General features: G+C 64.3%; 31 protein-coding genes (1 of these 31 running past the window's edge). 12 read left to right on the top strand and 19 right to left on the bottom strand.

The features are described from left to right. The 7 genes from NOV72_RS26265 to NOV72_RS26295 all read right to left on the bottom strand — a co-directional run. On the bottom strand, positions 1 to 5,276 hold a 5,276-nt coding region (locus tag NOV72_RS26265), incomplete at its 3' end, for a non-ribosomal peptide synthetase (RefSeq protein WP_146150047.1). Further along, positions 5,269 to 18,690 (bottom strand): non-ribosomal peptide synthetase, encoded by a 13,422-nt coding sequence (locus NOV72_RS26270; RefSeq protein ID WP_106857460.1) that lies wholly within the window; start codon positions 18,688 to 18,690, stop codon positions 5,269 to 5,271. The genes NOV72_RS26265 and NOV72_RS26270, both read right to left, overlap by 8 nt. Before the next feature lie 33 nt (positions 18,691 to 18,723). After that, entirely contained in the window at positions 18,724 to 19,665 is a 942-nt protein-coding gene (locus NOV72_RS26275) for a YqcI/YcgG family protein (protein ID WP_106857461.1), read from the bottom strand. Positions 19,666 to 19,870: 205 nt separating this feature from the next. Next, positions 19,871 to 21,301: a cupin domain-containing protein gene (locus NOV72_RS26280; protein ID WP_106857462.1), complete on the bottom strand. Its 1,431-nt coding sequence runs from the start codon at positions 21,299 to 21,301 to the stop codon at positions 19,871 to 19,873. A 50-nt stretch (positions 21,302 to 21,351) separates the two neighbouring features. After that, on the bottom strand, positions 21,352 to 22,314 hold the full coding sequence (locus tag NOV72_RS26285) for a TauD/TfdA family dioxygenase (RefSeq protein ID WP_106857463.1): 963 nt from the start codon (positions 22,312 to 22,314) through the stop codon (positions 21,352 to 21,354). Beyond that, a complete protein-coding gene (locus tag NOV72_RS26290) occupies positions 22,302 to 23,078 on the bottom strand; it encodes a thioesterase II family protein (protein WP_106857464.1) in 777 nt (258 codons plus the stop codon). Before NOV72_RS26290 ends, NOV72_RS26285 begins: the two co-directional genes overlap by 13 nt. A gap of 3 nt (positions 23,079 to 23,081) precedes the next feature. After that, positions 23,082 to 23,318, bottom strand: coding sequence for an MbtH family protein (locus NOV72_RS26295; protein WP_106857465.1), 237 nt, complete (start codon positions 23,316 to 23,318; stop codon positions 23,082 to 23,084). A 504-nt stretch (positions 23,319 to 23,822) separates the two neighbouring features. Here NOV72_RS26295 and NOV72_RS26300 point away from each other — a divergent pair. The 3 genes from NOV72_RS26300 to NOV72_RS26310 are packed head-to-tail and all read left to right on the top strand — an operon-like array spanning position 23,823 to position 28,232. Next, on the top strand, positions 23,823 to 24,893 hold the full coding sequence (locus tag NOV72_RS26300; RefSeq protein WP_245933157.1) for an efflux RND transporter periplasmic adaptor subunit: 1,071 nt from the start codon (positions 23,823 to 23,825) through the stop codon (positions 24,891 to 24,893). After that, positions 24,887 to 26,851 (top strand): MacB family efflux pump subunit, encoded by a 1,965-nt coding sequence (locus NOV72_RS26305; RefSeq protein WP_106857467.1) that lies wholly within the window; start codon positions 24,887 to 24,889, stop codon positions 26,849 to 26,851. The genes NOV72_RS26300 and NOV72_RS26305 overlap by 7 nt, the downstream gene beginning before the upstream one ends. 7 nt (positions 26,852 to 26,858) lie before the next feature. Next, positions 26,859 to 28,232, top strand: a complete 1,374-nt coding sequence (locus NOV72_RS26310) for an efflux transporter outer membrane subunit (protein WP_106857468.1) — start codon at positions 26,859 to 26,861, stop codon at positions 28,230 to 28,232. On the opposite strand, the gene NOV72_RS26315 is transcribed toward NOV72_RS26310, so the two are convergent. Further along, the gene (locus tag NOV72_RS26315; protein ID WP_106857469.1) at positions 28,229 to 29,077 is read right to left on the bottom strand and encodes an MOSC domain-containing protein; all 849 of its coding nucleotides are present in this window, start codon (positions 29,075 to 29,077) and stop codon (positions 28,229 to 28,231) included. The genes NOV72_RS26310 and NOV72_RS26315 overlap by 4 nt on opposite strands. A 156-nt stretch (positions 29,078 to 29,233) precedes the next feature. On the opposite strand from NOV72_RS26315, the gene NOV72_RS26320 reads away from it, so the two are divergent. From NOV72_RS26320 to NOV72_RS26330, 3 genes are all read left to right on the top strand, one after another. Then, positions 29,234 to 29,845, top strand: coding sequence for a nitroreductase family protein (locus NOV72_RS26320; RefSeq protein WP_106857470.1), 612 nt, complete (start codon positions 29,234 to 29,236; stop codon positions 29,843 to 29,845). 79 nt (positions 29,846 to 29,924) lie between these two features. Then, complete coding sequence (locus NOV72_RS26325; RefSeq protein ID WP_245933158.1) at positions 29,925 to 30,320, top strand: hypothetical protein; 396 nt, start codon at positions 29,925 to 29,927, stop codon at positions 30,318 to 30,320. A 218-nt stretch (positions 30,321 to 30,538) separates the two neighbouring features. Further along, positions 30,539 to 31,114, top strand: a complete 576-nt coding sequence (locus NOV72_RS26330; RefSeq protein WP_146150048.1) for a 4'-phosphopantetheinyl transferase family protein — start codon at positions 30,539 to 30,541, stop codon at positions 31,112 to 31,114. Between the two features lie 23 nt (positions 31,115 to 31,137). Here the strand turns inward: NOV72_RS26330 and NOV72_RS26335 are convergent, their stop codons facing one another. After that, positions 31,138 to 32,013 (bottom strand): ATP-grasp fold amidoligase family protein, encoded by an 876-nt coding sequence (locus NOV72_RS26335; RefSeq protein ID WP_106857473.1) that lies wholly within the window; start codon positions 32,011 to 32,013, stop codon positions 31,138 to 31,140. Positions 32,014 to 33,552: 1,539 nt separating this feature from the next. Between NOV72_RS26335 and NOV72_RS26345 the strand changes: the two genes are divergently transcribed. From NOV72_RS26345 to NOV72_RS26360, 4 genes are all read left to right on the top strand, one after another. Continuing rightward, a complete protein-coding gene (locus NOV72_RS26345) occupies positions 33,553 to 34,803 on the top strand; it encodes a hypothetical protein (protein ID WP_146150049.1) in 1,251 nt (416 codons plus the stop codon). A 535-nt stretch (positions 34,804 to 35,338) separates the two neighbouring features. Next, positions 35,339 to 37,648: a polysaccharide biosynthesis tyrosine autokinase gene (locus tag NOV72_RS26350; protein WP_106857476.1), complete on the top strand. Its 2,310-nt coding sequence runs from the start codon at positions 35,339 to 35,341 to the stop codon at positions 37,646 to 37,648. A gap of 165 nt (positions 37,649 to 37,813) precedes the next feature. Further along, on the top strand, positions 37,814 to 40,141 hold the full coding sequence (locus NOV72_RS26355; protein WP_106857477.1) for a polysaccharide biosynthesis tyrosine autokinase: 2,328 nt from the start codon (positions 37,814 to 37,816) through the stop codon (positions 40,139 to 40,141). Positions 40,142 to 40,310: 169 nt separating this feature from the next. Continuing rightward, complete coding sequence (locus tag NOV72_RS26360; protein ID WP_106857478.1) at positions 40,311 to 41,903, top strand: glycoside hydrolase 5 family protein; 1,593 nt, start codon at positions 40,311 to 40,313, stop codon at positions 41,901 to 41,903. Between the two features lie 74 nt (positions 41,904 to 41,977). Here the strand turns inward: NOV72_RS26360 and NOV72_RS26365 are convergent, their stop codons facing one another. Then, positions 41,978 to 43,081, bottom strand: coding sequence for a glycosyl hydrolase (locus NOV72_RS26365; RefSeq protein WP_245933159.1), 1,104 nt, complete (start codon positions 43,079 to 43,081; stop codon positions 41,978 to 41,980). 924 nt (positions 43,082 to 44,005) lie between these two features. Between NOV72_RS26365 and NOV72_RS32450 the strand changes: the two genes are divergently transcribed. Further along, entirely contained in the window at positions 44,006 to 45,955 is a 1,950-nt protein-coding gene (locus NOV72_RS32450) for a CpsD/CapB family tyrosine-protein kinase (RefSeq protein ID WP_181291160.1), read from the top strand. Between the two features lie 97 nt (positions 45,956 to 46,052). On the opposite strand, the gene NOV72_RS26375 is transcribed toward NOV72_RS32450, so the two are convergent. The 8 genes from NOV72_RS26375 to NOV72_RS26410 form a co-directional block, all read right to left on the bottom strand. Continuing rightward, entirely contained in the window at positions 46,053 to 47,294 is a 1,242-nt protein-coding gene (locus NOV72_RS26375; RefSeq protein WP_146150050.1) for a helix-turn-helix transcriptional regulator, read from the bottom strand. 369 nt (positions 47,295 to 47,663) lie between these two features. After that, the gene (locus NOV72_RS26380) at positions 47,664 to 48,830 is read right to left on the bottom strand and encodes an NHL repeat-containing protein (RefSeq protein WP_106857481.1); all 1,167 of its coding nucleotides are present in this window, start codon (positions 48,828 to 48,830) and stop codon (positions 47,664 to 47,666) included. Positions 48,831 to 49,060: 230 nt separating this feature from the next. Further along, positions 49,061 to 50,308, bottom strand: coding sequence for an RNA polymerase sigma factor (locus NOV72_RS26385; protein WP_106857482.1), 1,248 nt, complete (start codon positions 50,306 to 50,308; stop codon positions 49,061 to 49,063). Beyond that, entirely contained in the window at positions 50,305 to 50,676 is a 372-nt protein-coding gene (locus NOV72_RS26390; RefSeq protein WP_106857483.1) for a YciI family protein, read from the bottom strand. The genes NOV72_RS26385 and NOV72_RS26390 overlap by 4 nt, the downstream gene beginning before the upstream one ends. Before the next feature lie 139 nt (positions 50,677 to 50,815). After that, positions 50,816 to 51,904, bottom strand: a complete 1,089-nt coding sequence (locus tag NOV72_RS26395) for a porin (protein WP_106857484.1) — start codon at positions 51,902 to 51,904, stop codon at positions 50,816 to 50,818. A gap of 52 nt (positions 51,905 to 51,956) precedes the next feature. Then, entirely contained in the window at positions 51,957 to 52,676 is a 720-nt protein-coding gene (locus tag NOV72_RS26400) for a sulfite exporter TauE/SafE family protein (RefSeq protein WP_106857485.1), read from the bottom strand. Between the two features lie 12 nt (positions 52,677 to 52,688). Beyond that, the gene (locus NOV72_RS26405; protein WP_106857486.1) at positions 52,689 to 54,107 is read right to left on the bottom strand and encodes an amidohydrolase family protein; all 1,419 of its coding nucleotides are present in this window, start codon (positions 54,105 to 54,107) and stop codon (positions 52,689 to 52,691) included. A 9-nt stretch (positions 54,108 to 54,116) separates the two neighbouring features. Beyond that, entirely contained in the window at positions 54,117 to 55,493 is a 1,377-nt protein-coding gene (locus NOV72_RS26410; protein ID WP_106857487.1) for a uracil-xanthine permease family protein, read from the bottom strand. Positions 55,494 to 55,698: 205 nt separating this feature from the next. On the opposite strand from NOV72_RS26410, the gene NOV72_RS26415 reads away from it, so the two are divergent. Beyond that, positions 55,699 to 56,769 carry a LacI family DNA-binding transcriptional regulator gene (locus NOV72_RS26415; RefSeq protein WP_245933160.1) on the top strand — a complete coding sequence of 357 codons (1,071 nt, stop codon included), beginning with the start codon at positions 55,699 to 55,701 and terminating at the stop codon, positions 56,767 to 56,769. Here the strand turns inward: NOV72_RS26415 and NOV72_RS26420 are convergent. Continuing rightward, on the bottom strand, positions 56,734 to 57,671 hold the end of the coding sequence (locus tag NOV72_RS26420; protein WP_106857489.1) for a pyruvate kinase. It continues 946 nt past the right edge of the window; only the last 938 of its 1,884 coding nucleotides appear in the window; the start codon falls outside the window, past its right edge — the gene reads right to left on this strand; it ends in the stop codon at positions 56,734 to 56,736. The two genes, NOV72_RS26415 and NOV72_RS26420, sit on opposite strands and share 36 nt — an antisense overlap.

A 57,671-nucleotide genomic window follows, 5' to 3' on the forward strand; every position in this document is an offset into this window, starting at 1 on the left:
TCGTGTCGCGCGACGATCGCTTCGAAGCTCGCGCGCAACGCGACGCGATCCACCCGCCCGCGCAGACGCAAGCCACCAGCTACGTGATACGCGCTGCTCTCGGGCGACAGTTGCCACAGAAACCATAACCGCTGCTGCGCGAACGACGCTTCCGTGCGCGCCCGAACCTCATCAGGCAGACGACGAATCGCATCGTCGGATAGAGAAGCAGAAACGGGCGCAAGCATCGACGCCAGTTGCGCGAGCGTATGCCGCTCGAACAAATGCTTCGGCGTGAGCTTGATGCCCGCCTTCTTCGCGCGCGCGACGACCTTCAGCCCGAGAATGGAATCGCCGCCGGCTTCGAAGAAATTGCGATCGCGCCGCAACGTCGATGCATCGATCGAAAGAACATCGCTCCAGATGCGCGCGAGCCGCTGTTCGAATTCCCCGCGCGGCGCATGCTCGCCGTCGACCTGAACCGCCGGCTCTTCATGCAGCGCCGCGAAGCGGGCAAGCAAGGCGGCGCGATCGAGCTTGCCGTTCGCGTTGAGCGGCAACGCCTTCTCGACGACGATATCGCCCGGCACCATGTAATCCGGCAACACGCGCGAAGCCTGCGCGATCAACGCGCTCGCATCGACATCGCCGACGATGCACGCACCCAGTTTCTTCGTGCCATTCGCATCGAACGCGAGCACCGCCGCCGCACGCACGCCCGCGAGCCCTTGCAGCACGCGCTGCACTTCGCCCGGCTCGACGCGATAACCGCGAATCTTGACCTGATCGTCGGCGCGTCCGAGATATTCGAGCGTGCCGTCCGCCGCGATGCGCGCCAGATCGCCCGATCGATACACGCGCTCGCCCGGCACGAACGGGTCCGGCACGAAGCGCTCGGCGCTGCGCCCGGACTGTCCGTGATAGCCGCGCGCCACGCCCGCGCCGCCGAGATAAAGCTCGCCTGTCGCGCCGGCGGCCACCGGGTTCATGCGCTCGTCGAGCACGTAGATACGCGCATCGGGCAACGCGGCGCCCAATGGCAGGCCGCGCTGCAAGTCGTGGTCATCGGTCATCGCGTGCATGGCGATGCCGACCGTCGTCTCCGTCGGACCGTAATGATTGAAGATGCGGCACGACGGCGCGAGCGCGGCGATCTGCGCGAGCAACGCCGCCGATGTCGCTTCGCCACCGACGATCAACGCACGCGCGGGCAGCACGGCACGCGCATTCGCGGCGGACAATAGCGCTGACAAATGACTCGGCACGATCTTCAGCACATCGACGCGATGTTGCGCCATGTAATGCGCGAAAGCGTCCGGATTGAAAGCCTTGTCGGGCGAAATCAGATGCAGCGTGCCCGCCGAACACAGCGCGCCGAAGAGCGCGGTGTGGCCGAGATCGGCTGCGGACGTCGAGACCATTGCGAAGGAAGCACCATCGCCGACGTCGATCGTCTCCAGCATTGCGCGCACATAGCTGGCGAGCGACGCATGGCTCACCGTCACGCCCTTGGGTTTGCCTGTCGAACCGGAGGTGTAGATCAGATACGCGCCCTGTGCGCCATGCGGCCCGCGAGGCAGCGCGGCATCGGCGGTGATGTCGAACGAAAGCGGCAGTACCGTTGCAATGGACGACGCGATGTCCGCCGGATACGCGCCCGCGTGCAGCAACGCGATCGCGCCGCTGTCGGCCACCTGCGCGGCGTTGCGCGCGGCGGGCAGTTGCGGGTCGAGCGGCACCCACGTCGCGCCCGCCTTGAGGCAGGCGAGCATGCCGAGCACCATCTCGACGCTGCGCGGCGCATGAACCACGACGCGCGTTTCCGGCCCGCAACCCGCCGCCACGAGACGCGATGCGAGCGCGTTCGCGGCGGCATCGAGTTCGGCGTAGGCGATCGCACGCGTGTCGTCACGCACGGCGATGCGATCGGGATATCGCGCGACGTTGCGTTGCCATAGCGCGAACACACTGTCAGATACTTCGGATGCCGAATCGATATCAGTCACCACGTGATCGGGCGCGTCGACGAGCGCCTCGGCAACAGCGCGCAGAACCGTCTCGAAGCGGCGCGCGAAGGCATCGTCGAATACGGCATCGTCGTAGGCAAGCGTGCACTCGATGCCCGTCGCGCGATCGACGAAATCCAGCGCGAGATCGAAATGCGCGGCGTCGTTCGCGAGCACGTCGAGGCGCGTCGTCAGCGGCGCGAACGCGTCCAGCGAGAACGCGCGCTGCTCCGTGAGCTTCACCTGAAACAGCGCATCGCCGGCGCGCGCGCGATTCGGCAGCAGCGCGGCAACGAGCCGGTCATACGGCACATCCTGATGCTCGTGCGCGGCCAGCACCGCCTCCTTCGCCGAAGCGACGAGCGCGCGCAGCGTCGCATCGGCATCGACGGTCATCCGCAACACCTGCATGTTGATGAAATAGCCGATGACCGACTGCGCTGCTTCGTGCCTGCGGTTCGACATCGGCGCGCCGATGCGGATATCGCGCTTGCCGCTCGTCGTGCGCAACGTAGCGCTGAAGATCGCGAGCATCACCATGAAGAGCGACGCCTGCTGTTCGCGGCCGCTATCCTTCAATCGCGCCGACAGCGCTCCCGGCAAACTGAACACGTGGTTGCGCTGCGCGCCCGCCGCAGCGGTCCCGCGCTCGAAGAGACGCGCACTGCGCGAAGCATCGCCGTTTGCGCACAACTGCGCGCGCCAGTAGTCGATCTGCCGCGCGATCGTTTCGGGATCGATAGCCGTGTGCTCCCACGCGGAGAAGTCCGCGTACTGCGCCGGCGCGGCGTCCGTATGAGCCGCGCTCGACGGCGCGATATCCGCGCGATACGCATCCGCGAGCGCTTCGAGCAGCACGTTCACCGACAAACCATCCGCGATGATGTGATGCAGCGCGATCACGAGCCGATGCGCATGCTCGTCCACCCGTACGAGATGCGCACGCAACAGCGGACCGCGCTCCAGATCGAAGGGCGCGCGCGCCGTCTCGTGCGTGAGCCGTTCGAACGCAGCGGGATCGCCGCTCAGGTCGGTGAACGGCAAGACGATCAGCGCGCCTTCCTCGATGATCTGCATGGGCTCGCCATCGTCATCGAGTTCGAAACGCGCCCGCAGGATGTCGTGCCGCGCAACGAGCGTGTCGAAGGCGCGCTGCATCGCATCGGGCTGCAAGGGGCCGTCGATCGACAGCACGCCGCTCATGTTGTACGCGTTGCTGTCGGGATCGTGCGCCCAGGTCATCCACAGCGCGCGCTGCGCATGCGAAGCCCGCACGATGCGGCGTTGCTCCGGCGAAAGCCGCACGAACGGCGTCTTGCGAAGCGACGCGCCCGCTGCGATGCGCTTGCCGATTTCGGCAGCCGCCGCGCCCAGGGACGTCGCGGTGAATACGTCGCGCGCATCGTAGGCGATCTTCCATTGCGCGCTCACATCCGCGGCGACGCGCACCGCCGCCAGCGAATTGCCGCCGAGCCGGAAGAAGCTGTCGTCGCGGCTCGCGGGCGCGGCGTCGAGCGCCTTGCGCCAGATCGCCGCGAGCTGCATCTCGATGTCGTTGAAGGTTTCGCGCGGCTGTTCCGCCGTCGTCACGCCATCGATGCGCGCGCCCTTCACGAACCACGCATACGCGTCGAGCGAGCGGTCGGCGAAGCGCTTCACGCACGCGGCGCGCTGCACCTTGCCGCTCGATGTCTTCGGCAGTGCGCCCGGTTCGAGCAGCACGACCGCAGCCGCCGGTTCGCCGCACGCGAGCGCGACTGCTTCGCTCACCGCCGATGCGAGCACATCGGCCGTCACGAGCTTGCGCACGCTGCGCGACACTTCGGCCGCCACGCCGATGCACTCCGCGCCGTCCACTTGCACCGCGAATGCCGCGACGCGCCCGCGTCGCACGAGTTCCACGTCGCGTTCGATCGCGAGTTCCAGATCCTGCGGATAGAGATTGCGCCCGCGCACGATCAGGAGATCCTTGACGCGTCCCGCGACATAGAGACCTTCATCGAGCAGAAAGCCCAGATCGCCGGTGCGCAGCCAGCGCACGCCCGCGCGTTCGACGAAGCTCTCCGCCGTGGCCTCCGGACGGCGCCAGTAGCCCGCCGTCACGCTCGGCCCGCTCACCCAGATTTCGCCGATAACGCCATCCGGCAACGCCGCGCCGCTCTCGCGATGCACGATCATCACCGCGTGATCCGTGGGCGGCACGCCGCACGACACGAGCGTGACATCGCTTGCTTCCGCGCGCTCGGCGATGCCGCGTTCGAGCGCATCGGCGCGCAACGATGCGGCCGTCATGCCCGCGCCGCGCTGCACGCCCGTCGCGAGCAGCGTCGCTTCCGCGAGGCCGTAGCAGGGATACAGCGCGCGCGCATCGAAACGGCGCGGCGCGAAGCGTTCGACGAAAGCATCGAGCGTCGCATGGCGCACCGGTTCCGATCCCGAGAAGGCGACGCGCCAGCTCGACAGATCGAGCGCGGCGAGCTGATCGTCGCCGATACGATCCGCGCACAGGCGATACGAGAAGTCGGGCCCGCCCGAAATCGTCCCGCGATGACGCGAGATCGCTTCGAGCCAGCGCACGGGCCGTTCGAGAAAGTATTGCGGCGACATCAGCACGAGCGGAATACCGCTGAAGATCGGCTGCGACATCGAGCCGATGAGACCCATGTCGTGATACAAGGGCAGCCAGCTCACGAATACATCGTGCGCGGTCACGCCGAGGCGTTCGCGAATGGCGATCTCGTTCGCCCACAGGCAGCCGTGCGTGACCATCACGCCCTTGGGCGTCGATGTGGAGCCGGACGTGTATTGCAAAAATGCGAGTTCCGCCGATGCCACGTGCGCCGCTTCGATCGCGCTTTCGCTTGCATCGAGTGCATCGACTTCGATCACGCGCGCATTCGGCGCGATCGACGCGAACGCTTCACGATAACGCTCCGTCAGCGCATGCGTGGTCAGCACGAAGCGCGCGTCGGCGTCGCTCGCAATCGCCGATAGTCGCGCGAGATGCTGCGCGCGCAGCGTCTCCGGTGGATACGCGGGCACCGCGACGGTCCGCGCATAAAGGCACCCGAAAAAGGATGCGACGTAGTCCGCGCCGCTATCCATCAGCAGCAGCGCGCGTTCGCCCGCCGCGCCCGCGCGCCGGAGCCACGTCGCGACGCGCACCGCGTAGGCGTCGAGTTGCGTGTAGGTCCACGCGGTATTGCCGTTCGCATCGACGACGACGAGCGCCGTATCGCCGCCACGGGTCGCCGCGAGTTCACGCAGGCGCTCGATCATGTTGTCAGCCATGTGCCAGTCCTTCCTGTTCTGCTTCGCTCTTGCTCAATGCTTCGAGGCGTGCCGCGAGGTCTTGCAGCAGCGCCGGATGCCGGACGATGCCGACGTGATCCGTATCGATCGTTCCCGCGAGCGCCGTTGCGCCCGCGCTGCACGCGCGCCAGCGTGCGGTCTTCTCGTCGAGCGCAGCCGCGTCGGCTTCCTGTTTGGACCACCACAGCGTGAGCGGCGCGCGCACCTTGCGCGTGCGCCACGCCTCCGTCAGCGCCTGCAAATGCTCGATCGCGATCAGCGCATGACCGATCACGCCGGCGTCGCTCGCCGTATCGCCCAGTTCGGCGCGCCATTGGCGGCGGGCATCGTCGGCGCCGTCCCAGAACGCGGCGATCTCTTCGCGCGTCGCAACCCTGCGGCGCGACAGCACGTCGGCCGCGCGCGCCGCATCGAGCGTCGCGTTCTGCTGCATGCCCGCGTCGATCAGGCCGATGAAGTCCACGGTCTCGCCCGCCGCTTCCAATTGCGCCGCGATCTCGACGGCGAGCAGCCCGCCCATCGACCAGCCGACGAAGCGATAAGGGCCGTGCGGCTGCACGCGCCGCACGCGCTGCGCGTAATCGCGCGCGAGCGCATCGAGGTCGCGCGCCCACCACTCCGGCTCGCCGTAGACGGGCGACTGCACGCCGTGCACGCTCGCGATGCCGTCGAGATGCCGCGCGAGCGTGCGATATTCGGCGATCAGCCCGTAAGCGGGATGGATCGCGAACACGTCGAGCGGCGCGCCTGCCGTGTTCATCGGCACGATGCTCGCGGGCGCGGCGTCGCGTTGCGCATCGAGATGGGCGGCCAGATCGCCGAGACGCGGCCGCGCGAAAATCGCTTCGATGCCGAGCGCGGGCAGCATCGCCTCGCGCGCAAGACGCGCGACCTGCAGCGTGCGCAGCGAATCGCCGCCGAGCGCGAAGAAGTCGTCGTCGGGACCGGCATGCGTCACGCCGAGCACGGCCTGCCAGATGGCGGCGAGCGCGTGCTCGGTCGCCGTTTGCGGCGCGTTGCCCGAGGCCGCGTCGCGGACGAGCGAAGGCAGCGGCAGCGCGTTGAGGTCGAGCTTGCCGTTGGGCGAAAGCGGCAACGCCGCGAGCGTGACGATGCGCTGCGGCACTATGTACGCGGGCAGTTGCGCGGCGAGCGCGAGACGCAACGCGTGAAGGTCGATATCGGAATCATTCGGCGTCGGCACGACATAACCGACGAGCATCGGCTCGCCGCCGATCTCCCTGACCGCCGCGGCGGAATCGCGCACACCGGGCTGCGCGCGCAGCGCCGCTTCGATTTCGCCGAGCTCGATGCGAAAGCCGCGAATCTTCACCTGATGATCGATGCGGCCCGCATACTCCAGTTCGCCCGCCGCGTTCCAGCGCGCGAGATCGCCCGTGAGATAGAGCCGCGCGCCGGTTCCGCGCGCATCGAACGGATCGGGGATGAAACGCGCTGCCGTCAGACCCGGGCGGTTCAGATAGCCGCGCGCGAGCAGCGCCCCGCCGATGGCGACCTCGCCCTTCACGCCGACGGGCGCGAGCGTGAGTTCCGGCGTCAGCACGTGGATCGCGCGGCCGGGCAGCGGCACGCCGATCGGCACTTGCGCGGGCAAGGCGTCGATATCGTTCGCGGCGCTGCAATCGAAGGTCGATGCCGTGACCGCGGCTTCGGTCGGGCCGTATGTGTTCAGCAGCTTCACGTCGGCGAGCGCGGGCCATGCGCGCCATTTTTTCAGCGCGGCGAGCGACATCGCTTCGCCGCCCGCGTGGACGCGACGCAGCGCGCCGAAGTCCGTCACGCCGCGCGCCGTGAAGTCCTGCACGAGCACTTGCCAGTACGCGGTCGTCAGATCGGCGACGGTGATGCGATCGGCCAGCAGCCGTTCATGGAACGTGACGCTGTCCCACAGACGATGCCCGCGCAGCACCACCGATGCGCCGATGCACAGCGCCGGAAACAACTGCTCGATGAAGCCGTCGAAGTTGAAGGTCGCGAACTGCAGCACGCGGTCCGCGCGCGTGAGGCCGAAGAAGCGGATCGCGACATCGACGTGACCGGCGAACGCCGCGTGCGAAATGCCGACGCCTTTGGGCTTGCCCGTCGATCCCGATGTGTAGATCACATACGCGAGCTGCTGCGCGTGCGGCGTCGCCAAGGGATCGCCGCTTTGCATCGGCGATGCTTCGATCGTCTCCATTTCGACGACGTTCGACGCATCCGGCAGCGGCAAGTTCGGGCGCAGCGCATGCTGCGTCAGCAGCAGCGCGATGCCGCTGTCCTCGATCATGTGCGCGAGGCGCGCGACGGGATACGCGGGGTCGAGCGGAACATAGGCCGCGCCCGCCTTGAGCACGCCGAAGAGCGCGACGATCATGTCCACGGAACGCTCGACGGCCACGCCCACTTTGTCGTCCGGGCCGATACCGCGCGCGATCAGCGCGTGCGCGACACGATTCGCGCGCGCGTTGAGCTCGCCGTAAGTGATGTGCGTGCCTTCGAAGACGAGCGCAGTGTCGTCCGGATAAGCGGCCGCGTGCGCTTCGAAACGTCGATGCACGAGGCCCGCGCTCGCGGCAAGCGGCGCGCCGTGCGTGAAGCGCGCGAGCTGACGGCGTTCGGCATCGTCGGGTAGATCGAAGCTGCGGCGCTTCGGTTGTCGCGTGGCCTGTTCGAGAACGGCCACGTAGCTGTCGATGATGCGCGAGACCGTGTGTTCATCGAAGATATCGGTCGCGTAGTTCAGGCCGATGTGCAGTCCGCCGTTTGTATCGACGGAAATCTGCATCGAGAGATCGAATTGCGCCGTGCCGGTGCCGCCCGTCAGCGCGCTCGCCTCGATGCCAGGCATCGCGAGTGGAGTGCCGGCTTCGCTATAGTCGAACATCACCTGGAAGAGCGGCGTGTGGCTCATGCTGCGTTGAGGCTGCAGGCGCTCGACCAGCTTCGCGAACGGAATCGCGGTGTGATCGTGCGCGCCGAGCACGCGCTCGCGAACCTGCGCGAGACGGACGTCGAAGGGAGCGCCCGGCGGCGTGTCGACGCGGATCACGACTGTATTGACGAAGAAGCCGATCAGCGGCTGTGTTTCCAGCCGGTCGCGCCCCGCCACCGGCACGCCGATGCGCACGTCGCGCTGTCCGCTGTATCCCTGCATCACGGCGCCGAAAGCGGCGAGCATGGTCATGAAGCGCGTGGCGCCGGCGGTGCGGGAGATGGTGTCCAGCGCGCGCGCAAGATTCTCGTCGATGTTGCGTTCGACCCATGCGCCCGCGCTGCTCGCCGCACCGTGACGCACGCGATCGACAGGCAGTTCGAGCAACGGTTGTTCATCGCCGAGCGCTTGCTGCCAGTACGCGTATTGCGCTTGCAGCGCGGCTTCGTTCAGATGCTCGCGTTGCCATGTCGCGTAGTCGCCGTACTGAATCGACAGCGGAGCGAGTTCGGCTTCATCGTTCGCGTAGAGCTGCGAGAACTCGCGCAGCAGAATCGTTTGCGACCACGCGTCCGAGACGATATGCGGCATCGCGAAATGCAGCACCGCTTCGTGTTCGCCGCATTCGAGCAATGCGACGCGGAGCATCGGGCCTGCGCGAAGATCGATCGGTTCGTGGGCCAGCGCTTGCAGTTGCGCTTCGTTTTCGTAGCGTGCTTCGATCCATTGGTAACGTGGCGTGTCTTCCACCACTTGCCACGTCTGTCCGTCTTCTTCGACGAATCGCGTGCGCAAACTCTCGTGACGCATCACCAGACGATCGAGTGCTTTGCGTACGGCAGCTTTGTCGAGTTGTCCGTTTAATCGCACCGCGCCCGCGATCGTGTAAGCCGCGCTCGTCGGCTCAAGATTCCACAAGAACCACAGACGTTCTTGCGCATAGGTCAGCGGAATGCGGCCTGCACCGCGCCGTTCGATCGGCTGAACCTGCTGCTTCTGCCCCGCTTCCAGTTCCGCCGCGAGACTCTCCAGCACCGGATGCATGAAGAGCGTCGCGAGCGTCACTTCTCTTTGCAGTTCCTGTCGAATGCGCGAGGCGACCTGCATCATCAGCAACGAGTGACCGCCGATCTCGAAGAAGTTATCCGTCACACCGATACACTCGCGGCCCAAAACGGCTTGCCAGATCGACAGCAGTTCGCCTTCCAGTTCGGTACGCGGTGCGACTTGCTCGCGTTGTTCAGGCGTTTGCGGCGCGGGCAACGCTGCGCGATCCACCTTGCCGTTTTGCATCAGCGGCAGCGCATCGAGCGTTACGAACGACGCTGGCACCATGTAGTTCGGCAGACGTCCTTCAAGCGTGCGACGCAGCGTACGAATGTCAGATTGACCGACCACATAGCCCACAAGCTGACGCGCTTCGCCCTCGCCCGTTAGCGCTACGACCGCAGCGCTTACGCCTTCGACTTGACGCAGCGCCGCCTCGATCTCACCCAGTTCGATACGAAAGCCGCGCAGCTTCACTTGCTGATCGAGACGGCCAAGAAAGTCGATGCTCCCGTCCGCACGCCGACGACACAGATCGCCGCTGCGATACAGCCGCGCGCCCGGCGTGCGCGGGTCCGGCACGAAGCGTTCCGCCGTCAGTCCCGGCCGATTCAAATAGCCCCGCGCAAGCGTCAATCCGCCGATACACAATTCGCCCAGTCCGCCCATGGGCACTTCATTGCCGAAGCGATCGAGCACGAGCACCGAGCGCGACGCATACGGCTCACCGATCGAGACGATGCTCTGCCGCGTGTCCGCTTCGTTAGTCTCGCGGTACATGCAGGCGACTGTCGTTTCGGTCGGACCGTAGAGATTGTCGAGGCGGATATGCGCGAGCGGTCCGCGACGCCATTGCGCGAGCGCATCGCCCGGAAGACCTTCGCCGCCCACGGTGATCTGACGCAAAGCGGCAAGGTCTTGTGCGGGCGGCGGCGTGCGCAGCCATTGCTGCCAATACGCCGTCGGAATGCGCGAGAACGTCACGCCGCCGTCTCGAAGATGCGCGCTCGTCGTGTCGATGTCCCACAACTGCGGGCCGCGCATTTCCACTTGCCCGCCTTGCATCAACGCGGGCAGCATCTCGTGCAGCGCGACATCGAAGTTGATCGTCGATGATTGCAGTTGCGTGTCGTGCGAAGTGATGCCGTAGCAGCCGATGAAATCGTCCAGATGGCGCGAGAGCGAGACGTGGCTCACCGCGACGCCTTTGGGCTTGCCCGTCGAGCCGGATGTGTAGATCACATACGCTAGTTGTTCGGGATGGATCCTCACGCTCGGTGCTTCATCGGAGAACGCATCAACGTCGTTCACGTCGATGACTTCGAGGCCTGAGAGCAGCGCGCCACACGTGGCGATCGTCTGCGCATCGGCGATGACGCAACGCACGTTGGCATCTTCGAGCATGACGCTCAAACGTTCTGCGGGATATGCCGGATCGAGCGGCACGAACGCGCCGCCCGAACGCAACACACCGACGAGCGCCGCGATCAGCGCCGGCGAGCGCGTGAGGCACAGGCCCACGCGCGATTCCGCATGTACGCCGCGAGCATGCAACGCATGAGCGATACGCGCGGACCACGCCCGCAACGCGCCATAGCTCAATCGCTCGCCTTCGCAATGCACGGCGTTGGCTTCGGACATGCGTCGCGCCCGTTCCGCGATGCGCTCGCCTACAGGTGCGAACGCATGCGCGGCCAACACGGGATGCGCTTGAAGCGTTTCGAGCGCGAGCGCACCGAGAGACGCATCGCCATTCGCGCCGATCTGCTCCAGCAATGACACATAATGAGCGAGCATGCGCGCGACGGTCGATTCGTCGAACACATCGCGTGCATACGTGAACGAGACTTCCAGTTCCTCGCCGCGTTCACGCGCCGTCAGAACGAGATCGAAGCGCGCGGTGCCCGTCGTCGATTCGACCGGCGTCACGTTCAGGCCCGCCATGCCGAAGCGCTCGCTGGCGAGCGCCGGCTCGAAGTTGAACATCACGTTGAAGAGCGGCGTTTGCGTGAGGCTGCGGCCAGGGCTCAGCGCATCCACGACGCGCGAGAACGGCGCCGTCTGATGCGCCTGCGCTTCGAGCACGCGCTCGCGCACATGGGCGAGCAGATCGTCGATCGTGCGCAGTCCGGCCAGCTCGCCGCGAATCACGAGCGTATTGACGAAGAAGCCGATCACCGACTGCATCTCGCCGCGCTCGCGTCCCGCCACGGGCACGCCGACGCGCACATCCTCACTGCCGCCATAGCGCGCGAGCAGCACGTCGAACGCGGCGAGCAGCACGACGAACGTCGTCGTGCGATGACGCCGCGCCGTCTCCCGCACGCGATCCCTCGCGCGCGAAGCCAGCGCGATGCTCACGCGCCCGCCATCCTGGCTGCGCTTGCCCCCGGGCATGCGATCGAACGGCAACATCGCTTGCGGCTCGTTCCCGGCGAGGCGCGTGCGCCAGAAGGCGAGATCATCGTCGATGCGCGCCTGCGCGTACGCATCACGTTGCCATGACGCGTAATCGGCGTACTGACCCGGCAGCGCGGGCAGTGGCGACGCGCGTCCGTCGCGGGCCATCGCGTAGGTTTGCGCGAACTCGTCGATCATGATCTGCACCGACCACGCATCCGACACGATGTGATGCACGACAAATTGCAGCAGATGTTCATCAGCGCCGAGGCAGATCAACGTCACGCGCAGAAGCGGACCCTGCTCCAGCGCGAACGGCGCGCGCGCGATCGAGCGGAGCGCCGCCGCGATGCGTTCATCGCGCACATCGGCGGGCACGTCCGCGAAATCGAGCACGGACCAGCCATAGTCGGCGAGATCGGAGACACGTTGCATCGGCATGTCGCCGCGCTCGGTGAAGCGCGTGCGCAGGCTGTCATGCCGCGCGACGAGCATCGCAAGCGCGGCGCGCAGCGCATCGCGGTCGAGCATGCCTTCGAGACGCACCGCGCCCGAGAGGTTGTACGCCGCGCTTTCGGGATCGAGCCGCGAGAAGAACCACAGCCGCTCCTGCTCGAACGAGAGCGGCGCGGGTGCATGGATATCGGCGCGTGCGGCGATAGGCGCTTCTGCTTCGGCACTCGCCGACAACGCATCGATCGCGCGCGCCAGATCCGCGAGCACCGGATGCGCGAACGCTGCCTGCACCGGCAAGTCGATGCCGAAGGCCGTGCGCATCGCGGCCACCGCGCGCAGCGCCTTGAGCGATTCGCCGCCGCGCGCGAAGAAGTCGTCGTGCGCGCCGATATCGTCGAGGCCCAGCACGCGCGTCCAGATGCTCGCGATCGCCAGCTCCGTCGCGGTGCCCGGCGCGGCCTTCGTCGATGTATCCGCCGCCGCTTGCGGCTCGGGCAACGCATTGCGATCGAGCTTGTTGTTGTGCGTGAGCGGCAACGCATCGAGCGTCACGAAGCGCTGCGGCACCATGTACGTGGGCAGATACCGCGCAAGCTGCGCCTGCCATGCAGCGGCGTCCGTGTTCGCATCCGCCGCGCTCACCACGTAGCCGACCAGCAAGGGCTCGCCCGCGATGTCCTTCACGGCGGCGGCGGCATCGCGCACGCCGTCGAGCCGCCGCAACTGCGCCTCGATTTCGCTCAACTCGATCCGAAAGCCGCGCAGCTTCACCTGATGATCCGCGCGGCCGACATACACGAGACGCCCGCTCTCGATGCGGCACAGGTCGCCCGTTCGATACAGCCGTGCGCCCGCGCCGAACGGATCGGGCACGAAACGATCGGCCGTCAGCGCGGCGCGTCCGAGATAGCCGCGTGCGAGATTCGTGCCGCCGATGCACAACTCGCCGATGCCGCCCGTCGGCACACGCGCGCCGCTCGCATCGATCAGATGGAACGCCGTGCCTTCGATCGGCTCGCCGAGCGTGATGAACGGCGTTGCATCGCCGCTTTCCAGATGCGCGACGCTCGACCAGACGGTGGTCTCGGTCGGCCCGTAGAGATTCCACAGATCGACGCCGCGCGCCAGCAATCGCGCAGCAAGCTCGCGCGGCAACGCTTCGCCGCCGCACAGCGCCTTGAACGCGCGCCCCGCCGCCGGTCCCGGCCAGCCGCCTTCGAGCAGCACTTTCCAGCCCATCGGCGTCGCCTGCATCATCGTTGCGCCGGAACGCGATACGAGTGCGCCGAGACGCTCGCCATCGGTCACGTCCTCGCGCGACGCCAGCTCGATGCGCGCGCCGGCGATCAGCGGCAAATAAAGCTCCAGTGCGGCGATGTCGAACGAGAGCGTCGTCACGCTGAGACACACGTCGCCGGCGCCGATGCCAGGACGTATCTGCATGCTCGCGAGGAAGCGCGCGAGCGCATCGTGCGAGATGCCGACGCCCTTCGGCTTGCCCGTCGATCCCGATGTGTAGATCACATAGGCAAGCTGCGCGGGATGAATGCGCACCTTCGTCGATGATGCGGCAGGCGCGGCGCCGAACGTCGCTTCGAGACGCAGCACATCGAGCGCGCCCGCGAGCGCTCGTGCGCCTGTTTCATCGGCGATCACGCACGCGACGCCGGCATCGTCCAGCATCATGTCGATGCGCGCCGTTGGCAAGCTCGTGTCGAGCGGCACGTAAGCCGCGCCCGAGCGCATCACGCCGACGAGCGCCGCCACCAGCCCGACAGATCGCGACACGCAAATGCCCACGCGCGCTTCCGGCGGCACGCCGCGCGCTTGAAGTTGCGCGGCAATGCGATCCGCCCATGCGTCGAGTTCGGCGTAGGTGAGCGTGTCGTCGCCGCATCGCAGCGCGAGCGCATCGGGCGTGCGCGCGGCCTGTTGCGCGATGCGCTCGACAACCGGCACGAATGCGTAGTCTTCAAGCGAACGCATCGCGTCGAAGGGACGCGCGTCACGATCGAGTTCGATTTGCGCGGCGCGCACGGCTGCGTCATCGGCGATGTGCTCCAGGATCGTCACGTAGTCGTCGAGCAGGCGATGCGCGGTCGCGGCATCGAAGATATCGGTCGCGTAGTTGAGGCCGAGCGTGAGGCCTTGCGCGGAATCGTCGCCGTCCACTTCCAGCGACAAATCGAACTGCGCGCTGGCCGTTGCACCGGCGATCGGCGTGACGTCGATGCCGGGCAGCGACAGCCGCGAAGACGTCTGCGCGCCGTAGTTGAACAGCGCCTGAAAGAGCGGCGTGTGGCTCGCGCTGCGCTGCGGCTGCAGGCGCTCGACCAGCTTCGCGAAGGGCACGCCGGCGTGGGCCTGAGCGTCGAGCACGCGCTGGCGGACATCGGCGAGCAGCGCGTCGAAGGGTTGCGCGCCTTGCGTGAGCACGCGGATCACGAGCGTATTCACGAAGAAGCCGATCAGCGGTTCCGTTTCCAGCCGGTCGCGCCCCGCCTCGGGCACGCCGATACGGATGTCCTGCTGGCCGCTATAACGGCCGAGCAGCACGCTGAACGCGGCGAGCATCGTCATGAAGCGAGTGGCGCCGTGTTCCTTCGACAAGGCGTCGAGCTTGCGGGCGAGCGCCGGATCGAGGCGGCGCTCGACGGTCGATCCGGCGCTGTCGCGCGCACCGTGACGCACGCGATCGACAGGCAGTTCGAGCAACGGTTGTTCATCGCCGAGCGCTTGCTGCCAGTACGCGTATTGGGCTTGCAGCGCGGCTTCGTTCAGATGCTCGCGTTGCCATGCCGCGTAGTCGCCGTACTGGATCGGCAGCGGAGCGAGTTGGGCTTCGTCGTTCGCGTAGAGTTGCGAGAACTCGCGCAGAAGAATCGTTTGCGACCACGCGTCCGAGACGATATGCGGCATCGCAAAATGCAGCACCGCTTCGTGTTTTCCGCATTCGAGCAGCGAGACGCGGAGCATCGGGCCTGCGCGTAGATCGATCGGTTCGTGTGCGAGCGCTTGCAGTTGCGCTTCGTTTTCGTAACGAGCTTCGGTCCATTGGTAGCGTGGCGTGTCTTCCACCACTTGCCACGTCTGTCCGTCTTCTTCGACGAAGCGCGTGCGCAAACTCTCGTGACGCATCACGAAACGATCGAGTGCTTTGCGTACGGCAGCTTTGTCGAGTTGTCCCTTCAGCCGCACCGCGCCCGCGATCGTGTAAGCCGCGCTCGTCGGCTCAAGATTCCACAGGAACCACAGGCGTTCTTGCGCATAGGTCAGCGGAATACGGCCTGCACCGCGCCGTTCGATCGGCTGAACCTGCTGCGTCTGCCCCGCTTCCAGTTCCGCCGCGAGACTTTCCAGCACCGGATGCATGAAGAGTGTCGCGAGCGTCACTTCTCTTTGCAGTTCCTGTCGAATGCGCGAAGCGACTTGCATCATCAGCAGCGAGTGACCGCCGATCTCGAAGAAGTTATCCGTCACACCGATACACTCGCGGCCCAGCACCGCCTGCCAGATCGACAGCAATTCGCCTTCCAGTTCGGTACGCGGTGCAACTTGCTCGCGTTGTTCAGGCGTTTGCGGTGCGGGCAGCGCTGCGCGATCCACCTTGCCGTTTTGCATCAGCGGCAGCGCATCGAGCCTCACGAACGACGCTGGCACCATGTAGTTCGGCAGGCGCGTTTCAAGCGTGCGACGCAGCGTTCGGAGATCAGATTGACCGACCACGTAACCCACAAGCTGGCGCGCTTCGCCCTCGCCCGCCAGCGCCACGACCGCAGCGTTCACGCCATCGACCTGACGCAGCGCCGCCTCGATTTCGCCCAACTCGATACGAAAGCCGCGCAGCTTCACTTGCTGATCGAGACGGCCAAGAAAATCGATGCTCCCATCCGCACGCCGACGACACAGATCGCCACTGCGATACAGCCGCGCGCCCGGCGTGCGCGGGTCCGGCACGAAGCGCTCGGCCGTCAGTCCCGGCCGGTTCAGATAGCCACGCGCAAGCGTCAATCCGCCGATACACAATTCGCCGAGTCCGCCCACCGGCACTTCATTGCCGAAACGATCGAGCACGAGCACCGAGCGCGACGCATACGGCTCACCGATCGACACGATGCTCTGCCGCGTATCCGCTTCGGTCGTCTCGCGGTACATGCAGGCGACGGTCGTTTCGGTCGGGCCGTAGAGATTGTCGAGCCGGATATGCGCGAGCGGTCCGCGACGCCATTGCGCGAGCGCATCGCCCGGCAGACCTTCGCCGCCCACGGTGATCTGACGCAAAGCGGCAAGGTCTTGTGCGGGCGGCGGCGTGCGCAGCCATTGCTGCCAATACGCCGTCGGAATTCGCGAGAAGGTCACGCCGCCGTCTCGAAGATGCGCGCTCGTCGTATCGATGTCCCACAACTGCGGGCCGCGCATTTCCACTTGGCCGCCTTGCATTAGCGCGGGCAGCATCTCGTGCAGCGCGACATCGAAGTTGATCGTCGATGATTGCAGTTGCGTGTCGTGCGAAGTGATGCCGTAGCAGCCGATGAAATCATCCAGATGTCGCGAAAGCGAGACGTGGCTCACCGCGACGCCTTTGGGCTTGCCCGTCGAGCCGGATGTGTAGATCACATACGCCAGTTGCTCTGGATGGATCGTCACGCTCGGTGCTTCGTCGGAGAACGTGGCGACCTGATTTACATCGATCACTTCGAGGCCCGAGAACAATGCGCCACACGTGGCGATCGTCTGCGCATCGGCGATGACGCAATGCACGCCGGCGTCTTCGATCATGACGCTCAAACGTTCCGCGGGATACGCCGGATCGAGCGGCACGAACGCGCCGCCCGAGCGCAACACACCGACGAGCGATGCAATCAGCGCGGGCGAGCGCGTGAGGCACAGGCCTACGCGCGATTCGGCATGCACGCCGCGCGCGTGAAACGCATGCGCAAGACGCGCGGACCACGCCTGCAACGCGCCATAGCTCAATCGCTCGCCTTCGCAATGCACGGCGTTGGCCTCGGGCATCCGTTGCGCCCGTTCCGCAATGCGTTCGCCTACAGGTGCGAACGCATGCGCGGCCAACACGGGATGCGCTTGAAGTGTTTCGAGCGTGAGCGCACCGAGAGACGCATCGCCTTGCGCACCGATCTGCTCCAGCAACGACACGTAATGATCGAGCATGCGCGCGACGGTCGATTCGTCGAACACATCGCGTGCATACGTGAACGAGACTTCCAGTTCCTCGCCGCGTTCACGCGCCGTCAGCACGAGATCGAAGCGCGCGGTCTGCAAGTCCGACGAGATATCCGACACCGTCAAACCCGGCAACGTCAACGGCGCGCGTTCCGGGCCGAGGTAATTGAACATCGTCTGGAACAGCGGCGTGTGGCCGAAACTGCGTTGCGGCTGCAGCTCCTGCACGAGCCGCGAGAACGGCACGTCCTGACGCGCATAAGCGTCGAGCGTGCGCGCGCGCATTTGCGCGAGCAGTTGCCCGAACGTCGTCGCTTCGTCCATGCGTGCGCGCAGCACCAGCGTATTCACGAAGAAGCCGATGACACGCTCGGTCTCGTCGCGATCGCGTCCCGACACCGGCACGCCGACGCGGATATCGTCCTGCCCGCTGTACTTCGACAGCAGCAGTTGATAAGCCGAAAGCAGCGCGGTGAAGAGCGTCGTATCCGCCGCTTGCGAAATCTTGCGCAGCGCCGACGCCGTCGCGCCCGCGATACCGCGCCTAACGCTCGCGCCCGCCGAGCCGCGCATGCCCGTGCGCGGACGATCGAACGGCAATTCGAGTACCGGCTGCTCTCCGCCCAGCTCCGCGCGCCAATAGCTCAGTTGCCCGGCGACCGATTCGTCGTCGAGCCATTCGCGCTGCCATGCCGCGTAGTCGCCGTACTGGATCGGCGCGTCGTCGCTGCGCCGATGCGCACTCGGCGATACGCCGCATTCGGCGCAATAAGCCGCGACGAATTCATCGACGAACACATTGACCGACAATCCGTCCGACACGATGTGATGAATCGCGACATGCAGCACGTGATCGTCCGGCGCACGGCGCAGGAGCGTCGCGCGCAGCAGCGGCCCGCGCTCCAGATCGAAGGGCGCGTTTCCGAGCGCATCGAGACCGGCGGCGAGCGGCGCATGCGTGTCGATGTCGAGCTCGCGCCAGCCGTAGTCGGTCGCGCCCGCGACCTGCATCGGCACGCCGTCCCGTTCGACGAAATGCTTGCGAAGGCTCTCGTGCCGCGCGACCACGCGATCGAGCGCGGCCTTCACCGCGCGGCGATCGAGCGTACCTTGCAGCCGCACCGCGCCCGTGATGTTGTACGCGGCGCTCGCCGGATCGAGCTTCCACAGAAACCACATGCGCTCCTGCGCATGCGAGAGCGGAAACACCGCGCCGCGATCCGGAAACGGCACGATCGGCAGACGCGAAGCCTGCATGCCGCGCGCGCGCAACTGATGACGAAACTGCCTGCGCTTCTCTTCCGGCAACTGCACATACGCCTTCGATACGGCGAGCAAATCGGGGACGGCTGCGATTGTGGTGTCGCTCATGTGTCTGTCTTGTCCTGCTGATGCCTGCGGGGTTTAGCTCTCGCTCTGTTCGTTGCGCGCCTTCGCGTTCGGCGGCATGCCCGCCTGCCACTGATCCGCGCCATGCGCACGCTGCCCGGAGTGCTCGTAGTGCAGCGCGCGCGCCTTGTCGGCATGACGCTGACCCGGCGCATGCTGCGGCGCATAGGCATGGCCGCGCAGCGCGGCCTGCGCCTTCTTGCGTTTCAGGAACGGGCAGCGGTCTTCGGCGGGCACGTTTTCATCGGTGAGGAAGTACTGCTTCCATTCGAGATTGCCGGGATCGCCATAGAAGCCGAGATCGGGATGCGCGCTCACGTCGTCCCATGTTTCGAGGCGCTTGCGCACCTGATTGCGCGCCTCGCGGCCGATCACCTTGTTCGTGATCGTGTCGACGAACACACTGCGCGGCTGGAACAGCAGCACCATGCCCGGCCCGAGATTGCGGCTGTGACGCACCTTGAAGGTCGGCAGCGCGCACACGACGAACATCTGCACGCCCGCGAACGAGAACTCCCATTCCTCCTGCGACGGCTCCGGCTGGTTATCCGCCTCGGGATCGGGATCGACATCGTGCAGATGCTGCAGCGTCTTCCAGAACCATTGCTGGTATTGCTCGTGCGTGAGCAGCTCGCGATCGGGCTCGAAAAACACCGCGATGTTGTTGCGCCGGTACGCTGGCTGCGACGCGAGCATCGCGAAGGTGTTCATCGTCGCGGGCAGTTCGCGGATGTCCTTGCCGTTCACGTACGCGTAGAACATCTCGCCGCGCCGCTCGGCCATCGTGCCGAAGAAGCACGGATACTCGGGATGCATCACCTGCTCGCGCAGCGTCTCGTACGCGTTCGCGAGCCACGCGGGCGGACGCGCCGCCGCGCCGGTCCGGCTGCCGGCGATCACCCGGCTCGTCCAGTCGTTGGCATCGAAGTCCGCGCCGGCTGCGTCGGACGATTGCATCCCGCGAAACTGCGCGACGTCATCGTGTGCTTGCATTGTCATTCCTGTTGGTCATCACCGCCCATGCGGCGCGCGCCATGGGGCGCGCCCCGTCCGCGCCCGCTTTTTGTTCTCATGCGGGCGTTCAACGTTGCTCGAGTTGTGGGGTGTATGCCGGCGCTTTCTGCGGAAGCGCCTGGAATGCGGGCCGCGCCCGTCGCCGGATTCAGGCTGGCGTCTTGCCGTCCAGTTCGGCGACGAGCGTCTGCACCCAGTCGTCGGGAATGATCGGCTGGTGATACGTGCATTCCGGCGACGTCACGGTGGAACCGTGGAGACGGCCATCGGGAATCAGGACCATGTCGCCGGGATGCATGTCGAGCTGCATGCCGACGTTGCCCCAGAACAGCATGTCGCCTTCCTGGATCGTCACGAGGCGATGGTCGTTATGCACATGCGTCGTCGAGCACATCTCCAGCGGTTCGACGAAGGTTTCGCGATCGATGTCCGGGCACTCCGCATCGATGCGCTTGCTGATGCGATGCGCGAACTCGACATAGCGGCGAATGGCCGAGAGCCAGCGCAGTTGCTCGCCGAGATCCCAGCGTCCGCGCTCCGCGATGCGTTCGCCCGCCACGACGCCCTGCACACCCTGTGCGACGGCCGCATCGCCGTAACGTTGCGCGGCCTCGCCGAACGCGCGCGTGAAGCGTGCGGCCAGTTCCGCGCGGCGCGCGGCGGGATCGGCGGGCTTGCGGCCCGTCGGCTGAAGATGCGCGCACGCCCGCTCCAGCCCGATGCCGAACGCGAGCCACTCCGCCTCTGCCGCGAACGCGGCCCCGACGAACGCGAACGCGCGATCCGGCCGGCGCGCGAGCGCATAGAGCAGATTGCACTTGGCGAGGCTCGTCGGCAGATAGAACTGCCAGTACGCGTGCTGCTCGCGCGTCAGTCCGACGAAGCTCGCGATGCGCTTCAGCAAGGCATCGTCGGGCAGGTCGCCGTCGAGCGTCGGGCGCGCATCGGCGGGCACGAAGTCCATGAGACCGCCCGCATTCGCGCGCGCGAACGCACGGCGCTTCGATACCGCGAGCGCCCAGCGCTGAACCATGATGAAGCGCAAGCCCTCTTCGAGATAATCGTTGCGCATGAGGCGCGCGAAGCTCGCTTCCCAGAACGCGCTTTCCTCGTCGACGATGCCCGCGAGACGCGCCGCCGCCGCATCGAGGCTTACGGCGGCATCGGCGTCGAGTGCGAGATAGTCGAATGCATACGCTTCGAGAAACGGCGCGATCTGCGCGCCGAGCGCGCGCGTGCCGTCGCGATAGAAATCGATGTAGCGCGCCCACTCGCCGGCATCCGGCGACTTCGGCAGGCGCGCGACATCGAGCTCGTAGATCGACATCAGCGTACGGTTCGAGGCGAGCGCCGGCAGACGGCTCACGTTGTGGCTGCGCACCGGCTTTCTGAACTTGAGGAATTCGAAGTCCTCGGGACGCAAAGGCCGGCGATGATAATCGCCGTCGAGCACGAGCTCGTCGACTGTCGCGCTGCGAAACGGCGTCGCGGCGGCGAACTGTTTGATGAGCGAGAGATAGTGCTCGCTCTGCCCGTCGAACGACGAGAAATCGAAAAGCGGTGGCACGGCCAGCGTCATGATGTGAATGTCCTTTGCTTGTATGAGTCTTTGCGGTTTGGCGTGAGCCTTCAGCCCGTCATGGCGACGAGCACGCGCCGCCTGCCCTTGAACGGCGCGCGTCCGTGCGACATCAGCACGTTGTCGAGCGCGAGCAGATCGCCCGGCTGCCATGCGAACGCGAGCATGGTGTCGCGATACACGGCGCGAATCTCGTCGAGCGTCGCGGGTTCGATCGGCGTGCCGTCGCCGTAGAACGTGTTGCGCGGCAGCCTGTCTTCGTCGACGACTTCGAGCAGCGCGTCGCGCACATCGACGGGCAGGTTCGACACATGGAACAGATGCGCCTGGTTGAACCACACGGTCTCGCCGGTCAGCGGATGACGCAGCTCGGACTGGCACACCTGACGCGTGCGCAGCGCGTCGCCGTCGTCGAGCCATTCGCAGGCGATGCGATTCGCGCGGCAATAGCGCTCCACTTCGGCGCGATCGCTCGTACCGAAAACCTGCTCCCACGGCAGATCGAGTCCGTTGCCGTAGTTGCGCACGTACATGATCTGCCGCTCGGCGAAGCGCCGCCGCAGCGCGGGATCGAGCCGCCGATACACGGCGCGGCTGTCGGCCACGGGCGTCGCGCCGTTTTCTTCCGCCGCGGTTTCGCAGTAGAAGAAGATCGATGCGGGCCAGCGCAGCGTGTACGACTGCTCGTTGTGCTGGTCGATCCATTGATCCGCGGGATATTCCGTCGACGAGAACACGCCCTTGCCGATCTTGCTGCGCGGCGTCGAGCCGAATTCGTAGGCGTGCAGCGTCGGCCCGAAGCGCGACGCGATATCGTCGAGGCCGTCGGCGCCGAGTGCATCGAAGCCGCGCAGCAGCACGCCGCCGAATTCCCGCATGCCGCGCTCGATGCGCGGCTGCAACGCGGGCATGAACGCGTCGAGCGGGCCGCCATCCTTCGGGCGAAGTTCCAGCACGCGCGTGCCGTTGCACTCGATCGCGCGCTCGTCCGTGGTGTTGATCACAGCGTCCATGTTTCGCAGTCAGGTTGCATTGCGCCGGCATCGGCAAGTGATGCTTCGACGATCGCCAGCACGCCGCTCGATTGCTCGTCGAGGTAGAAATGCCCGCCGTCGAAGTCGTGCACCGTGCAGCGGCCGCGCGTTTCATCGGCCCAGGCGGCGACGTCGTCACGATTCGCGGTCGCGCTGTCGTCCCGGCCGATGAACACGTCGATCGGACACGGCAGCGGCCCGGCATGCGCGCGCGCGGGATACGTGCCGCACAAGTGAAAGTCCGCGCGCAGCACGGGCAGCATGAAATCGATGAACTCGCGGTCGTTCAGCAGCGCTTCGTGCGTGCCGCCCAGTTCGCGCAACCGCGCGATCATCGCCTCGCGTGTACAGGTGAGCCAGTGCGTCTCGCGCACACGCCGCGAAGGCGCGATGCACGCCGACACGCCGAACCACACGGGCTGTTTTCCGGTGCGCCGTTCGATCTCACGGATCAACGCCACGCCGGCCAGCGCGCCCATGCTATGACCCATCACCGCGAAGGGAACGTTTGCGTCGAGCTCGGAGAGAACGCGCGTTGCGAGTGCGTCGGTCAATTCCGGCCAGCGCGTGAGCGGCGCGAGCGCGCGCTGTGCGCCGTGACCGGGCAAGTCCTGCGGCAGCACGCGTGCGCGCGTCGCGAGCGCTTGCGGCCAGTGCCGGTACAGCAGCGCGTTGCCGCCCGCGTGCGGCAGACAGATCAGCGACACGGGCTTCGCGCGCGCGCCGTCGATGACAGCGGCCATCGCTCAGTCCGCCGGCTGCCGGGCCTGGCGCGCTGCGTCCTCGGCCATCTGCTTGCGCAGGCTCAGCGGGCGCATGTCGGTCCAGACCGTGTCGATCCAGGCCAGACATTCTTCCTTTTTCCCCGACTTGCCGGCCTCGCGCCAGCCCGGCGGAATCGCCTTGAAGTCCGGCCAGATCGAGTACTGCTCTTCATCGTTCATCACGACGTGGAAGACCGCGTTGTCATCGCCCCAACTCATTGCCTGCTCCCTTGTAAAGGCTTTTCCAGTGTGTGATTAAGAATCATTCAAGGTTGTGACGCCGTCGTGAACTGAAAATCGACGGCCGTTCTCGTCCTTGGCAGCGCCCAACCTTTATAAAAGCTTACACTTTGTAAACGCGAATGGTTCCTATTTAGACGTCGAAAGTTAGTGCCCGCCCCTTCGGATGTCAAGACTTTTTGTGCGAAATCGATTTCCATTCCGCTGAAAAGGGCCGCTCGGACCCGCGAAATCGAACGTTCGGTCGGCAGCGCGTTTTGCTTGTTTGCCGATAAATGAGAATTGTTTATACTCAGCGGCCGACGGAAATTCGCGGTCCGAATCTGCCATGCAGCGCGAATCCCGACGCCCCTTCCTTCATTCGAACATTCAATGAGACGCCTGACACGCGGATCCCTTCGGTTACTTCTGTTGCTCGCCGCTCCCTGCCTCGCCCTTCTGTTCTGGGCGCTGCTCTTTCGGACTACGGAGCAAATCGATACGGTGCAAATCGCGCGTGGCGATATCGAATCGAGCGTCGCCGCATTGGGCACGCTGCAGCCGCATAGCTATGTCGACATCGGTTCGCAGGCGTCAGGAGAAATTCGCCGCATCACCGTGCAGCCGGGCGATATCGTGAAGAAGGGGCAACTGCTCGTCGAAATCGATCCGAGCGTGCAGCAGGCCAAATTCGACGTGGACCGCTCCGCGCTCACGAGCCTGCGCGCGAAGCTCGTGGGCGAAGAAGCGAAGCTCGTGTTCGCGCAGCATCAGTACGAGCGCCAGCGGCGCATGACGGCGGAAGGCTCCACGCGCGACGAAGACGTGCAAAGCGCGTATGCGGCGCTGCAATCGTCGCGGGCGACCATCGACGACTTGCGCGCGGAGATCGAGGGCGCGCGCGCCACGTTGCTGGGCGACGAAGCGCAACTCGGCTACACGAAGATCTACGCGCCGATGGCCGGCACCATCGTCACGCTCGATGCGCGCGAAGGCCAGACGCTCAACGCGACGTATCAGACGCCGGTCATCCTGCGTATCGCCGATCTCTCGACGATGACCGTCTGGACGCAAGTCTCCGAAGCCGACGTCCTGAAAGTGACGCCCGGCATGCCGGTCTATTTCACGACGCTCGGCGCCGATCGCCGCTGGACGGGCGCGGTGCGGCAGATCCTGCCCGCGCCGCCGAACGCGGTGGTGCCATCGAACGATCAGCAGGCATCGCCCGCCGCCAACGCGATCAACACCGGCAAGGTCGTGCTCTACACCGTGCTCTTCGACGTGCGGAACGAGGGTAAGCAACTGATGCCGCAAATGAGCGCGCAAGTGTTTTTCGTGGCGCAACAGGCGCACGACGTGGTGATCGCGCCCTTGTCGGCGATCGCGCCCGTCGCCGGATCGAACGATCTCTACACCGCGCAGGTGCTCGAAAACGGGCGTGCGGTCACGCGGCAGATTCGCGTCGGCGTGCGCGACCGCCTCAACGCGGAAGTGCGCTCGGGTCTCGCGCCGGGCGAGCTGCTCGTCACCGGCATCCGGCGCGCGCGCGCCGCCGAGGGCAAGTTCCAATGGTGACGCCGCTCATCGAACTGGGCGACGTGCGCAAGTCGTACGGCGGCGGCGGCGAAGAGCCGCCCGTCGACGTGCTGCGCGGCGTGTCCCTGTCGATCCAAGCGGGCGAGTTCGTCGCGATCGTCGGGGCGTCGGGGTCGGGCAAGTCGACGCTCATGCATATCCTCGGCTGTCTCGACCGGCCTTCGTCGGGACGCTACCGTTTTGCGGGCAAGGACGTGACGAGCTTCAACGCCGACGAACTCGCGTGGCTGCGCCGCGAAGCGTTCGGCTTCGTGTTTCAGGGCTATCACCTGATCGCGACGGAATCGGCGCGCGAAAACGTGGAAGTTCCGGCGATCTATTCCGGCGCGACTCCGGACGCGCGCCGCGCGCGCGCGACGGAACTGCTTTCGCGCCTCGGGCTCGGCGAGCGGCTCGATCATCGGCCGAATCAGCTTTCGGGCGGGCAGCAGCAGCGCGTATCGATCGGGCGCGCGCTGATGAACGGCGGCCACATTCTGCTCGCCGACGAACCCACGGGCGCGCTCGATTCGAAGAGCGGCGCGGAAGTCATGGCGCTGCTCGGCGAACTGTCCGATGCCGGTCACACGATCATCCTCATCACGCACGACCGGCAGGTCGCCGCGAAGGCGCGGCGCATGATCGAGATTCGCGACGGGCAGATCGTCGCCGATTCGGCCAGCGACCACGCAAGCGAACGCCCGCGCCCCGGCGTGCTCGACGCGACGGCGCTGCTCGCGTCGATGTCCAGAGGCGCGTCGCACACCGCGTCCCTGCTCGCGGACGTGCACGAAGCGCTGCGCGCCGCGTGGCGCGTCGTGTGGAACAACCGCTTTCGCACGCTGTTGACGCTGCTCGGGATCATCATCGGCGTGGCGTCGGTGATCGTGATGCTCGCGATCGGGCGCGGCGCGGAACGCGAGGTGATCGCGAAGCTGGCGAGCTTCGGCACGAACCGCATGTACGTGACGCCCGGCGGCGACAATGCGCGCGGTCCGGGCGGCACGCTCGATCCGGCCGACGTCGAGCGCGTCGCGCACGTGCCGAACGTCGCGGTCGCGATGCCCTTTCTTTCGGGCCAGGTGACGCTGCGCTCCGGCAACGCCGATATCCGCACGAGCCTGTGGTCCGTCAGTCCCGACGCCTCGCGCGTGCTGAACTGGAAGCCCGTGCGCGGCGTGTTCTTCGACGCGAACGACGAGCGCAATCTCGCCACCGTGGCGCTCATCGGCAAGCGCGTGCGCGAGAAGCTTTTCGGCGAGTCCAATCCTGTCGGCAAACATGTGCTCGTGAACAACGTGCCGTTTCTCGTGATCGGCGAGCTCGAAGAAAAAGGCGCGACCTCGGGCGATGCCGACGACGACGACGTGATCCTCGTCCCCTATTCCACCGGCAGCCGGCGCGTGCTCGGCACGACGCATCTGTCGTGGATTTCGGTGCTGATCGATCAGCTCGATCTCGCCGCCGAGACCGCGCAGCAGATCGGCACGATGCTCGAACGCGCGCATCACGTGCGCGATTTTCAGATCTACAACCGCGCGGCCTCCGTGAAGGCGCAGAGCGAAACGCAGGACATGCTCACGCTGATGCTCGGTCTGATCGCGGGCATTTCGCTGCTCGTGGGCGGCATCGGCGTGATGAACATCATGCTCATGACCGTGAAGGAGCGCACGCGCGAGATCGGCATTCGCATCGCGACGGGCGCGCGGCAACGCGACATCATGCGCCAGTTCCTCACGGAAGCGACGCTCATATCGGGCATCGGCGGCGCGCTGGGCGTGCTCATCGGCGTGCTGATCGGCGCGGTGCTGATCGCGGCGAGCGTGCCGACGATCTTCTCCGTGCGCGCGATCCTCGGCGCATTCGCGTGCGCGCTCGTCACCGGGCTGATCTTCGGTTTCATGCCGGCGCGCAGAGCGGCGCGGCTCGATCCGGTCATTGCCTTGTCGAGCGAGTGAGGACGCGATGAAACGATTGCTCGTGCTCGCGCTCGTCGTCGCGCTCGGTGGATGCCTGAGCAATCCGCCGCCGCCCGCGCCCGATGTCGCGGTGCCGGCGACATATCGCTATGCGCCCGATGCGTCGAGCGGCGATTCCGTCACCGCCGACTGGTGGCGCCGCTTCGGCAGCGACGAACTGGATCGGCTCGTCGCGCAGGCATCGGCGGGCAATTACGACGTCGCCGCCGCCATCGCGCGCGTGAAGCAGGCGCGCGCGAACGCACGGATCGCGGGCGCCGCGCGCTTTCCCAACGTCAGCGGATTCGCCGACGCCAGCCGTCAGGGCGGCTTCATGGTCAACGACGAGCTGCCGAGCGGCAGCGCCTTCGACGCGGGTTTGTCGGCGAGCTACGAGATCGACTTCTGGGGCAAGAATCGCGCAACGAGCGATGCGGCCATCGCGCGCGTGCGCGCATCCGAGTCGGATCGGGCGACCGTGCAGGTCACGCTCACGGCGGACGTCGCGAACGCATGGCTGCAAACGGTCGCGTTGCGGGAACGCGAAGTCATCGCCGCGCGCAATCTGGATACGGCGCGCAGCATCCTGCGCAATGTCGAATCGCAGTATCGCGCGGGCTTCGTCACCGCGCTCGACGCCGCGCAGCAGCGCACGCTCGTGGCATCGCAGCAGCGCGCGATGGCCGCGCTGCATCAGCAGGGCAACGACAGCGAAGCATCGCTCGCCACGCTGCTCGGCGTGCCGTCGTCGGGCTTCGCCGTCTCGACGCATTCGCTCGATTCGCTGCGGGCGCCCGCCGTCGATACGGGCTTGCCTTCGTCGCTTCTGGTGCGCCGGCCCGACGTGGCATCTTCGGAAGCGCAACTCGCCGCCGCGCACGCCGATGTCGCCGCCGCGCGCGCCGCGATGTTTCCGACCGTGACGCTCACGGCATCCGTCGGCACGGGTGGCGACCGCATCCAGCGCATCTTCGAGAATCCGCTCTATACCGTCGCGGGAGGTTTGACCGCGCCGATCTTCAACGCGGGGGCGCTCGCCGCGGGCCGCGATCTCGCGCTCGCGCAACAGGAGGAATTGCTTGCGGCGTACCGGCAGTCGATCGTCGCGGCGTTTTCCGACGTGGAACGCGCGCTCAATGCGAGCGCCGGCGCGGATGCTCAAACGCAGGCACAGGACGACGAACTGCGCGAGGCGCGCCGCACGCTCGAACTCGCGCAGAGCCGTTATCGCGCGGGCGCGGAGACGGCGCTCACCGTGCTCGATGCGCAGCGCACGCTCTACGCCGCCGAGGACGAGCACGTGCAACTGCATCTGGCGCGCTTGCAGGCGGCGGTATCGACGTATCGCGCGCTCGGCGGCGGATGGCGCGCCGTGCCTTAGAAGGCGAACTCGAAGCTCGCCCGCGCGCCGACGCGCAGTTCATTGCCGATGCCTTCGACCACGATCGCGTTCTGCCCGAACGTCAATCCGCCGTCCACGCGCGGGTTCGCCCGCCAGCCGAACATCGTGTCGAGCGGCTCGTTCGGCCAGCGGGCGTCACGCGTGCCGTGCGCTTGATCGACCGTCGTGATCGGACAGCGCGCACAGGGTTTCACCATGCGCAGCGCGATGCCGTCGATCGTCAAGGTATCGATGAAATCTTCCTCGAAGGCGTCGAGGCCGCTCAGCACGATGTTGGGACGAAAACGGTCCATCGGGATCGCGGGCGCGCCCTTGGCGTCCAGACGCGCGTTGAGTTCATCGAGCGATGCCTGATTCGTCACGAGCAGCGGGAAGCCGTCGGCGAATTGCGTGGGCGCGTCGGCGTCGAGCGTCCAGGTCTTGCTCGCGAGGCGCGTGACGTCGTCGGCGAACCGCACGAGACGCACGGGCGCGCCGAGGATCGCGGAAAACCAGCGCGCGGCGGCATCGCCTTCGTCCTGCGCGACGAAGCTGTCGCGCCAGACGCTCACCGCGACGCGCTCGCGCGCGATCGACGCGTCGTATGGAATCTCGAGCGATGTATGCGCGCCGGGCGCGCTCAGCACGAGCCCGCGCTCGGCGAGTTGCGGGCGGATGCGCGCCATCGCGGGAAATTCGCGCTGCGACACGAACCTGCCATTGCAATCGATGACCATCCAGTGACGATCCCACGGCAGCCCGTGCGGCTCGAGCCGTACCTGATGCAAAGGAATCGCCCCGCACGATTTCACGGGATAGACGAAAAGCGCGCTGATGTGAGGCATGAAGTTTGAGTTTTGCCGGGGATTGATCGATCTTCATGCGCCGAAATCCGCCGCGCAAGCCGCACCGCGAATCGACTTCAGATGCGAATGATTTGCATTTAGAGACAAATTGTTCGATCATCTACCTTCAATTTTTTTGCGAGGGCCACGCCGCCTATGAACGCTGTCTTGACATACGAACGTTCGGAACGCGACGCACGGATCGTGCTGGAGTCGCTGCTCACGCGTCAGTCGCACTGGCCGCTCGTCGAGCCCGCACCGAACGACGACGAACTCTCGCTCATCATCGACGCCGCCTTGCGAGCGCCCGATCACGGCCGTCTGCGTCCGTGGCGTTTCGTCGTCGTGCGTGGCGCGGCGCGCGATGCGCTCGGTCAAGTGCTCGTCGATGTCGCCCGCGCGCGGGAGCCGGACGAACCTCCGCAAACGCACGAGCATCGGCGGCAGCGCGCGCAGGCCGCGCCGATGATTATCGCGCTCGGCGCGGCCGTATCGGCTGAATCGCACATTCCGGAGATCGAGCAATTGCTGTCGGTCGGCGCGGCCACGATGAACATGCTCAACGCGATCCACGCGCTCGGCTACGGCGGATTCTGGGCGACCGGCCCCGATGCCTACGATGCGAATCTGCGTAGCGCGCTGGGTTTTCAGGCGTCGGAACGACTTCTCGGCTTCCTCTTTGTCGGCACGCCGGGATCGGCGCCCAAGCGCATGAAGCGGCCCGAGCGCGGCGTGCATCTGCGCGAATGGAACGGCGTCGCGCCGTAGACACGGCATGCTTCCGATGCGGGACAACTCTCTTTTCGACGACGCGCTTGCGCATTACCCCGACGCAAGCGATCAACTCGTGATCGACGCGGTCCGCGCCTGGTTTCGGCCGCATTGCGACGCGGTGCGCGGCAGCCAAACCTGGCGCGATGTGCTGAGCGAGATCGGACCGACTCGCGACGGACTGCATCGTTTCGACATGTTCATGGCCGAGCTGGCGCGGGCTGCGCGTCGTCCGCTGGATATACGCTGCCGCTGCGCTCATGAATTCGCCGGCGATGAAACGCGGCTGCTCCAATCGATCGCGTGTCTTCAATCGAACGATCGAATGGCTGCGCGGGTTCTGCTGACGGACTGGATCACATCGTCCGCCATCGATCGTCTTGCCGATAACACGCACTGGTTTGCCATGACGCTTCTCGATGCAGGTGTGATCGTGAGCAAACGCGCACGCCGCGCCACATACTTCCATTGAACGAAATGACCGAAGTCACGACGCTTCCAGTTCTCGAAATCGGCGACACGACGGACAAAGGCTCATCGGCCGGCTGGTTATGGCGCAGCGAGGCGCCGCGTTTCATCGGCCATCCGCTCAGTCTTCGCCCCCGTACCGACGAGCTTCTTTCCAGCGATGCTACGGTGTACTTATGGAGATTTCGCACGGAATGGAAGCGCGTGTCCAGAATCGAGGGTATGGCAAGTCTCTCGAAGGCCGAAGCCGCACGCGTCGCCCGTTTTCCGAAATCGCCGCTCAGCAAACGTTTCGCCGTGGAACGTGCGTCGCTTCGTGAAATCCTGTCCGGTTTGACGGGCAGGCGTGCGGCAGAAATCGAGCTCTCGGAGGACTTCGGCGGACGCGTGCAACTGGCGTCGCGGCAGGGGCAGTGGTCGATCGCCATTGCTCATGTCGCGCTATGGACGGTGATCGGTGTGTCGCGCTCGCGTATCGGACTTGCGTCCGTGAGCGCCGACTATCGCAGCGGCGACATGCAGCAGGAGACCGACGCATGGCGAACCGTTCGCGCGCATGTGCGGCAGTCGAGCCTGCGCGATGCGGGCATCGAAGCAGACGTGAAGGATGTGTCCGGAGCCCTGCTAGATAACGAAGATGCGTCATATCGCTTCGACGCGCCTTCCGACCATCGTTGGCATCTCGTCGATCTGCCGATGGCCGGGTCGAATCTGCTCACATTGACCGCGCCGTATCCGATGGAACAGGTACACGGGTTCGGATGGACGAGCAGCAGCGGTTATCTATTGACGCGCTGAAGCGCTTCGAACTGTTGTCCGTGTCACCGCAGGTCCACATCAAAGAGCCGGCCCCATGCGTAATCCACCTCGTCCGGACGGATCGGGAACACGCCCGCTCCCGGCGTAAATGTTAGCTCACCGAAATAGATGTTTCCGTTCGATTCGTAGAGATCGACTCTTACATACTCGAATTCACTCGCCAGGGCGCGTGCAACCGAAATCACGGAATCCAGGTTCTCGGGCGGAGGCGCGGGCGTTTCGCTGCGCGGATAGTGACCGACCCAGATGTCCTGCCACTTCCAGGCGGCATCGTAGGTGTCGCCGCGAGGGATGGCGCCGAATCGGTCCGAAATGACGGTGATGAACAGGGTCTGCTCACCCGACGGCCGATTGAACACGTGGACCTTGAGATCGGCAGGAACTTTCCCGTCTTCGTCGAGCAGAAGGCTTTCGAAGAAAATACGCGGCTCGATCGTGCGGTAATGACGTTCGCGCGCCACTCTATAAAAGGGCGTCGATAACCACTGCTTCGACAGCGCCGCGAGCTTTTGAAACGGCGTGTCGTTCTTGTCCTTGATGACCTTGACGAAGCCGCTGCCGTGGTTTGCTTTCATGACGAACGCGGACGGAAGGCGCTCATAGACGTCTTCAGTGAAAGCTTCCGGATTCGCAATCAAAGGGATGAGATGTGTCGGACCGACTTTTTGCGCGACATACTCGCGCACTTTCAATTTGTCGGTGAGATCGATATAGCGAGGATCAGGATAGAGACATCGATACAGAATCTTTTCGTTGAACGTTTCGGGATTCCGTATGTTAGGAAATCGCCCGACTTTATGACGATGCGCGATTCGCAGGAATACGGAATCCGGCAAGCACGCCTTCGCACCGCCGATGAGTGTCTTCGCAAGCAGCATCCGGAATCCTCGGAAGATGTCCAGTCATGTGTGTAGATGAATAGTGGAGACTGTTTCATTGGCGACGTTCGTCGAAACATCATTGCAAAAGGCAGAACGATGAACTGTGCGGCGGCGCACATAGCCGAGGTTCTCGAATTCAGGCCGCGGCGCTTGTTGTCAATGTGCTTCGCCGCGCCCTCGATTTCTCGGCGAGGTCTCGCTCCGTGTCGCCGTGCTGCGATCATCTGGCTTGCCCGGAGGCTCGTTGCCGGATGACGTCGGTTGCTGCGTACTTCCTAAGCTTTCTTTTCGCGAAGGAGAAGCCGCGCGCGGAGGCATGCCAGGACGTGACCGTGTTTTGCCTTGTCTCCCTGCGTGCCGAGTCGCTTGCGCTTCCGACCGCCCTCGGGCCGGTTTTCCATTCGCATGCACATGAGCTTTGGACGCATGACCGCGTGTGCTGATCGAATGATTCGATGGCGGTCGACGAGCGGCGCTGACCTTTTCCCGATTTCCTTTCTCTGCGGTTTCAACGATCGTCGGCGCAGTCGCTAACTTGCTGCACCAGGACGTGGCGGATAGAGACGGTATGCCGGTTATCACCATACATGGCGACGCACTGCCGACAAAACCGTGATTCATTGGGTATGTCAACGCGAGGGAGCGGTCTTGCGCGAGCAGTATCGTTTCTTCATGCTTCGCGGCCCCCGTCTTTTTCGGGCCATTCGATCCCGCCTGCGGCGCGACAGGTGCGGTCAACTCACGGACAGTACCCGCCGCACTCGCCACGACCGGTTTCGATTGCCCGGCATTTTCGTGAGAAGCATTGCGTATCCATGCGTATGCACCGATCACGAAGAGAAGGCAGACAGTCAGCACCACGACTAACCGGTTCCGGCTGAATCTTTTCAGTGGCGCCGATAACAACGGCCGAACACCCGCTTCGTGCAGGGACTGTTCAGCACCGTCGGGTTCCACACGCTGACTCTCGCCTACGCGCGACGATGCTGCTCGCACCATTGCGCGCGCGGCATCGTCGATTCCGACATCGAGGAGCGATGCGTGTCCGCGTGTCAGCACAGCCCCATGACGGTCAGCGCCGCAATATGGGCACGACAGGTCATCAGCCTGCGACACGGTCTCGCAACGAGGACAAACGACGGAGTAAAGCGACCGCAACTCTTCTCGCTGGTCCATAGTGACACATCGGTTTTCGCGCTATGCGACAGGTGCTTCCTGCAAAGGAAGGTCATGATCCGGGCAGGTCGCCACTGACGTTAGCATATTCATACCCCTTTAGATAGACGAGAAAAATCGCCGCTTCGCCCTGACCGAAGGCATTCCGGCTATTCATCAGAACATAGCCAGTCCTACTTTTTTAAATCCTTCGCATACGTGAATCAAGCAAGGCGTTCTGATCTTTCATAGGACGATTGGCGGCCACACGAACAAATTATTCCGAAGTACTATCTTGTTTCTCCCTATCGAGGCCAGCGTATGCGCCGAGCCGTTATTCTCAGTCTCGCGCCATTGGTCGATAACGAAAGGGATATGGTCTTGGCCGCCGACGTCAGGCATTCCCGGGGCTCGACTGTCGATCGAATTGTCCTCTCGACGAAGCGCCCGACAACAGTGATAGTTCCCGACGAGCCGCATTTACGCGCCCGCACCGAAGCGGCGAATGCGGATTTATCGTTCGTGGATGTGGATCTCGCCGTGCCACACGGACCGAAGATCTCATGCCGCATTCCTTTGATCGGACGATTCGTTCAGCACACGATCGATCTGGTCCCCGATAACATTCCCCGCTGGCTCGCCTGGGCAGCCGCCGAAGTGAACTTGCGCGCGCGGGCTTCTTTCAGTGATACGTCCGCCTATCACGTCTGGGGGCGGTTGTGGGCGTATCGACTGGGCGCGTGGCGTCCCGTCGATCTCGCAGTCGATAAGATTGAATCGAACGATTACGCAAAGCAGTTCGAACTGACGACGCGTGAACCGTCAGTCTTGCAGATCGGCGGACCGGCCATCCTGCCGCGTCTCGTATCGCTCCCGGAGGGCCGCGCGAAAGTGCTTCTCAAGGCCAACGCGGAGACCGCCGCGAGTGGCGATCCGTTGAATATCGTCGTGTCGCGCGTGACGGAAGGGCCGCGCAACACACTGCTGTCCCTTCTTTCGATGAATCACTCGATGTACGCCGAAAGCGTCGCGAAGGAACTGGGCAGCGGGTTCGACTGGAAAGGCATCGGCGATGACCCGCTGAGCGGATGCGCGCTCGGCTATGCCGCAATGCGCCTTCGCGCGCTCGATCGATTCACGCTGTCGGACGCACGCAGTCTCTTCCAACTGGCGCGCGGATCATCTGACGCCGCTATCGTGCTCGCGGCGCGGGAACTCGCCGACAACGCTCCCGATCTTTCGCGGGTGATTCGCCTGCTCGATGTGGGCATCGGGCGTGGCGTGCCCGTGCTTGCGCAGTCGTTGGCCGCGGCGACCGCGGCACTCGATGACTTGCGGCGACGCCCCATTCAGACGGACGAAAAGATGCTCGCGACGCTCACCGAGAAAGCGCGCGGATACAGTCAGGCAAAAGCCGGCGAAGGCTCATTCCTGAGCTTTTACGGACAGGCGCCGCATATGCCCGGCCGCCAGCAGCAGCATCAAAGCTATGACCATCATGCGATTCGCCGCTTCGGGGCGGCCGTCGCTTCCGTGGCATCGGTCTTCAAGCCTATGTCGGCTACCGTCCTCATCAATACAGAGAGAAGCATTGAGCAGCCGCAACATGCAGGTTTCGATACCGCAAGATAGTCCGGACATTTAAAGTCTGAGGATTGATCGTGCGCGCTCTTTGGGGAACCAGACACGCATGGCGAAGGTCTGCATAGGGAAAGGCGGCTATCCCTCAGAAGTCCTCTTTAGCAGCGAATAAGCACTGCACTGTGCTTTCAGATTCCCGTCAGTGAAGAAGTCCTCATACATAAAGTCGAAAAATAAATTCAATAGTTACGACCGTTCGTTAGCTGGACGATAAGATTCACAGCTTTATGAATCTGTCGCGAAGCCAAGCAGCGTAAGTCATTGGAAGGCGTGTCCGAAGCGACATTTTTTTGATGTGTGGGCTGCCGCACGTACAGCAAGTTGGCTAGGCTTGAAGGTAAGCATAGGCGCAACATTGCTGCACAGCAGCGCGCCTGCCGACCGCACGTCATCTGTCTGATGTTTCGTTATACCGATTGTGCGCATGCTGCAACGCCGTGAATCGGGCGAAATGTCGAGGTCTATCTGTTTTGCGCCACATCCGCTTATCGTTGGATCGACGTGCGATCCATAAGGGAAACCTCTGATGAACACTCCGATTCTCGGAATCGATCCAGTGCCCGCGCGCACACGCGACAACACGTTTTCCGCCAGTGATTTCTGGAAACTGATCGTCGATAACGTGTGGCTGATGATTGTCATGATCGCCGTAGTCACCGGCGCCGCGACGCTTTACGCGTTCCTGGCTACCCCGCTGTATTCGTCGGACGCGCTCGTCAAGGTCGATTATCCGAACCCGAATGCTTTCGGCTTCAATACTCAGGTCCAACAGCAGGTAATTCCTCCGTCGCTGCCAACCGATGCGGAAATCCAGATCATTCAGAGCCGCGGCGTGCTCCTTCCGGTCATCAAGAAATATCATCAGGACCAGTCTGTCACGCCGCGTCAGGTGCCGGTGATCGGACGTATATCGGATCTGTTCGCTACGCCCGGCGAACCCGTGGCGCCCTTGCTCGGCCTCAAGTCGTTTGCCTGGGGCGGCGAGATTGCGAACGTGAGCACGCTGGATGTGCCGCCGCGCCTGGAAAACAAGACGCTCATCCTGCGCGTTCTACCTGACCAAGCGTATGAACTGATCGACTCCGACGGCAATCCGATCCTGCATGGCGCCGTCGGACGGCTGACCAGCGCGGATGGCACTTCCATTCTGATAGACAAATTGGTTGCGCGGCCCGGCACCGAGTTCAAGGTCGTGCGCTACAGCGAATATCAGGCAGTCGCGCGTTTCCTGAAAAGCCTGAAAGTCATGGAATCGACAAAAGATTCCGGTGTCGTGCAAATCGCCTATGAAAACGAAAATCCCCGGCTTGCGCAGGAAATAACCGACGCAATTGCGCAGACTTATATTGCGGCCCATGTCGATCAACATCGCGAGGAAGCCAGCGTCACGCGCAACTTCATCATCGGCGAACTGCCGCGTCTCGAGCGCGAATTGCAACGTGCCGAGAGCGAACTGACCAACTACCGCACCTCCGCCAATTCGATGCAACCGGGCACCGAAGCGTCGTCATATCTTCAGGGCAGTATCGACCTCGAACGGCAGATCGCCACGCTCACGATGCAGCGCACTCAAACGGCGAGCCGCTTCGTGCCGGGCTCGCGCGAAGTGCGCACCATCGACGAACAAATCGCCACGCTCAACGCGCAGAAACAGGCGTTCGATAAGCGCTTCGGGCAGTTGCCGGTTTCCGAGCGCAAGCTGATGGACCTCACGCGCGACGCGAAAGTGGCCGAAGACATCTATGTCGCGATGCGTGAAAAGGCGAGCGAGCTTGCCGTCACGCGCGCGGGAACCATCGGCAATGTGCATCTGATCGATTCGGCCATCTATCCGACCGATCCTTCGAAGCCCAGGCGCATGATCATCATGGCCGGCGGCGCCGCTGGCGGCGTGATTCTGAGCATCCTGTTCGTATTCTTCCGCGATCAGCTTTCGCGCAAAGTGAAGACGCCGCATTCGGTCGAGCGAAGTTTGAGCCTGCCCGTCTTCGGCGCGGTCAGCTTCAGCCCGATTCAGGCGCGTCTGGATCGCACGTCGCGGCCTTCGCTTTTGCCCGGCAAACGCCGGCTCCCGTTCATTACGCGCGATGTCTCGCCCCGCGTGCTGAGCGACCAATCCGAAGCGATGTCGCGTATCGACGGAAGCCACGCGCTCTCCGCCCTCGGCGATCGCGACATGGCCGTGGAAGCGTTGCGCGCGGTGCATGCGTCGCTCATGCTGGACATCGCGCCCGCGCCGAACAACGTGCTTGCGGTCGTCGGCGCTACGCCGGGCACGGGGAAGACGTTCGTCGCGTCGAACCTCGCCGTGCTTCATGCGCAGACCGGCAAGCGTACGCTTTTGATCGACGGCGACATGCGGCGCGGGCGCATCGCTTCGATCTTCGGACAGTACGGCGGCCACGGTTTTGCGGAAGTGCTCGCGAGCAAGGCGCAGATCGATCAGGCGATTCGCGAGAGCGACGTGCCGGGCCTGTCGCTGATGACGGCGGGCCGCTTCCCGGCCAATCCGTCGAAAATGCTTTCGACACCGCGCCTCACGCTCGTGCTCGATTACCTGCAGGAGCGCTTCGACCTCGTCATCATCGATACACCCGCGGTGCTCGCCGTCAGCGATGCGAACCTGATCGCCGCGAACGCCGGATCGTCGGTGATCGTCGTGCGCCCGAGCGCGCAGAGCGAAGATGAACTGGAGGAAGCTATCAAGCGGCTCGACCTCACCGGCGCGCGCATCGCGGGTGTGATTTTCAATGCGGTTCCCAAGCGTCGCAGCGAGAAGCGCACGTATGCGTACGCGAGCATGTACACATCGAATCTTGCTACGGAAGAGGAATAGGCACTCCGTTCCTCTGCGGACTCGCACTTTAATCGCTTGCATGAAGCGAGGCGAGCGCGCCGTACATGGATACGGCAGGAGCGGTCTTTCATCCGACGTCGTTCCGCTTTCGCTGGAACCGTTTTATTCGTTGCCCGGCATTCGAATTCATGAGGATATTCGCCGATGACCACGCCCGTCCTTGGGATCGATCCCGTGCCCACACGCACGCGGACCGATAACTTTTCTGCCGATGATTTCTGGAAGCTGATTGTCGACGATGTGTGGCTCGTGATCGCGATCGCGCTCCTGGTGACGGGCGCCGCGACGCTTTACGCGTTCGTCGCGACGCCGGTTTATTCATCCGATGCGCTCGTCAAGGTCGATTATCCAAATCCGAATGCTTTCGGCGTGAACGCACAGGCACAGCAGCAAGTGGTTCCGTCCACGCTGCCAACCGACGCGGAGATGCAGATCATCCAGAGCCGCGGCGTGCTTCTGCCGGTTATCAAGAAGTATCATCAGGACCAGTCGGTTACGCCGCGTCAGGTGCCGCTGATCGGACGTATCTCCGAGTTGTTCGCTACGCCGGGTCAACCCATGGCGCCCTTCCTCGGTCTCAAGTCGTTTGCCTGGGGCGGCGAGGTTGCGAACGTGAGCACGCTGGATGTGCCGCCGCGCCTGGAAAACAAGACGCTCGTTCTGCGCGTTCTATCGCAAGACGCTTATGAGCTCACCGATCCCGACGGCAATCCGATCCTGCATGGCGCAGTCGGACGGCTGATCAGCGCGGATGGCACGTCCATCCTCATAGACAAGCTGGTTGCGCGGCCCGGCACCGAGTTCAAGGTCGTGCGCTATAGCGACTATCAGGCAGTCGCGCGTTTCCTGAAGAGCCTGAAAGTCATGGAGTCGATGAAAGATTCCGGCGTCGTGCAAATCGTCTATGAGAACGACGACCCGAGACTCGCACAAGAAATTACGAACGCGATTGCACAGACTTATATTGCGGCGCACGTCGATCAACATCGTGAAGAAGCGAGCGTCACGCGCAACTTCATCATCGGCGAACTGCCGCGTCTCGAGCGCGAATTGCAGCGCACCGAAAGCGAATTGAGCGACTACCGCAAGTCTTCCAATTCGATGCAACCGGGCACCGAGGCGTCGTCATATCTTCAGGGCAGTATCGACATCGAACGGCAGATCGCCACCCTCACGATGCAGCGCGCTCAGGAGTCGAGCCGCTTCGTGCCGGGCTCACGCGAAGTGCGCACCATCGACGAGCAACTCGCCACGCTGAACGCGCAGAAACAGGCATTCGATAAACGCTTCGGGCAACTCCCTGTGTCGCAGCGCAAACTGATGGACCTCACGCGCGACGCGAAAGTCGCCGAAGACGTCTATGTCGCGATGCGTGAAAAGGCGAGCGAGCTTGCCGTCACGCGCGCGGGGACCATCGGCAATGTGCATCTCATCGATTCGGCCATCTATCCGACCGATCCTTCGAAGCCCAAGCGCATGCTCATCATGGCCGGCGGCGCGGCGGGCGGCGTGATCCTGGGCATTCTGTTCGTATTCTTCCGCGACCAGCTTTCGCGCAGCGTGAAGACGCCGCACCGGGTGGAGCACCGTTTGAGCTTGCCCGTGTTCGGCGCGGTCCACTTCAGCCCGATTCAGGCGCGTCTCGACCGCACATCGAAGCCATCGCTTCTGCCTGGCAAGAATCGCCTGCCATTCTTAACGAAAGATGCATCTCCACGCGTACTGAGCGACGACCCTGAAGCGGTGTCGAGCGCCGACCGGAGTCACGCGCTCTCGGCCTTCGGCACTCGCGACATGGCCGTGGAAGCGTTGCGCGCGGTGCATGCGTCGCTCATGCTGGACATCGCGCCCGCGCCGAACAAGGTGCTCGCGGTCGTGGGCGCGACGCCGGGAACGGGGAAGACATTCGTCGCGTCGAATCTGGCCGTGCTGCATGCACAGACCGGCAAGCGAACGCTTTTGATCGACGGCGACATGCGGCGCGGGCGCATCGCTTCGATCTTCGGACAGCACGGCGGCATTGGCTTTTCCGAAGTGCTCGCGAGCAAGGTGCACGTCGATGATGCGATCCGTCATCTCGATGTGCCGGGCCTTTCGTTGATGACGGCGGGCCGCTTCCCCGCCAATCCGTCGAAGATGCTTTCGACGCCGCGCCTCACGCTGATTCTCGACTACCTGCAGGCGCAGTTCGATCTCGTCATCATCGATACCCCGGCGGTGCTCGCCGTCAGCGATGCCAATCTGATCGCTGCGAACGCTGGGTCGTCGGTGATGGTGGTGCGTCCGGGTGCGCAGAGCGAAGACGAACTGCAGGAGGCCATCAAGCGCCTCGACCTGACCGGCGCGCGCATCGCGGGCGTGATCTTCAATGCGGTTCCGAAACGCCGCAGCGAGAGACGCACGTATGCTTACGCGAGCGCGTACATGTCGCATTCCGACATCGACGGGGAACACGCGCACCGCTCCGCCTGAACCGACCGTGGACCGCCGCATATCACGCGGCCGGCGGACTCGTGCCTCGAATCCGCCGACAACAGGGAAATCAATGTCTGTCACTTGCATGAAGCGCAAGCTGCCGCGCTCTACGCGGCACGCCAGTCGGATGCCACGCGTCACGTTAATTGCCGCCCGGTTGGCAATCATGGCCGCAGCCGGCCCGGCCTTCGCCCACGACGGACTGCAGTTGATGAACGCGCCAGGCGCACTCATCAGCGACGATGCGGGCAGCAAGCGCATCGATTTCAAAATCGAGAACGCAAGCGTGTCGGATGGAGATCAGGTCGTCGCGAAGCTCTATCGCTACGACGATAACGCCGAAATTTCGCAGCCGTCGATCGGGAGATATCGCGTCTTGCCGACAACGAGCAGCGGCGGCGCGCAGATATCGGTCAACGTGTCCCTGCCGGGCGCCGGTCTCTATGTGCTCGACACGCAAGTCGTATCGAAGGACGGTGTCGAGAAAGATTCGCTCAAGGTCAGTCTCGCCGCGCTCGCCTCGGGAAACGGCAGCTTCAGCGAGGCCGGCGTGCAGACTCATTTCGCACACCGAAAGGGTGTGCCCGCCATCGTGCTGCCGCTTGTCAAGCGAGCGGGCTTCACGTGGATTCGCGACGAGGTGTACTGGAGCGACATCGAGAAAACGCCGGGCCAGTTTCAACTTCCGCGCAACGACAACGAGTATGGCGGCTATGTCCGTCAGGCGGTGCGGATGAACCTGAAGCCGCTGATCGAACTCGACTTCGGAAACCGGCGCACTTACCCCGATCTCTTCAAAGGACCGCAAGGCTTTCCACAGACACAACAGGAGCGCGATCTCTTCGTGCGTTACGTCGAGAAAGTCGTCGGTTTCTATCGTGACTACGTCAAGACATGGGAAGTATGGAACGAGCCGGAATTTGCGAGCATCGGCTATGACAAGTACATCGCGCTGCTAAAGCCGGTTTATGGCGCGATCAAAAAACTGAGCCCCGACGCGAACGTCGTTTCGTGTGGCGGCGGCGGGGCCGGCGGCGGCCCCGGCGGCGATTGCATCGTGGCGATCGCGAAGGCAGGTGCGCTCGAGTATCAGGACGGCTTCAGCATTCATCCGTATATGTCGCCGTACGATCCCGATCTCGGCTACGCAGCGAAGGGTTCGCCGCTCGAGCGGGTCAATGTATCGAGCGTATGGCCGCATCTGCAGCGCACGGTGCAGGCTCATCCGAGACCGGACGTGGGACCGCTCAAGCTGTACATCACGGAGATCGGCTGGCCGTCGAGTCCGACGGACGCGGGTTTGTCGGAGCGCAAGCAGGCGGCCGCGGCGGCGCGCACGTTCCTGCTCTCGCGGCGCTTCGACACGATGCAGACGGTGATCTGGTATGACTTCGTCGACGACGGAGTCAACCCCGGCGACAAGGAATCCAACTTCGGCTTGCTGCGGCTCGATCTTTCGCCGAAGCCGGCTTATGTCGCCGCCGCGACGCTATTTCGCACCGTCGGCGCGCGCAAGTGGAATCGCGCGTTCGTCGATGACGCGACGACCAAGATCTATCAATACGGCGCCGACGATCGCGTGATCGCGGGCTGGAGAAGCGATGCCGATGCCGATCCGATCCTCACGCCGGCGCCCATTCCGCCGGGAAGATACACGCAGATCGACTGGCAGGGTTCGACCTCGACTGTCGAAGTCAAAGAAGGATTCAAGTGGAAACTCGGCGCATTGCCGAAGTATCTGGTTCCGGCAAAACAATGAAGCGATACGGACGCGAAGCGGCTGGAACACGCTCCGGCATACGGCGAGCCGGAGCGATTCATGCCGGCGCGCGCTTAAACCGGATTCGCCTTGACGAAGTTCTTGTAGGCCGTGTACGCCGACGTCTTGGTGACGCCATCGCCCTTCACGAGCCCGAAGGAGTCGTCGATTACCGCGTACATCATCACGGACTGGAGGTTGTACTTGTCCTTGACCGATTTATATTCGGTCAGGGCCTTGGTGACATACGCGGCTTGCTGATCCGCGGTGTCCGACGGACCGTGCCAGCCCCATTCCGTCAACCAGATCGGTACGCCGAACGAATCCTTCAGCGCCTGGAGCACGTCGAAGCACTGGTTGTTGATCCAGCCGCACACCACGTCGCCCGAGCTTTCGTACCAGTGGTAGCAGGTGAAGTCCCAGCGAATCGTCGCCGCGCCGCTCACGCCGTTCGCCGTGCCATTCGGCGTGATGCCGTTCCACAGCATCTGCAGCGCGCGGAAGGCCAGCGGAATGCCGACGTTGACGCCGACCTTGATCGTCGGATCGATGGCGCGGACACCGTCGACCATGCCGCGGATCACGCCACGATACGGAAGCCACGTCTTGGGGTCGTAGTTGCTGGTGAGGTTGCCGTTGCCGTTGACCCGCACCGGCACTTCGAGCTCGTTGCCGCACTCGATGTACTGCACCAGTCCCTTGAGATTCTGCGTGACGCCGGTCGCGAGGTTATAGCCGAGCGTATAGGCCGCCGACTCGCTGAGCGAAGTATTCCAGCCCACCGAGCTCGGATTGAGCACCGGCAGAATGGACACGCCGCTGTTTGCGAACGCGCCCGTCAGCGCGCGCGCGACGATGTTCGCCATGGCGGGCGTCGCAACGTCCGCGCGGTAGTTCGTCACGCCCAGATCCTTGAGGATCGCGAGCTGCGAGGCTGCCGTCATCGTGTTGTAGATGCTGCCGGCGCCCCAGGCCAGGTGACCGTTCATGCCGTAGAAGAGCGAGCCTGCGCTCTTCACGGTGCCGCGCGGATCGGTCGTGCCGAGGTTCGCCCAGGGATTGCCGTTCTTGTACCAGATACCTGCCGAGCTCTGCGCGTAGATCGCACCGTTGTAATACACGATGAGAACCAGCGCGACGGGCGAGCCGGTCATCACGCCCGTACCGTTGCGGGTCACGCGGCCGTTGACGAGCGTCCAGACGGTGCCCGAGCTATCGGTAATGGACGACGCCGGAGGAATGGCCGTTCCGCTTGCGGAGACGGCGGCTTTGCCTACGCCTGTCGGGCCCGTTTGAGCGTTTGCAACATCGCCCGCGGCGCCTTCGCCATCTCCTCCGCCGCCGCAGGCTGCCAGAGCGGCGCTGCCGGCGCTTGCCATCAGGAGAGACAGGAAGCTTCTGCGCGAAATCGGTGCATTACGGTCATCGATTTCGGACAACACTTGGTGCTGCTTTTTGGAAGGATGATGGTAGGACACGGGAAAAAGTTCACGTTGGACTAGGAGGAGCCGGAGTATAAATTCCGAAATCTTCCTCAAACGTTTCTGAATGTAACGAAAAGGGAAAAAGGTAAACGTCCGCTATATTCATATCGTAGGTAGAAAATCTTCCTTCATATGATTCTGAGATAGGAACAAACGTTCGCGTCGTGAAGAGCGGTGTCGGCTGAAAACATCGCGCTTTCAGGCTTCATGACACAGTCAAAATTACGTGGAACGAGAAAAAAACGGGCCTTTTGTCTTAACTCGATGAGCATGCCGAACTATTTTTTGCGTGCACTGCACCAATAGCTGCAAGTTATGCGCTATTCGATCTGACACGAAATGAATGATTTACTGATTTCCGCTTTTTATCAGACGAATTGATGAGTTTTATTTTGCACGATCGTTTGATCTTTAGTGCTTCGGGTTATGCGCCGAAATTCGAAAGCGCGCTTTTGAATCCGGCTTAAAGGCTGCAAATTGCGACGACTCCGTCCTCGTATATGATGGTTGTCATATATCGAGGGTTGTCATATCGACATTGGTCTTATGAATGACGACACGCCGTGCATTCGACGCGGCGACGCAAAGGCGTAAAGCTCACCCCGGCGGCGCGGTGAGTTGGCGTTCAACGCCGGCTGGCAGGATTACGAGACGAACGTCCGGATACGGCAGGACACGCTGCGGAGTGCGTGCCAAGATTCGGCTTTTCGGACGCTGCGTGGCGGCGTCCGGCACGGCTATGTCGATACAGAGGAACTCATGTATTCGAGGATCGTTTCCGTAATCTTCTACATGTTCTTTACCTGCGTGATTTTCAATCCGCGGGTCAATGGCTTTACGATCTATTTCTATCTTTTCGTCCCGTTTCTGGACCCGAAGTTTTTGCGTTTCCTGACCGCCACCGTGCGCAGTTGGAGTGGTCCGCTGATCGTCGCCGTGGCGGTCAGTCTTCTGGGCTCGCCAAGCGTCGCGATGCGCGTCGTATCCATTGCGATCTGCATTGGCTACCTGATGTACACGATGGGCGCCCGCATTTGCTATCTGCATCACTGGATGGCGATCAACGTCGCGTTCGCCATCGTGCAGTTCGCGATGTATTACGTCGACAGAGGTCTTGCAGCCCAACTCGGTCCGACGCTTCTCGCGCAGACCATATGGGGCCAATATGCAACGCGCACGTACTCGAACTACTACGAGATCTTCTACTTTGCGCGGGCTTCCGGATTCTCCCGGGAAGCAGGCTTCTTTTCCTCGTTGCTCGTTGCTTCGCTGATTGCTCACCTGCTGACCGAGAAGCTCAACAAAAAGCTCGTCGCGATGTATTGCGTCGGACTTTTTATCTGCTTCTCGAAGTCGTCGCTGATTCTGTTTATCTTCCTGGCGCTTTTTCCGCTTCGTCATAAGCTGCGCCTCGTCCATCCGCTCCTCATCTTCACGGCCTTCATGGTCGTGGTCGGTCTGGTCGGCGTTTATCTGGGCAGTCACACATTCTATGGATCGACGACGTTCGCGCACCGTCTCAACGGATACCCCTTCATGCTCGACGAAAAGTTCGAGGACCTGCTGCGCGGCGTGACTGCCGATGATGTGCGCGCGCGTTACATGTATATGCCGTCCTTCCGTCTTGTCGAAACGGAGATCGCTTCCGGCGTTCCGTTCGCCGGCCTCCCCGCGAGTATTGCGGAGATGGGATTGTTCAGCGCGCTGCTGCTGTTCGGAGTCGTCGCCTTCACCGCCAACGATGGCTTCGTCATGCTTCTGCTGCTCTTGCTCACGTCGACGGTCAGCATTACGACCGTGACATCGTTCGTGCCGATCGCGTACCTGATCATGTACTGGCCCAAGTTCGCGGCCTATCGCGCGAAACGCACATGGTTCATGCAGGAACGCTTCGCGCTGACACCGCTCGATAGCTTCGACTTCAGACGAACGAAACGTTTCCGCTTCGCCGGTGCGCCGTGGAAACGCAAGGTGCTCGTCGTGACGGGACCGGCACAGCGCTCGGGCAAGACATTCGTGGCCGCCAATCTGGCCGGCATCAACGCCGCCGGCGGCAAACGCGTGTTACTCATAGACGGCGACTTGCGACGTGGCCGGATCGCGTTCCTGTTCGCGCTCTCCGGTAGCGCGGGACTCGCGCAAGTCCTCGAAGGCAAAGCCGATGCCGACCGCGTGATCCGCTCCGTTGGCACCTCCGGGGTCTTCGACGTGATTCCCGCAGGCGAATTGCATGTCGATCCGATGCAATTGCTCTCCAATGGACGTCTGCCGCGAATGCTGCAACAACTGGCACTCCACTACGATCTCATCATCATCGATACGCCCGCGGTGTTCTCCGTCGATGATGCCTGCCTGATCGCGCCGCTTGGCGGGTCCACCGTGCTGGTCGCGCAGCCCGGCGCGCGCAGCCGCGACGAGCTCGAAGAGGCTGTGAAGCAACTCGACGGGACCGGCGCGAATATCGTCGGCGTCGTGTTCAACGCTATGCCGTCTCCCAGCGCGGAACGTCCGCGCGCCCAATCCGGCGGATATACGGCGAGACATCGGCGCCCTTCTATTCCTTTTTGAAGCGATGGGCATTGAAGCTTCAACTCGTCATCGCTAGCGGATCGATGCCGCTTTTTGCTTCGGATACCTATTCATCTGGAACCGAGGCGATATCGCTTCAATACCGCGCATTCACGTCTTCGTGACCGCCCGCGAGAACCGCCGCCTGTTCGACGAGTCGCGCGAGATCGGACTGTCGTTGCGTCGCTGTCTTCGCAAACGCGTGATGCAGATGCGTGCGGGCCGTCGATGTCACCACGCCGAGCGAATCGGCCACGGCCGCGAGTGATTCGCCGCGTCCCAGGCGGCCGACGATGCGCGCTTCGGCGGGCGTGAGGCCGTAGAGTTTCGACAGCATGTCTTCGGACGAAACCGCTTCGCGTTCGTGATCGCCGATGAGAATCAGCGCCGCATGCGCGCACTCCGTCACGAAGGGCCAGCCCGACTCGTTCGGCAGGCGCGCGACCAGCGCGTGCAGCGCGCGCCCGCCCGAAGGCCGCGTCAGCGCGATCGCGCCGCCGCGCGTCATGCCGGACGCCGCCGCGACGCGGGCGATCAGCGCATGCAGCTTCTGCGTGAGCCGCGCCGTGCTCGCGCACAGCAGGCCGGCGTGAGTCGAAAGACCATCGGCACGTTCGATCAGCCGGTAGGCAGCACGATTCACGAAGAGCGGATGCCCGCGCGCATCGACGATCAGAATCGCGTGACTCAGCACATCGAGCGCCGCGCTCGTGATGCGCTCTCGAGCGGCGACGGCATCGAGCCGCATCTGCATCTGCACCGCGCGCCTAAGATGCGGCGCGAGGAGACCGAGCGTCTGCAGATCGGCGTCATCGAGCGGGCGGCCGTTGACGGCGCGCGGCACCCCGAGCACGCCCGACACCGTATTCGTGCGCATAAAATTCACGACGGCGATGCTATGCACGTTCTGCGGACGCACCCAGTCCTGATAGAACTCGCTGCGTTCGAGCCGCGCGCGCGGCACGACGGCATCGGTGAGGATGGTGCCTTGCGAGAGCATCGTCACCGGCCAGAAGACCGGGTCGAGCCTGCCGAAATGCTGCTCGTAGCTCATGCGGAACGCCGGCTCGATGCCGATGAAATCGACCGCGCGCACATGCCCGTCGGGATGGCCGACCCAAAGATCCGCACGCATGCCGCCCAACACCGCCGCGATGCGCTCGAGCACCTCGGGCCACATTCGCGGGAGCATGCCGGCATCGTAGATCGCGCCAATGAGATCGGCGAGCTCCGCCGCCGGCATCATCGCGAGCAACCCGGTGCGGCGAATATGCCGTCCTGTTCGCTCGCGGGCGGCTGTCTCTCCTCCATGATCGTTCGCATCTTTCACCTCTTTCATGTAGTACGCGCGCGCTGCGGTTTCCCGAGGCGCAAGTGCATGAAGCGAGATCAGTTCCGCGTGCAATGCACGAAGCCCATTGCGCAGGGGAATTCGTGCGGACGGTCATGCGAAGGTTGTGGCGAAGCGCGTCGCGCGAGTGAACGTCGAGCTTTTCGTCGATGCGATATATACGTCCTTGCCGTACGTTACACCGGTGGCGAGCGATGCTTTCAAACACGTTAGTACATCACTTCGATAAAGTGAAAGAGATATACAGTTCTTTCAAATCGCTTAAGCCGCTCGTACTCGAAAGGTGTGAAAAACGCCTGAAGACGGTATGTGCACGGCAGGCCGACAAAAAGGATAGCTAACGTTCAAGCTGACATTTCAATTCGGCGTTCTGTAATCTTTGCGGTGGCCGTCGCGTCCTTCGTAGTCGAGGGTCGCGGGGTTGGTTTTGAAGAAGCTGAGGTAGAACGGCATCGTGAGCTGCGTTCCCGGCGGCACGATCGTCCAATAGCCTTTGGTCACGACATCGTACTTGCGCACTTCGCCGTTCTGCAGACATGCGACATAGAGATAGCCGCCCGGACCGAACACGAGCGCCTGAGTGGACGTGCGCTCGTCGCCCGAAACGTCGAGCGGAATGAAGTCGAGTTGCGGCTGCGGGCGTCGATAGATGCGGTCGTCGGCGCGCAGAATCAGGATGCGGTCGATGTCGGCGTCCACGTTGACGTTCTTGAAACTGGTGATGAACAAGTCGCCATTCGGCGCGAACGCGAGCCCTTCAGGCCGGTTCAGATGGTTGGCGTCCTTGCTGCAATCGGACGAATTGGACAGCACGGTGTCCTTGTACTTCAGCGTCACAGGGTCGAACCGCGCGACCTTGCCGCCGCACTGTGTCGTCAAGTACGCCAGCGTCACCCAAAGATATCCATCCGGTCCGAGCACGAGTCCGCGCGGCCGAAATTCGGCGCCAATCACGTCGGCGCCGGGATTCATGTCGTGGCGGAACATGGCCTTGCCATATTTGATGTCGAAGACGAGCAACTTGCCGTTGACGTCGCTGGCCGGGTCGCCCAGATCGGCGATGAACAGCCGCTTGCCATTGCCGCGTTGCTGCACGAGAAGAATGCCGCGCGGCGCGAGCGGCGCATTTGCGTCACCGCGCGATACGAGCGGCGTGCCGGGTTTGATGCCCGGTCCGTACTGGAGCACTTCTCCCTTGAACGGACGATTGGTGTTCTGATTCGCGACGATCATGCGGCCGTCGTCGAACAGGATGCCCGTCGGGCCCGCCAGTCCGCCGCTCGCGTCGGGCAACTGATAAAGAAGCCTGCCCGAGCGCGCATCGAAAAACTTGACGGTGGAGTGCTCCGGCGGCGTGGCTGGATCGCCCGGCCCAAAGACGCCGACCGCGAGCACATCGTCGACCGCGCCAAAATCGTTCCGCGCGTTGCGGTCGTCCGATCGTGCGTTCGTGGCCGACACAAGCGCCGCAAAGCATAGCGCCACGTTCATGAGCAACCGAATGCGATGCGGGTTCTTCTTCATCACAGGCTCCTGTTTTGTTTGGCGTGTCAGGCACCGCACTCGGACGATGCCTGCTTCGACGATACGTGCCGCAGACGCGCGGCACATCCACCAAACGATGTAGACCCGTGATCTCCGCTGTCTTTATCGACGGGGAGGGAAAATCTGCACCGGAATGGTGAGACACGCCGGAAGTCTGGACGATTTTTTCTTTCGTTATCCCGATCACCTCAACGATGCGACGACGCTTTTCACGACCGCCACACCTCCGCCCGCCTCCGCTGCAAGAAGCGCCGCACGGCCGGATCGCGTTCGAGTCCGATCGCGAGATCGTATGCGCCGAGCGCTTCGGCCGTCGCGCCGACGCGTGCAAGCAGATCGGCGCGTGCGGCCCAATAGGGCTGATAGTCGGCGAGGCGCGGATCGTCCGCATAGGGCTGGAGCGCATCGAGCGCCGGCTGCGGACCGTCGCGTTCCGCCACGGCGAGCGCGCGATTCACCGCGACGACAGGCGACGCCGCAATCGCGAACAGCGCATCGTAGAGTTGCACGATCTCGTCCCAGTTCGGACGACGCGTGCGGCAGCGGTGCACATGCGCCGATTGCAGCGCGGCTTCGAGCTGAAAGCGTTCGATTGCGTCGAATGTGTTCGCGCGCCGCAGCAGGGCATCGGCGGCATCGATCATCGGCGCGTTCCAGATCGCCGGATCCTGCGCCGAAAGCGGCACATAGTCGCCGGCCGCATCGCGTCGCGCATCGCAACGCGCCTGCGCATACAGCATCAGCGCGAGCAGACCGAGCGTCTCCGGTTCGTCGGGCAACAGTTCAACGAGCAGATGCGCCAGAAAAAGCGCCTCGCCGGTGAGATCGCGCCGCCCGCTGTCGCAGCCCGCCGGATCGGTCCAGCCTTCCGCATACGCCGCATACACGGCTTCCAGCACGGCGGCGAGCCGGCCGGGCAATTCCTCGCGCTCGGGCACGCTGAACGGAATGCCCGCTTCGCGGATCTTGTGCTTCGCCCGCACGAGGCGCTTGCTCATCGCGGCGGGCGACATCAGGAACGCCGACGCAATCGTCTTCGCTTCGAGTCCGAGCACCACCTGCAGCATGAGCGGCGTGCGAATCGCGGCTTCGAGCGCCGGATGCGTGCACGCGAACAGCAGCGCGAGGCGCCGGTCGGGCAGCGCGCCCGCTTCGCGCTCGTCGATCTCGTCGGCGAGGATCGCGAGCTGGTTGGTCACGTCGTCGCCGACACGGCGATGCCGCGCGCCGTCGATCGCCCGCCGGCGCGCGACCGTCATCAGCCACGCTTCGGGATTCGCGGGGCAGCCGCGCTCCGGCCAGTCGGCGAGCGCGGCGGCGAACGCATCGGCGAGCGCGTCCTCGGCTGCGGCGACGTCGCGCGTGCGCATCGCCAGCAGCGCGACGAGTTTGCCGTAGCTGCGGCGTGCGACCGCCTCGGCGATCGCACTCGCCGCGTCGCCCGGCGGCTGACTCATGCCGCCGATGGCGCGTCGTAAGGCGCCGTCCAGACCGGGCGCACTTCCATGAGACCGTGCGCCGCGCCGGGACAACGCGATGCCCACGCGATCGCCGCGTCCAGATCGGCCACGTCGATCAGGTAGTAGCCGGCAAGCTGCTCCTTGGAATCGGAATAGGGTCCGTCGAGCACCTGCGGCTTGCCGTCGACGAGCCGCACCGTCGTGGCCGTGCTCGTCGGTTGCAGGCGATTGGCGCCCGCCAGCACGTCCGCTTTTTTCAGCGACTCGGTGTACGCCTGATACGCGGCGACGCCCTGCTGCCGCTCGCTGTCCGACATCTGATTCCAGCCGTTTTCCTGCGAATAGATCATCAACAGATATTGCATTTGAGCCTCCGTCACGGGTTGAGGCGGGCGCATCGAAGCCGGCCGCCATCACGATGACGCGCGAGCCCTGCGCCGACGGACACGCGGCCGAAAAAAACGTTGCGGCTCAGCGTAACGCACATCGGCGCGCGCGACACGCTCAGAACAGGTGATGAATGCCCGCCAGCACGACCGTCTGCCGGTTCGACGACGACGGCCCGATCCCCAGCGTGTTCGCCACCGCGCCCGACGACGCCTGCTCGACCATCACGTCGGCGTAAAGCTGCGTGAGCTTCGAGAGCGCATAGACGTTGGCGATCGTCACCTGCGTCCAGCGCTCGCCGGCGAGCGTCGTGGTCCATGCGCCGACGCCGATCATGTACGCGGGCGTCACCTGAACATTCGCGCCGCCGTCGATCGTCCGATAATTCTCCGCCCTGCCCCGTTCCTCGATGCGCACCTGCGTGAGCAGCGCATGCAACTGCACGCGCCCGATCTGAAAGCTCCCGCCGATGCCCGCGTTCCTCACGCTGTCCGCGACGAACGGCGCGCCGCCCGTCAGCGCGATGCCCTCGAAGCTCGTCAGCCCGAGTCCGCCGGAAAGATTCACCGTGCGATCGTGGTACTCCGAGTAAGCCGCCGCGAGATTGAGCGGCCCGTAGCCGTACGTCGCGCCGAAGCTGATGGTGCGCCCCGTCGTGCTGCTCGACTGGTTGGTGAAACCGTACATCGCGCCGACCGTCACGCCCGCGATCGTCCGGCTGCGGAACTTGACCGTATTCGACAGCTCGACGGGCACCGTATTGCCCAGACCGTCGATATTGCCCGGATGAAACGCGGAGAAATCGCCGAGCGTCTGCGCCGTCGACAAAGGTCCGAGCATCTCGAAGTGAAAATCCGTCTGACGTCCGAGCGTGATCGTGCCGATGCGGCTCTCGCTCAGCCCGACATACGCCTGCCGGTTGAACAGCGTGCCCGCGCTCGACATCGCGCCGGTGATCGTCGAAAAGCCGGATTCGAGCTTGAACACCGTCTTCAGTCCGCCGCCCAGATCCTCGACGCCGGTGAGGCCCCAGCGATCGGCCTGCAGCGTGCCTTGCTGCGCGATGAACGCGCGCCCGCCGCGCAGATTGCTGACGTACCCGACGCCCGCGTCCAGACTGCCGTACAGCGTGACGCTGCTTTGCGCGTTGACGCCGCCCGCGACGAGCAGCATCGACAAGGCGAGCGCATTCCGACTCTTGTTCATAAGGGTCTCTCGTTCGATCGAAAGGATGAGCCGGCCGGACGCCGGCGAGGTTTCAGGCGGCCAGCGTCTGATAGAGAATCGCCGCGCCCGAGACGATGGCGAACGCCATCACGCTGATGCGCAACGCGCGCGCGTTGAGCCGCTGATGCACGTGCTGGCTGATCCACGCACCGGCGATCACCGGCGGGACCAGACACAGCGCCGACATGAACTTCGCGCTGGTGATCGTGCCCGTCACGCTCAGCATCGCGAGCGACAGCGCCTCGCCGATCGCGAAGCACAGCGCGATGGTCGAACGCAGCGCCGGCGCGCGATAGTGCTGGAAGACCATCGCGAGCGCGGGGCCGCCGATGCCCGTCGCGGTTTCGGTGATGCCCGTCACCGCGCCCGCCGCCATCAGCGCGTTGCGGCCCGGCTGGAAGCTCGGCGCGCACAACGTCGCGACGGCCGCCGCGATCGTCGATGCGCCGATAAACACGTTGAGATCGTGCGCCGAGATGCGCGAAATGATCCACACGCCCGCCACCGCGCCAGCCGTTCTGCCGACCGTGATCCAGAGCGTGCCTTTCGAATCCAGCGCGGGCCGCTCGCGCCAGGCGAGATACACGTTCAGCGGCAGCATCAGGATCAGCAGCGACACCGGCAGCAGTTCCGGTTCGATCAGACCGATCACGGGCGCGCAGATCAGCGCGAAGCCGACGCCGACCGCGCCCTGAATGAACGCGGCGATCGCAACGGTCGCGGCGAGAACGATGAAGACAGTCAGACTCACAAGCAAGCTCCTTCAGGCGATGGGCAGAAACGTTTCCGATGCGGCGTCGTGCACGCGCGGCGCGCTGTGAACGCGCTGGATCGGCGCGCGCGCGACGACTTCGCTCGCGATTGCGTCGACTTCGCGCAGGAAGGCGCGTGCGTCCCAGTCGAGCGGCCAGCCTTGCCAAAGACGCAGCTTGCCGGCGACGAACACGGCGTCGATCTGGCTGCGATTCGCGAGCCGCACGAGTTCCCACGTGAGATCCCACGATGGCCGCATCTCGGGCACGTCGAGATCGACGAGCAGGAAGTCCGCCGCCTTGCCCGGCGCGATCTCGCCGATGCGCGCGTCCAGGCGCAACGCGTTTGCGCCGCCGCGCAACGCGCGATCGAGCCACAGCTCGCCTCCGCCGCACGACGAATCGCCGGTCGCGAGGCCGAAGGCGAAACGCTGCGCGGTTTCGGCGGCGTCGATCAGGCGGAACGCGTCGCTGCGCGTGCCGTCCGTGCCGAGACCGAAGCGGATGCCGAGCGCGGCCATCTGCAACGCGGGCGCGACGGCATTGCCCTTCCACGAACTCGCGACCGGGTTGTAGCTCACGGCCGCGCCGGTTCCGGCCAGCAGGTTCAGCTCCGAAGGCGTGACGAGCGTTGCATGCGCGATCAGCGTCTGCGGCCCGAGCGCGCCCGCGTAATGCAGATGCTCGATCGGCCGCATCTTGCGTCGCACGATGGAGCGCTCGACCGCCGCGAGATGCTCGTTCGCATGCGTCTGAAACACCGCGCCCGCGTCGGCGCAGAGCGCGGCGGCCGTTTGCAGCATGCCGTCCGAGCCGGCTTCCGGCACCGAGACCGCGAGCGACGGATGCACCAGCGCATGCCCTTCCCAGCGCGCCAGATGCTGCTGCGCACGGACGACGATCGCGGCGCGCGCGCGGGCATCGATGTCGTCGGCGAGATCGTTGCAGATGAGACCGAGCACGCAACGCACGCCGATTTCCTGCGTGGCCGCGGCGATCGTCGAGGCATCGCCGGCGGCGCGCGTGCCCGCGTCGCAGACCGTCGTGAAGCCGCCGCGCAGCGCTTCGAGCGCGGCGAGCTTCGCGGACAGATACACGAGGTTTTCGTCGAGACAGTTTTCCAGCGGCACCCAGATCCGCCGATAAATCTCCGAAGGCTCGCCGAACGCGAGCGCCTTGCCGAACGATTGCGTCAGATGATGATGCGCATCGACGAAACCCGGCATCACGAGCTTCTCCGGCAGCGCGAGCGGGTTCAGATGCGGATGGCGCGCGATCACTTCATCGGCCGGGCCGACCGCCGTGAACGTGCCGTTCGACACGACCACGGCATGGTCGCGCTGCGGGCCGTCGGCGAGCAGCACGTAAGCGGGCAGGAGCAGAAGTTCGTCGTCTTGCAGACGGGCGGGCGCGAGGGAATCGTTCTTCATGATGGTTTTTTAGTGGCAGGAGCGGTTGTCGTTGACGGCGGCTTCGAGATGCGCGGCGGGATCGGCGGCATGGCGTTCGCGCCAGCTCAGGTTCAGATGCGCGAACAGCGCGTTCACGAGAACGGCGGTGAGCGCGCCCATCGCGAGGCCGTTGCCCAGCACGATCTGCAGGGCGGCCGGAAAGCGGCTGTACACGCCGGGAACGACGATCGGCAGCACGCCCATCGTGAGCGCCGCGGCGAGCGTGTACATGTTGGCGCGCGAGCGCAGCTCGACCTGACGCAGCAGATTGATGCCCATCACGCCGATGATCGAGAACACGATGAGCGCCGTGCCGCCCACGACCGGCGCGGGAATCGCGTTCGCGAGCCGGCCGAGCGGCGCGATGAGTGCGATGACGACGAGCAGCACGCCCGCCGCCGCCGTGACGAAGCGCGAGCGCACGCCCGTCGCCTGCACGATGCCGATGTTCTCGCTGCTCGTGATGATGAGCGACGTGCCGAACAGGCCGCCCAGCACGGACATCGCCGCATCGCCGCGGATGGTCTTCGGCACTTCGGTCTGCGGATCGATTTCCTTGCCGACCACTTCCGCGATCGCGACGGTCTGACCGGTGGCTTCGGCCATCGAGATCACGCTGAAAATGAGCAGCGGCAGCGCGGCGAGCACGTCGAAGCGCGGCATGCCGAACGGCAGCGGCGTGGGCAGCGTGAGAAGCGCGCCGCGCCAGACATCCGCGAAACTCATCAGCCCGAGCGCCCACGCGAGCGCCGCGCCCGCGAGCAGGCCGAGCAGCACGGCGAGTTGCCCGAGCATCCCCTTGAAGATCTTGGCGAAGAGCACCGTGAAGCCGACCGTCGCGAGCGCAAGCCCGATGCCGAGCGGGTTGCCGAACTCCGCCGTGCCCGGCATACCGACGATCACCACGCCGTAAATGCGGATCAGATTGACCGCGACGAGAATCAGCATCGTGCCGATCACGATACGCGGAAAGAAGCGCAGGCAGCGCGCGAAAACCGGTAGCAGCAGAAAGTAGAACACGCCCGTGAGAATGGTCGCGCCGGCGGCGGTCTGCAGATTCGTCTGCTGCGCGATGAGCACGAACAGCACGACCGGCGCGCCGCCCGGCACCATGATGAACGGCAGGCGCGCACCGAATTTGAGCGGCCCGAACGACTGCAACAGCGTGCCGAGCCCGCAGACGAGAAAGGTCGCGCTGATCAGATCGACGGTGAGCGCGGACGAAAGCCCGAGCGCCTTCGCCACCAGAAACACGGCCGTGATCGGCGAGGCCGCCACGACGAGGACATGCTGCAAACCGAACAGGATGAGCTTCGCGAGCGGCAGGCGCTCGTCGACTGCGTGAACCGGCGGATGGTGGGCCATGACGGACGACTCCGGTGGACGTTTATGGAATCCCAAATCGATTTGGGATTGCGACAAAAGAAATGGGCTTCTGCCCCAAATCGATTTGTGATCGTAGAATGGTGCATCGTTTTTTTGCTGTCAAGCAGGGGATTTCACCGAACCGCGCGGTGTTTGATCGGAGGAATCGACGTCGAATCGCCATGCGAAAATCCCGCATCGAAACGTGAGCACAACGACCATGCAAAGCCCGGCGCCGAACAAGCAGCGGCCCACTATCGCCGATGTGGCGCGCGCCGCGGGCGTCTCCACGACGACCGTCTCGCACGCGCTCAACGACAAGGGTTACGTCGATCCGCAAACACGCGAGCGCGTGAAGGAAACGGCGCGCGCGCTCGGCTATCGACCGAGCGTACGGGCGCAGCGGTTGCGCACGGGCGAGGCGCACACCATCGCACTGATTTCGTCGATGCCCTTCGAAATCGCGGGCGGCGCGTCGAGGCTCGGCTTTCTGATGGAAGTCGCCGCCGTCGCCGCCGCCGCCGCGCTCACGCGCGGGCTTGCGCTCGTGCTCGTGCCGCCGGTGATGGCGGGACGTCTGCCGCTCGAACAACTCGACATCGACGGCGCGATCGTCATCGAACCCACGATGGACGACGCCAACGTCGCGCATCTGCAGGATCGCGGCCTGCCGGTGGTCTGTCTCGGACGCCAGCCGGGCAACGATGCCGTTCCGTTCGTCGACATCCATTCGTCGGCGACCACGGCGTTGCTGCTGAACCATCTCCGCGAGCAGGGCTGCGGCAGGATCGCGCTGCTCATCGGCGCGCAGCAGCGCAATTCGTACATCGAAGCGCGCGCGAGCTACGAGCGCTTTTGCGCCGCGCACGGCATGACGCCCGTGATCGCGGTCGCCGACGAATCGGGCGGCGAGGACGCGGGACGCGACGCGTGCACTGCGTTGCTGCGCGATCACCCCGACGTGGACGGGCTGTGCGCGCTCGTCGATGCGTTCGCGGTCGGATCGGTGCAGGCGATCGCGCAGGCGGGCCAGCGCGTGCCGGAGGACATCAAGGTCGTCACCCGCTACGACGGCACGCGCGCGCGCAGTTGCCGGCCGCCGCTCACCGCCGTCGATCTGCATCTCGACGACATGGCGCTGCAAGCGGTCGAGTTGCTGTTCGCGCATCTCGCGAGCAAGGGCGGCGCGCAATCGGTCGTGCCGGCCTTGCCGAAACTCGTGATGCGCGGATCGTCGGCGTCAGGCGGCGGGGTCCGCATCGCTGATACCCGATGATCGCGGCCGGGATCCCGCCACGTCGAGTCTTCTCAGCCGCGCGGACTTCTTCGTCTGATGCTCGCCGATCCGGGCGATCACATCGCGAAGAAAACCCAGGGTCTCGACGATATGCGGTCCCTTGTTCAGCATGACGGACTCGGCGCGGCCGGCCATCGCCGCGTCGGTGACTTCCGCGCGCGATGCGAGGCCGCCTTTCGCCAGCGATTCGAGCACCTGCGTCGCCCAAATGACCGGTACGTGCGCGGCTTCGCATAGCCAGAGCATTTCCTCCTGCACTTCCGACAGCCGTTCGAAACCCACCTCCACGCCCAGGTCGCCACGCGCGATCATGACGGCGAGCTTCGGATGGCGCATCGCGCTCAAAAGCAGTTCGGGCAGATTGCCGAACGCGGTGCGCTTTTCGATCTTGAGCACGATTCCGAGCTTCGCCGCGCCGAGCCGGTCGATCTCGCGCAACAGGTCGTCCACGTCGCCCGGATACTGCACGAACGACATCGCCACCGCGTCCGCGTACTCCGCGACCTGCTCCAGATGTTCGATGTCCTCGCGCGTCAGCGCGGGAAGCCGCAGTTCCGATTCGGGCAAGTTGATGCCCTTTCCCGCCCTGAGCTTCGTCTTGCTCGCACCCTGGATCTTCACTCGAAACCGGTCGTCGCCGACGGCGGAGATTTCGCCGCGAATCTTGCCGTCGTCGAACAGGACCGGCTGGCCGGCCCGCACGCTGGCAAAAACTTCGGACACCGCGCACGAAATCGACGCGGGATGCGACTGGCCGCTTTCGTCGCGCGTTGCGTGGCGGCCGGGCGCGTCGCCGCGCACCACATCCAGCGTGTCGCCGGCATCGAGTTCGAGAAAGCCGTCGAGCGCCGGCAAGTCGCCTACTCTTGCCTTCGCGATCG

The sequence above is a fragment of the Caballeronia novacaledonica genome, from assembly GCF_900258035.1.
Classification (GTDB): Bacteria; Pseudomonadota; Gammaproteobacteria; order Burkholderiales; family Burkholderiaceae; genus Caballeronia; species Caballeronia novacaledonica.

Bases quoted from the DNA above. Each gene is read 5' to 3' on its own strand.
- NOV72_RS26275 (WP_106857461.1), bottom strand. From the start codon at position 19,665: ATGCAATCGTCCGACGCAGCCGGCGCGGACTTCGATGCCAACGACTGG.
- NOV72_RS26330 (WP_146150048.1), top strand. From the start codon at position 30,539: ATGGCAAGTCTCTCGAAGGCCGAAGCCGCACGCGTCGCCCGTTTTCCG.
- NOV72_RS26405 (WP_106857486.1), bottom strand. From the start codon at position 54,107: ATGAAGAACGATTCCCTCGCGCCCGCCCGTCTGCAAGACGACGAACTT.
- NOV72_RS26315 (WP_106857469.1), bottom strand. From the start codon at position 29,077: ATGCCTCACATCAGCGCGCTTTTCGTCTATCCCGTGAAATCGTGCGGG.
- NOV72_RS26295 (WP_106857465.1), bottom strand. From the start codon at position 23,318: ATGAGTTGGGGCGATGACAACGCGGTCTTCCACGTCGTGATGAACGAT.
- NOV72_RS26310 (WP_106857468.1), top strand. From the start codon at position 26,859: ATGAAACGATTGCTCGTGCTCGCGCTCGTCGTCGCGCTCGGTGGATGC.
- NOV72_RS26285 (WP_106857463.1), bottom strand. From the start codon at position 22,314: ATGGACGCTGTGATCAACACCACGGACGAGCGCGCGATCGAGTGCAAC.
- NOV72_RS26335 (WP_106857473.1), bottom strand. From the start codon at position 32,013: ATGCTGCTTGCGAAGACACTCATCGGCGGTGCGAAGGCGTGCTTGCCG.
- NOV72_RS26270 (WP_106857460.1), bottom strand. From the start codon at position 18,690: ATGAGCGACACCACAATCGCAGCCGTCCCCGATTTGCTCGCCGTATCG.
- NOV72_RS26290 (WP_106857464.1), bottom strand. From the start codon at position 23,078: ATGGCCGCTGTCATCGACGGCGCGCGCGCGAAGCCCGTGTCGCTGATC.
- NOV72_RS26410 (WP_106857487.1), bottom strand. From the start codon at position 55,493: ATGGCCCACCATCCGCCGGTTCACGCAGTCGACGAGCGCCTGCCGCTC.
- NOV72_RS26305 (WP_106857467.1), top strand. From the start codon at position 24,887: ATGGTGACGCCGCTCATCGAACTGGGCGACGTGCGCAAGTCGTACGGC.
- NOV72_RS26350 (WP_106857476.1), top strand. From the start codon at position 35,339: ATGAACACTCCGATTCTCGGAATCGATCCAGTGCCCGCGCGCACACGC.
- NOV72_RS26280 (WP_106857462.1), bottom strand. From the start codon at position 21,301: ATGACGCTGGCCGTGCCACCGCTTTTCGATTTCTCGTCGTTCGACGGG.
- NOV72_RS26380 (WP_106857481.1), bottom strand. From the start codon at position 48,830: ATGAAGAAGAACCCGCATCGCATTCGGTTGCTCATGAACGTGGCGCTA.
- NOV72_RS26360 (WP_106857478.1), top strand. From the start codon at position 40,311: ATGGCCGCAGCCGGCCCGGCCTTCGCCCACGACGGACTGCAGTTGATG.
- NOV72_RS26355 (WP_106857477.1), top strand. From the start codon at position 37,814: ATGACCACGCCCGTCCTTGGGATCGATCCCGTGCCCACACGCACGCGG.
- NOV72_RS26395 (WP_106857484.1), bottom strand. From the start codon at position 51,904: ATGAACAAGAGTCGGAATGCGCTCGCCTTGTCGATGCTGCTCGTCGCG.
- NOV72_RS26385 (WP_106857482.1), bottom strand. From the start codon at position 50,308: ATGAGTCAGCCGCCGGGCGACGCGGCGAGTGCGATCGCCGAGGCGGTC.
- NOV72_RS26320 (WP_106857470.1), top strand. From the start codon at position 29,234: ATGAACGCTGTCTTGACATACGAACGTTCGGAACGCGACGCACGGATC.
- NOV72_RS26390 (WP_106857483.1), bottom strand. From the start codon at position 50,676: ATGCAATATCTGTTGATGATCTATTCGCAGGAAAACGGCTGGAATCAG.
- NOV72_RS26375 (WP_146150050.1), bottom strand. From the start codon at position 47,294: ATGAAAGAGGTGAAAGATGCGAACGATCATGGAGGAGAGACAGCCGCC.